Source organism: Nocardia cerradoensis NBRC 101014 (assembly GCF_000308535.1).
GTDB lineage: Bacteria > Actinomycetota > Actinomycetes > Mycobacteriales > Mycobacteriaceae > Nocardia > Nocardia cerradoensis.
Genome location: NZ_BAFW01000012.1, coordinates 1 through 55,952 on the forward strand (window position 1 = coordinate 1; position 55,952 = coordinate 55,952).

The following is a 55,952-nucleotide window of genomic DNA, read 5'->3' on the forward strand; positions in this document are numbered from 1 at the left end:
CGGGGCGCGGTGAGCGAAGGCCACGAGAATGTTCTCCAGGCGGGTGCCGAGGCCGGTGCTGGTGCCCAGCCGGATGGTGCCGGTGCGTTCGACGCGCAGGTCGTCGATGGCGGCACGGGCCTGTGTCACGGCGGCGAGTACCTGTTCGGCGTGCGGAAGCAGTCGCCGCCCGCCTTCGGTGAGGCGCACCGTGCGGGTGGTCCGCTCGAACAGTGCGACGCCCAATTCCCGCTCCAGCCGGGTGATCTGCTGACTGACCGCCGACTGCACGATGTGCAGCCGCTCGGCCGCGCGTCCGAAGTGCAGTTCCTCGGCCACGGTCAGGAAGTACTGCAATTGCCGGAGCTCCACGGCGCGAGATTAATCAGTTTCGGTGAACAGTGCCAGCGCGGATCGCTCATTTTTCGGCGCGGCCGAACGCGATTTCCTGGTCCCAGCACATCGGAAACCGCACCGGGAAGTGATGACCATGCCGTATCTCACCGTCGACGACGTCCAGCTGTACTACGAGGACCAGGGAACGGGGCAGCCGCTGCTGTTCCTGCACGGCTGGGGGACCAGCGGGCGGGTGTGGGGCGCTCAGCAGGCGGCGCTGGTCACCGACTTCCGGGTGGTCACCGTCGACTGGCGCGGCTGCGGGCGTTCGGATCGGCCGGTCGCCGGCAACAACCTCGCCGGTGTGCTCGCGGACCTGGTGGAGCTGATCCGGCAGCTCGGGTTGCCTCGACCCATCGTGATCGGATCCTCGGTGGGCGCGACCTTCGCGACCGAATTGGCGCTGGCCCGTCCGGATCTGCTCGGCGGCGTGGTCGCGGTCGACGGCCCGGCCTACTGGCCCGGACAGGGGATGCCGCTGGCCGAGATCATCGGCGAAATGCGGGATCACCGGGCCGAATTCGTCGCGCGGTGGGTGCCCAACTGGTACGCCCCGGGGACCTCGCCGGTGCTGGTGGACTGGACCGTGCGGCAGATCCTCGATTCGGGTGTGTACATCGACGAACTGTTCCACCTCTTCGCCACCTACGACCCCCGGCCGCGGCTGCCGCAGCTGCGCACGCCGATCCACTACCTGCACGGCGAGCTGGACGCCGAAATCCCGGTGGCGGTGGCGCGGGCCTGCGCGGCGCTCACACCGGGGGCGCGGGTCGGCGTGATCGCCGGCGCGGGCCATATGCCGCAACAGGAGCGCGCCGCCGGGTTCACGGCCGCACTGCGCGCGGCGATCGCGAACTTCACCCTGCAGGCCGCGGCCTGACCACCGAACCGTTTGCGACACAAGGATATTCGATGACATTCGCAACAGCCCGAATCCAGGGGGGCACCGCCGAGGTCGCCTACGAGGCGACCGGAACGGGTCCGGCGGTCGTGCTGGTCCACGGCACGGCGGCCGCCCGCGACCAGTGGGCACCGCTGACCGCGGACATCGCCGACCGCTATACCGTTGTGGCACTGGACTGTTCCGGCTCCGGCGACACCGTCGACCACGGCGGCAGGCTCACCGTCGCCGATCTGGCCGCCGAGGTGCGCGCCGTCGCCGACCACGCCGGACTCGCCCGATTCCACCTGGTCGGGCATTCGCTGGGCGCGGTGGTGGCCGCGCACGTCGCGGCGACCGTGCCCGACCGCGTGCGCTCCCTGCTGATGCACGCGGGCTGGGTCCGCACCGACGCGCGGATGGACGCCGAATTCCGCTACTGGATCGAGGTGCTGCGCGCCGACGCCGCCTACGGCACCAGCCTGTTCGCGCACATGCTGCCGCTGATGGCCTTCGGTCCGCGCTACTGGGAGCGGACGAGCGCGGACGAGAACGCGGCCCTGATCGAACAGCTGGCGAAGGTGATCGCGCGCGGCGCCGCACGGCAGACCGAGGTGGATCGCACCGTGGATCTCACCGATCTGCTCGGCAGCATCGCCGCGCCGACGCTGATCCTCGCCAGCGCGCACGACCGGGTCGTTCCGGCGGCGCAGCAACAGCAGCTCCTCGCCGCGATACCCGACGCCCGCTATGCCGAGATCGACGCCGGCCACGGGGCTCCGGGTGAGGACCCGGCCGGTTTCCACGCCAAGATCATCAGCTTCCTGGACGCGCAGACGGCATGAATGCCCGGGTGAGCGGCCGCCCGGTCGCTCACCCGGCGCGGGTCAGTTGCCGCCGGGATAATCCATCCAGAAGCCCTCCCAGTGGTGACCGTCGGGATCGACGAAGGCGCGGCTGAACATGCCCACCGCTTCCTCCTGGGCGCGTTTGTCCTCGCTGACCTCCTCGGTGGCCCCGGCGCCCACGGCGGCCGCGATCAGCGACTCGACCTCCGCTCGACTGCCCAGCGACAGCGCGTAGATCGAACCGGTGGCCGCCCGGGTGTCGGCGATCGGGCGGTTGGTGAAGGTGTCGAAGTACTGCCGGACCAGCAGCATCAGGCAGATGTTGTCGTCGACCACCACGCAGGCGGCGTTCTCGTCGGTGAAGTCCGGATTCACCTTCCAGCCCAGTGCCTCGTAGAACGATGTGGACCGCTCCAGATTCTCGACGGGGAGATTGATGAAGATCATCTTGCTGGGCATGCTCGGTCCTCTCGCGGCATCAATACGTGTCGTCAGTAGAGACGCCGTGGGCGCGCCGAACTCATCGGGCGAATCCCCGGACCGGTCCTGACCTGCTCCGATGGCGCACCGAGGGCGAAAATCCCTCGCGGTCGACGGCCCTGCGCGATACCGTCCGGCCATGTCGAGTGCCGTCTATCTGATCACCGGTATCCAAGCGGCCGGAAAGTCGACGGTCGCGCAGGCTCTCGCCGAACGACTGCCCCGTTCCGCTCATATCCGGGGTGACGTGTTCCGTCGCTTCGTGGTCGGTGGCCGTGCCGAGATGTCCGGCGAACCGAGCGAAGAAGCCCTGCGGCAGTTGCGGTTACGGCACCGTCTGGCGGCCGCGACGGCCGACGACTACGCCGCCGCGGGATTCACGGCGGTGGTCCAGGACGTCGTCCTGGGCGAATCGCTGCCGTGGATGGTCGAGCAGATCCGCACCGACCCGGTGTACGTGGTCGTGCTGGCCCCGCGTCCGGACGCGGTGGTTCGGCGCGAGGCCGGTCGAGACAAGAAGGCCTACGGGGTCTTCACCGTCGAGCAGCTCGACACCGTTCTGCACGCGGAGACGCCCCGCATCGGATTATGGCTCGACACAACGGATCTCACGGTCGAGGAGACCGTCGGAGAAATACTCGCCCGGGCCGAACCGGTGGAGCGGCGGTCCGGCCCGGGCGAGCGCCTGCGTCAGTGGGCCTCGGCCAGGAGGGTGCCCAGAGCGCGCAGGTGATCGGTGGCGCCGCCGAGCGCGAATTCGTTGTGTTTGGCGGCGGTGAAGTAGCACTGCACGATGTGGTCGCGGTCGATGCCGACGCCACCGTGCACGTGCACGGCGGTGTGGGCGATGCGGTGACCGGCCTCGGCGGCCCAGAATTTGGCGGTGTGGATCTCCGCCTCGGCCGGCAGTCCCTCGTCGACCCGCCAGGCGGCCTGGGTGACCGCCAGCCGCAGGCCCTGCAGGTCGATGTAGCCGTCGGCCAGCCGCTGCGCGACCGCTTGGAAGCTGCCGATCTTGCGATTGAACTGCTCACGCTCGCGGCCGTATTCGGCGACGAGGTCGACCGCGCGCTCCAGGGTCCCGAGTTGCTGCGCGGCCAGGCCGAGCCAGCCGTGGTTCAGCAGCCACCCGAGGATTTCGGCGCCGTCGTCCACGGTGCCGACCAATTCGGCCGGGGTGGAGTCGAATTCGACCTCGGCCTGCGGACTGCGGTCGACCACCTGCTGCGGTGTGACGCGCGCGTCCGACGGGTCGACCAGGAATACCGCGGCCTTGCCGGACACCGTGGCGGGCACCAGGATTCGCGCGGCCTGCGCCGCGAAGGGCACGACCGTCTTCGCGCCGGCCAGCTTCCAGCCGCCGTCCTCGGTCGCGGTCGTGGTCGGCTTCGCCGGCTCCCAGTTGCGTTCCTCCGACAGCGCCACGGTCAGAATCGTCTCGCCCGCACCGGCTTTCGCCGCCAGCTCGCGCTGCGCCTGGTCACCCCAGCGGGCCAGCGCGCCGGCGCCGAGGACGACCGACCACAGATAGGGCACGGGGGCAGCGGATTTGCCGATCTCCCGCAGAACCGCCGTCTGCTCCAGCGCGCCGAGTCCGCTGCCGCCCACCGATTCCGGCAGCGCGGCCGCGAGCACGCCGGTCTCGGCCAGCGATCGCCAGAGTTGGTCGTCGAAGCGGACCTCGGCCTTGTCCAGTTCCCGCAGCCGGTCGGCGGTGACCAGTTTGGCGCAGACCTCGCCGGTCAGCCGCGCGAGATCCTGCTGCCCCTCGGTAAGTGTGAAATCCATCGTTGTCCCTAGTTTTTCGACGTTTCCGACGTTTCCGACGTTTCCGGCCGGTCCCCGGCTCAGCGGGCGGCAGCGGGCTGTTTGAGGGCGGTCATCGCGATGATGTCGCGCTGCACCTCGTTGGTGCCGCCGCCGAAGGTCAGGATCAGGCAGGCGCGATGCATCCGCTCGAGCCGTCCGCGCAGCTGCGCGCCGGGGGAGTCCTGCCGCAGATATGCCTGCGGTCCGAGAATCTCCATCAGCAGCCGGTAGGCCTCGGTGGCCAATTCGGTGCCGAGCACCTTGCAGGTGGAGGCATCCCACGGCCGGGGCGCGGCGTCGCCGCCCGCGTCGGCGCCGGAGGCGATCTCCCAGTTCAGCAGTTTGAGGAATTCCACCTGGGCGTGGACCCGCGCCAGATTCAGCCGCACCCACTCGCTGTCGATCACCCGCGCGCCGGTGGAATCCTTGGTGTCGCGCGCCCAGTCGGTGGTCTGCGCGACCGCCAGTGCCAGCGGCGCCGCCGAGGTCAGCGCCACCCGCTCGTGGTTGAGCTGATTGGTGACCAGCGCCCAGCCGCCGTTCTCGGGGCCGACCATCGCCGAATGCGGCACCCGCACGTCCTGGTAGTAGGTGGCGCTGGTGTCGGGCCCGGCCATCGTGTGCACGGGTGTCCAGGAGAAGCCCTCGGCCGAGGTCGGCACGATGAACATGCTGATGCCCTTGTGCTTCTTGGCGGTCGGGTCGGTGCGGGCGGCCAGCCAGATGTAGTCGGCGTACTGGATGAGGCTGGTCCACATCTTCTGACCGTTGATCACCCAGTCGTCACCGTCGCGGACCGCGGTGGTGCGCAGCGACGCCAGGTCGGTCCCCGCGCCGGGCTCGGAATAACCGATGGAGAAGTGCAATTCGCCCGCCGAGATCTTGGGCAGGAAGAACTTCTTCTGCTCCTCGGTGCCGTAGTGCATGATCGTCGGCGCCACCGAGTTGATGGTCAGAAACGGCACCGGCGCACCCGCGACGGCCGCCTCGTCGGTGAAGATCAGCTGATCCATCGTCGAGCGATCCTGGCCGCCGTACTCCTTGGGCCAGCCGAGAGTGAGCCAGCCGTCGTGGCCCATCTGCTGCACGACCTCGCGGTAGACGTTGCCGTGCCCGTACTCACCGGTCTGCGACGACAAGGCCTCGCGGCGCTCCGGCGTGATCAGCTTGGCGAAATATTCGCGGAGCTCGGCGCGCAGCTGCTCCTGTTGCTCGGTATAAGCAATCCGCATGGCGGTTACCTCGTACTCGGTGATGTGATGGCGGATGTGACGACATCGCCCCTGTGACGATCGACCCGGCGGCGGTCTGCGCTGGGCCGATCTGCCCTGACGTCGATCATTGCATATCTACTGAAACATGTTCCAGTATGGAAACCGAATCCGGCCGCTTCGGCCGCAGCGGCACGGCCGGGCTTGTAGGCTCGGCACTACCTGGTGGTGAAGGAGTTATCAATGAAGGTCAGCGTGGATTTCGACCAGTGCGAGGCCAACGGAATCTGTGTCGGAATCGCCCCCGACGTCTTCGAACTCGACGATGAGGACCAGTTGCACATCCTCACCGCCGACGTGCCCGAGGACCGGCTCTCCGACGTCGAGACCGCCGTCGCGCAATGCCCGAAGGCCGCCCTGCGGTTGCAGTGAAATGGATGCTTGCCGATAACTGGAACACGTTCTAGAGTCACGGCGTGAGTGAATCGTCGAATCAGCCGGGGACGGATCTGTCCGGCAAGGTAGCGATCGTGACCGGAGCCGGCGCGGGCCTCGGACGGGCCGAAGCGCTGGCGCTGGCCGGGGCCGGCGCCTCGGTGGTGGTCAACGATCTGGCCGAAAGCGATGCGGTGGCCGCCACCCTCGCCGATATTCGCGCGCTCGGCGCGAAAGCGGAATTCGTGGGTGGCAGTGTGGCCGAGCGCGCCACGGCCGACGCCCTGATTCGTACCGCGGACGAGACCTTCGGCGGTGTGGACATCGTCGTCAACAATGCGGGAATCGTCCGCGACCGCATGCTTTTCAATCTCTCCGACGAGGACTGGGACGCGGTCCTCGCGGTCCATCTGCGCGGCCATTTCCTGTTGTCGCGCAATGCCGCGGCGTACTGGCGCGGTAAATCGAAGGAATCCGGTGCTCCAATTTACGGGCGCCTCATCAACACATCATCGGAAGCCGGTTTGCTGGGTCCGGAAGGGCAGCCGAATTACGCGGCCGCGAAAGCCGGAATCACCGCGCTGACGCTGTCCGCCTCGCGCGGTTTGTCGCGATACGGCGTGCGGGCCAACGCCATCTGCCCGCGGGCCCGGACCGCCATGACGGAATCGGTCTTCTCCGCCGCCCCCGAAGGGGATGTGGACCCGCTGGCGCCGGAACATGTCGCCCGGCTGGTCGCCTACCTGGCCTCTCCGGGCGCCGACGCGATCAACGGTCAGGTGTTCGTCGTGTACGGCCCGATGGTCGCGCTGATGGCCGCTCCCGAAGTCGAGGCGCGCTTCGACGCCGCCGGCGCGGAATGGAGTGCGGACGCGCTGGCCGACACACTCGGCACCTACTTCGCCGAGCGCCCCGCCGGGCGTACGTTTTCTGCGAGTTCGCTGCACGATCTCGGCTGATTATCAGGTGCAGGTCGTCCGACCAACTCCGGTTGATCGGCGGTCTCGCACTTGGTAGACATGGGGGTCGATGGTTGTGGGGTGCCTCACAAAGGCGTTCTGTACACCGTATGAACCTGTTCTAGCTTCAGAGCTGAAGCTCGGATGAAAAGAGCAGGTCAAAATTGTCAAATTCTCTTCCGATTCGATGTGAACGTGTTCTAATCTTCGGAGCGGAAGAGGTGTGGAGGCTCGCTGGCGCAGCGTTGCGCGCACGGGTCGGCAAGGAGGAATCGCGGAATGAACGAGGTTCTTGCCGTGCCGTTGCGTGCGGTCGGCGGGTTCTTCGAACTCGTGGCCGCTGTGGCGCGGGCCTTGATACGTCCGCCATTTCAGCGACGGGAATTCGTCGACCAGTCGTGGTTCGTCGCACGGGTGTCGATCATCCCGACCATCCTGGTCGCGATCCCGTTCACAGTTCTGGTGAGCTTCACGCTGAATATCCTGTTGCGCGAAATCGGCGCGGCCGATCTCTCCGGCGCGGGCGCCGCATTCGGAACGGTCACCCAGGTCGGTCCGATCGTGACGGTGCTGATCGTCGCCGGCGCCGGCGCCACCGCGATCTGCGCGGACCTGGGCGCGCGCACGATCCGGGAAGAAATCGACGCCATGAAGGTGCTCGGCATCGACCCGATCCATCGCCTGGTGGTGCCTCGCGTGCTCGCCTCGATGTTCGTCGCGGCGCTGCTCAACGGCCTGGTCTCGACGATCGGCATCGCCGGTGGCTTCCTGTTCTCGGTGCTCCTGCAGGGAGTCAACCCCGGCGCCTTCGTCAACGGGCTCACCCTGCTCACCCATACGCCGGAACTGGTGATCTCCGAGGTCAAGGCCGCGCTTTTCGGTCTGATCGCCGGACTGATGGCCTGCTATCTCGGCCTCAACGTCAAGGGCGGTCCCAAGAGTGTGGGTGACGCGGTCAACCAGACGGTGGTTTTCTCCTTCATGGCTCTGTTCGTGGTGAACGTCGTGGTCACCGCCGTCGGCATCAAGTTCACGGTGCGGTGATCCGATGGCGTTCGTAATCCAGTCCCGCTTCCCCCGTACTGTTCGACGCGTGCGGCGGGTTTCGAGTTCGATGGACGGAATCGGGCATCACGCCCAGTTCTACGGCAGGTCGTTGGCCTCGGTACCGAAGGCATTCACGCACTACCGCACCGAAACCATTCGCCTGATCGCCGAAATCAGCATGGGCACAGGCGCTTTGGCGGTGATCGGCGGCACGGTGGTGATCGTCGGCTTCCTCACCCTGTTCACCGGCGGCACCATCGCGGTGCAGGGCTACAGCTCGCTGGGCAATATCGGTGTCGAGGCGCTGACCGGATTCTTCGCCGCATTCCTCAATGTGCGGATCGCGGCACCGGTGATCTCGGGCATCGGGCTGGCGGCGACCATCGGCGCCGGCGCGACGGCCCAGCTGGGCGCCATGCGGGTGGCCGAGGAGATCGACGCCCTGGAATCCATGGCGATCCGGCCGATGCCCTTCCTGGTCGGCACCCGCGTGCTGGCGGGCATGATCGCGATCGTTCCGCTCTACGCGCTGGCGGTCATCGCGTCGTTCGTCGCGAGCCGTTTCGCCACGGTCGTCATCTACGGCCAGTCGGCCGGTGTGTACGACCATTACTTCTCCACATTCCTGATTCCCAGTGACATCCTGTGGTCGTTCGTGCAGGCGATCCTCATGGCCTTGGCGGTCATGATGATTCACACCTACTACGGCTACAACGCGACCGGTGGACCGGTCGGTGTCGGAATCGCGGTCGGAAACGCGGTGCGCGCCTCGCTGGTGGCAGTGGTGTCGGTAACCCTGCTGATGTCGCTGGCGATCTACGGCACCTCCGGCAACTTCCATCTCTCCGGGTAGGCGGTATGGCGGCAAATAAACTCGTCGAAAAGGAAGGCGCCGGTAAGTTTTTCGGCGCCGGATGGGGTGTCAAGCTTTCGGGGGTGGCGCTGATTCTGTTTCTGGCCGCGATCGTCGCCGTCGCTCTGACGATGTTCGTGGGCGGATTCACCACCTCGAAACCGGTCTATCTCGACGCTCCGCGCGCGGGCCTGGTGATGGACAAGGACGCGAAGGTCAAGATCCGCGGTGTGCAGATCGGCCACGTCTCCGATATCGCCTACACCGGTGACCAGGCTCGGCTGACCTTGGCGATGGACCCCGATCAACTGAAGATGGTGCCGGCGAACTCGACCGTCGATATTCGGTCGACCACGGTCTTCGGTGCCAAATACGTGAACTTCGTCGAGCCGGAGGTCCCTTCCGCGCAGCATCTGCAGGCCGGCGCCACGTTGACCGCGCAGTCGGTGACCGTCGAATTCAATACGCTGTTCCAGCATTTGACCGAGGTGCTCGGCAAGATCGCGCCGGAGAAACTGAACGCGACACTGACCGCGCTCGGCACCGCATTGCAGGGCCGCGGCGACAAACTCGGTCAACTGCTGGTCGACAGTGACGAATATCTGCGCGATATCAATCCGAGCCTGCCGGATCTGCAACGCGATCTGCAGACGTCGGTCGGAGTCACCAACCTGTACGCCGACACCGCGCCGAACCTGTTGCGCACGACCGACAATGCGGCCGTGACGAGCAAGACCCTCGTCGACCACAAGGACAGCCTCGACGCCGTGCTGCTGAATCTGATCGGCCTGGCCGACACCACGGGCGCGGTGCTGAAGGAGAACGAGAACGGTCTGTCGACGGCCCTGGATCTGCTGCGGCCCACGGCCGAATTGCTCAACGAATACAACCCGGCGCTGTACTGCCTCGTCGAAGGTGTCGCGGGCGCGATTCCGCGGGCCAACGAGATCTTCGGCGGGACCGGACCGTGGGTGACGTTGAACGCCAGCTTCATGCCGGGCGGCACGCCCTATTCCTATCCGAAGGATCTGCCGAAGGTGAATGCGACCGGTGGCCCGCACTGCGAGGGCGTCCTCGACCGCAAACCCGGTAGCCACGCGAACTACCTGGTCACCGACACCACGGAGGGACGGGTGTACACACCGGAACTGTCCACCCATCTGAACGGCCCCCGGGTCTTCCAGTTGCTGTTCGCGGGCCTGCCGGGGGTGGGTAATCCGTGAGGCTCAAACCACACGCCACCAGCGTCAAACTCGGGATCTTCACGCTCGTGATGGTGCTGGTGCTGGCCCTGCTGGTCGTCATCTTCTCGCAGATGCGCTTCGCGCGGGAGAACGGCTATCACGCGGTGTTCACCAGCTCCTCGGGCATGCTGCCCGGGTCCAAGGTGCGCATCGCGGGTGTGCCGGTCGGCTCGGTGAAGAGTGTCAAGGTCGGCAAGGACCATCTGGCCCACGTCGATTTCGACGTCGACCGGCAGTACAAGCTCTATGTCAGCACCCAGGCCGCCGTGCGCTACGAGAATCTGGTGGGTGACCGGTATCTCGAGCTGATGGACGCCCCGGGCACCGCGCAGGTGCTGCACTCCGGCGCCACCATCGGCCTGGACAAGACCAAGCCGGCGCTGGACCTGGACATGCTGCTGGGTGGTTTCAAACCGCTGCTGCGCGGCCTGGACCCGCAGCAGGTCAACTCGCTGACCGAGGCGCTGCTGCAGGTCTTCCAGGGACAGGGCGGCACCCTGGTCGCACTGCTGAACAGCTCCGGCTCGTTCGCTAAGACCCTCGGCGACCGCGACGCCCTCATCGGCAGCGTGATCGAGAATCTGAAGACGGTGCTGGCCACCATCGACGATCACAACAGGGATTTCGACACCACGCTGACCGAATTGCAGCGCCTGGTGAGTGGCCTGGCCGCGGACCGGGACCCGATCGGCGCGGCACTGCCGCGACTGGCCGGCGCCACCGGCGATCTCACCGATCTGCTGAAGCAGGCGCGCCCGGACCTCAAGGCGACCTTCGACCAGCTGGGCCGCGTCGCCGACAATCTCGACCAGAAGTCCGACGATGTCGAGTGGGTCCTGCAGAACCTGCCCTCGACCTACAAGGAGCTGGTGCGCCTCGGTTCGTACGGCTCGTTCCTGAACATGTACGTGTGCGGAACGAATTTCCTCGTGGACGGCCCGGACGGTAAGCCGATGCATGTGAATCTGCCCGGTCTGCAGACGACCGGAAGGTGCTCGACGAAGTGAACCAGACCTCTCCGCTCATCAAACACGGCGTCGTCGGCGTCGTGCTGGCGGTCGCGATCGCGTTGTCCGCCTTGCAGTTCGACCGGCTTCCGTTCATTCGCAGCGGCGCCGAATTCACCGCGTACTTCGCCGATGCCGGCGGTCTGGTGACCGGCGACCAGGTTCAGGTCGCCGGTGTCCGGTCCGGGCAGGTCGAGGACGTCAGTCTCGACGGTCCCAAAGTGAAGGTCCGGTTCAGCCTCGACGAATCCATCGTCCTGGGAAAGAAGACGACCGCCGCGATTAAGACCAACACCGTGCTCGGGCGCAAATCCCTGGAGGTCGATCCGCAGGGCTCCGGTGCGCTGCGCAGCGATCAGCCGATTCCGTTGGACCGCACCACTTCTCCGTATTCGCTCAACGACGCCCTGGGCGATCTGAGCAATACCGTGAAGGGGCTGGACACCGACCAGGTCAACAAGACGCTCGACGCCCTGTCGGACGCCTTCGCCGACACACCCGCGCCGCTGCGTTCGGCGCTGGACGGCATCACGCAACTGTCACGCAGCCTGAACGCACGGGACAAGGCCCTGACCGAACTGCTCTCGCACGCGCAGAACGTCACCAAGGTGCTCTCGGATCGGTCGAACCAGATCAACGCCCTGCTGCTCGACGGCAACAACCTGCTCGGTGAGCTGGACGCCCGGCGCACGGCGCTGAGCCAGCTGATCGTCTACGTCAACGGACTGGCGCAGCAGCTGACCGGTTTCGTCAACGACAACGAGCAGAGCCTGAAACCGACACTGGACAAGCTGAATTCGGTGCTGCAACTGCTCGAGCGGAACAAGGACAACCTGAGCAAGGCCCTGGACGCGCTCGGCCCGTTCGAGGCGGCGCTCGGCGAACAGGTCGGCAGCGGCCCGTACTTCCAGGCCTACGTCTCCAACGCCACGAGTATGACGTTGCAGCCGCTGGTGGATGCGCTGGTCTGGCCGCAGCACGTACCCGAATCGTTCTGGAAGTACCTGACCACCCCGCCGCCCTCGATCGGGCCCGCGATCCAGGAGCCGCCGCGATGAACGCGATTCGCACGATCACGAAGGTGCCGAAATGGGTCCGCGTCGTGGCCGCCGCCCTGGTGGTGGCGCTGGCGGGCTGGATCGTCTACGGCGCGGTGACCAATATCGGCAAGACCCACATCACCGCCTACTTCCCGTCCACCACCGGGCTGTACGCCGGTGACGACGTGCGGGTGCTGGGCGTCAAGGTCGGCCGGATCGATGCGATCGAGCCGGGCCGGGACAAGACCAAGGTGACGATGACGGTCGACCGCGGCGTCGACATCCCGGCCGATGCCAAGGCCGTCACGGTCTCGCCGAATCTGGTCTCGGCCCGCTTCGTGCAGTTGGCGCCGGTGTACACCGGTGGCCCGAAGATGCACGACGACGGCGTGATTCCGATCGAGCACACCGCCGTGCCGGTGGAATGGGACGACATCAAGGCCGAGCTGACCAAACTGTCGAAAGCCCTGGGGCCGATCGGTGAGGATCAGCAGGGCTCGTTCGGACGGTTCGTCAACACCGCGTCCGACAATCTCGCGAACGGCAATGCCCAGGCGCTGCGCGACACGCTCCACGAGTTGTCGAGCACTCTGAATACGTTGTCCGACGGTCGCACCGATCTGTTCGGCACCGTGCGCAACCTGCAGCAGTTCGTCGATGTGCTGTCCAAGAGCAACGATCAGATCGTGCAGTTCGGTGGCCGGCTGGCCTCGGTGTCCTCGGTGCTGTCGGGCGTCTCCGACGATCTCGGCGCCGGACTGGACAATCTCGATTCGGCGGTGGCCGACGTCAAGCGTTTCCTGGACGAACGCGGCGGTCAGCTCACCGAGAGTGTGCAGAATCTGGCGCAGGTGACCCAGATCCTGGCCGACAAGCGTCCGCAGCTCGAGCAGGTCCTGCATTCGGGCCCGGTCGCGCTGTCGAACTTCTATCAGATCTACAAGCCCGCGCAGGGCACGCTGACCGGCGCCGTGGTGCTGCCGAACTTCCGCAATCCGTTCGCGTTCCTGTGTGGCGCCGTCGAGGCGCTCGAGGACAACGGTTCACAGCGGACCGCGGACCTGTGTAAACAACAGGTGGCACCGGTGATCAGCTCGCTGATGATGAATTACCCACCGCTGCTGGTGAATCCGGCGTCCGGGCAGCAGGCCTTCCCGAGCCAGCTGACCTTCTCGCCCCCGAGTCTGGCCGACCGCGTCGAATATCCGGCTCCCGGTGAGGCTCCGGCCGAGGTGCCGAGCGGTCTGGCCGGCCTCGCGATTCCGGGAGGAGGACGATGATGCGACGCGGACGACTGCGACTCGCCGGCGCCGCCGTCGGTCTGGTGATTCTGTTGGGCGCCACCGGATGTGAGTGGGACGGCCTGAACACCCTGCCGATGCCCGGCGCGGCCGGAACGGGGGAAGGCGCCTGGCAGATCAAGATCCAGATGCCGAATGTCACCACGCTGACTCGCAATTCGCCGGTGCAGGTGGACGATGTCACGGTCGGCACGGTGAAGAACATCCAGGTCGAGGATTGGCACGCGCTGGTCACGGTGAGCCTCGAGAAGGGTGTGCACCTGCCGGCCAACACGGTGGCCGCGATCGGGCAGACCAGCCTGCTCGGCAGTAACCACGTCGAACTGTCGGCACCGAAAGATGTTGCGCCCGAAGGGCAATTGAAGCCGGGCGATGTGATTCCGCTGTCGCGCGCGAGTGTGTATCCCACCACCGAGCAGACGTTGTCGTCGTTGTCGGTGGTGCTCAACGGTGGCGGAATCTCGCAGCTCGAGACCATCACCCACGAGCTGAACAAGACCTTCTCCGGACGGTCCGATGCCATCCGCGACCTGCTGCCGCAGCTGACGCAGCTGACCACCACCCTGGACGCCCAGACCAAGGACATCATCGACGCGATGAGTGGGCTGGACCGCTTCGCCGGGCAGCTGAACAACCAGAAGGACCAGGTGACACGGGCCGTCACGCAGCTGCATCCGGCCCTCACCGTCCTGGCCGACCGCCGCGAGAACATCACCAAAACCATTACCGCCCTGGGTGATCTGAGTGATGTGGTGAGCCGGGTGATCGCCGAGAGCGGTGACAATCTGAAGGCGGATCTGGCCAATCTCCACCCGGCCCTGGAATCGCTGGCCGACACCGGAACGAAATTGGCCGACTCCCTGCAGATTCTGCTCACCTTCCCGTTCCCCATGCGCAACCTGAACAAGGCGCTCAAGGGCGACTACCTCAACCTGCTGATGACCGTCGATCTCACCGGCGCGCGGCTGGATTCGAACTTCCTCACCGGTACGCCGCTGGGCGGACGCTTCGGCGGGGTCGAGGGCGCGCTCGGCACGATCGCGCCCGATACCGCGATGGGCAAGGGCGACCCGGTCACCGGGCCGATGCAGCCGCCGCCGCCCGCGCCGAACACGGCCACGCCGACGCCGAGCATTCCCGGCCTGCCGCCGATTCCGAACCTGCCCGCCATACCCGGGCTGACGGTGCCCGCGCCGCAACAAGGGGGTGCGGGTCGATGAAACTCAGCAAATTCGTCCGGATCCAGCTGGTGATCTTCTCGATCCTGACCGTGATCGGCCTGGTCGTGATGGCGGGCGTCTACGTCCACCTGCCGGCCATGTTCGGCATCGGCCGCTACGGCGTCACCGTGAAACTCGAGGCCACCGGCGGGCTGTACCCGACCGCGAACGTCGCCTACCGCGGCACCAACGTCGGCAAGGTCGAGGATGTGAAGCTCACCCCGGACGGGGTGGACGCCAAACTGTCGATCAGCAGCGACTTCAAGATTCCGAGCGATGTCGACGCCTACGTCAAGAGCGTGTCGGCGATCGGCGAACAGTACGTGGATCTGGTTCCGGCCGAGAATCCGCACGGCGGGAATCTGCACGACGGTTCGGTGATTCCGGTGCAGCGCACCAAACTTCCGCAGGACGTCGGCGATATGCTCGACCAGGCCGACCGGCTGCTCAGCAGTGTCGCCGACACCAAACTGCGCCAGGTCATCGACGATGCCTTCACCGCGTTCAACGGTGCCGGCCCGGATCTGCAGAAGTTCATCGACTCCGCCTCGCTGCTGGTGCAGGAGGCGAAGAAGAATACGAACGAGACGAAGGATCTGCTCGACAAGATCGGTCCGCTGCTCGACACCCAGAACCGGTCCGACGCCGCGATCCGCTCGTGGACGAAGGATCTGGCGACCGTCACCGACCAGTTGCGCCTGCACGACCCCTCGCTGGGACAGTTGCTCGACCGCACGCCCGCGGCCGCGCAGAAGGTGTCGCAGACCTTCCAGGACCTGAAACCGACGCTGCCGCTGCTGCTGTCGAATCTGACCAGCGTCGGTCAGGTCGGCGTCACCTATCACGCCGGTGTCGAACAGATTCTGGTGATCTATCCGCAGCTGGTGGCGGCGCTGCTGACCTCCATCCGCGGGCCCACGCAGTACGGCGCCATGGTCGACTTCATGCTCGGGCTCAACGATCCGCCGGGCTGTACGACCGGCTTCCTGCCGCAGGATCAGCGCCGGTCCCCGGCCCTGAAGGACACTCCGGACACGCCGCCGAACCTCTACTGCAAGGTGGCGCAGAACGCGAAGGAAGCGGTCCGCGGTATCCGCAACACGCCGTGCGCGGATGTGCCGGGTAAGCGGGCCCCGAGTCCGGAGCTCTGCCACGACCCGCAGGGTTATGTGCCCGAGGGCGACAACCCGCCGTTCGGCGAGCCGCATCCGGTCACCCCGTCCGGTGAGCCGGCGGCGAACCCGGGCGACGCTCCCGCCGCGCAGACCCAGCCGGCGGCGGCGCTGCGCACCTACGACCTGAAGAACCACACCTTCACCGGACCCGACGGCCGGACCTACCGACAGGGGGATGTGGGCCCCGACGGATCGGGCACTGTACCGTCCAGTTGGCAGGCGATGCTCGAGGAGCAACAGAAATGAGCGAATCGAATTCCACACCCACCGGTCGCGTCCGGCGGCGCGCCAGCAGGCAGGCCGGGGCGCCGACCGACGCGGTCGCGGTCGAACGGACCGAGAGTTCGCCGGCGCACGACACGGTGAAGCCGGCCACTGCCGACGAGACGGTCGAACTGTCTACCGCATCGCCGGCGAGCGCGGCCGAGTCGTCCTCCGAGACACCATCGGACGCGGTCTCCGACACCGGCGCGGTCTCCGACTCCACCGGCAAGCTCTCGACGGCAGCCGATGACGACAAGACCGTGCGGCTCACCGGTTCGCCGGAGGAGGCGGCAGCGGCGGACGCAGCCGCCGACGCCCCGGAGTCGCGGAAGCGCTCCCTCGGCCCGCTGGGCTGGGCCGCCGCGGTGGTGGCCGTGCTGTCGTTGATCCTGCTGGTCGGCTCGGGCGGCTTCTTCGCCTACCACCAGCATCAGATCAGCACCCAGGCCGATCAGCGCACGGAATACATCCAGACCGCCAAGCAGGCCATCCTCAATCTGACCAATATCAAGGACGACACCGCGAAGCAGGACATCGACCGGGTGCTCTCGGTCGCCTCGGGGCAACTCAAGCAGGAGTACTCCGAGCGCAAGGACGCCTACGCGCAGGTCGTGCAGCAGGCCAAGGTGAAGGCCAGCGGCGAGATCATCGAGACCGCGGTCGAGAGCCAGGACGACCACTCCGCGAAGGTGCTGGTCGCGGCCAAGCAGACCCTGACCAACGCCGGTGCCAAGGATCCGCAGGAGCGCTACTACCGCTTCCGGGTCACGGTCGACCGCGCCGACAACGGTGGTATCACCGCCTCGCAAGTGGAGTTCGTGGCATGAGTGGCAAGTTGCGTCCCGTCCTGTTCATCAGCGCGGCGGTGCTGTTCGTGGCCGCGGTCGCGATGGCCTCGGTCACCGGCTACAAGTCCTGGTCCGACAAGCAGATCGAGCAGGCCCGCACCGACTCCGTCCCGGCGGCGCGGCACGCGGTGGAGTCGGTGTTCACCTACGACTTCAAGACCGTCGACGCCGAACTGCCGAAGTCGGCGGACAACCTCACTCCCTCCTTCCGCAAGGACTATCTGAAGCTGATTCAGCAGGCGATCGCGCCCGGCGCCAAGGAGAAGCAGCTCACCGTGCAGGCGAACGCCACGGCGGCCGGTGTGGTGTCGGCGGAGCGCTCGCACGCGGTCGTGCTGCTGTACCTGAATCAGGTGACCACCAGCAAGGATTCCCCGCAGGGGACGGTGACGCCGAGCCGGGTCCGCGTCGCGCTGGACAAGGACGACGGCCACTGGCTGGTCGACGCCATCACCCCGATCTGATCCGGCTTTAAGCGAAACCCGTTATCTCCGTTAAGAGTTCGTCCCTACCGTCGACGGCACAGCGATTCCGAGGCGGGATCGGTGGTCGATACCGGCTCCGGTCGCGGCGCAGATCTCCCGCCGGTGAAGCGCGCCTGTGCCGCACGGTCACGGCCGTGTGGCGATCCGGCGGGTGCGGCGGAATCCGGGGTGGCGGTGTGCGGCGACCGCCGGCTCCGGCGGAGGCCAGGACCGAGATTCGGTGTGGGCGGCGCTCTCCGGCTGCCGGACGGTCGGTTCGAAGGGTGTAACCCGCCTCGGATCGCTGGGTAGTCGCCGATAACGCCGGCCCCGCCCCGCCAGGTAGCGTTCGCCGCAGGTCTAGCGCTCCGCGCCTCCGGGATCCACATCCGCGTCGGTGAGCAGGGCACTGCCGGCCACCCGATCCTGGGCCAGCGCGTCGAGGAAGGAGCGGGCCCAGCGGTCCACGTCGTGGGCGAGCACCTGGCGGCGCAGCGAACGCATCCGGCGGCGCTTGGTCTCGGGATCGTCCTCGATCGCGGACATGATCGCGTTCTCGACGCTGTCCAGATCGTGCGGGTTGCACAGGTAGGCCTGCCGCAATTCCGCTGCGGCGCCGGTGAATTCGCTGAGGACGAGGGCGCCGTTGAGGCCGCTGTGCGAGGCCACGTACTCCTTGGCGACCAGGTTCATGCCGTCGCGCAGCGGGGTCACCAGCATCACGTCGGCGGCGACGAAGAAGGCGACCAGCTCGTCGCGGGGGATCGGGCGGTGCAGATAGTGCACGAAAGGGTAACCGACGCGGGAGAATTCGCCGTTGATCCGGCCGACCTGTCGTTCGATGTCGCCGCGCATCTGGATGTAGCTCTCGACGCGTTCGCGACTCGGCGTGGCCAGCTGCACCATCACCGTCTCGGCCGGGTCGAGCCGGCCCTCATGCAGGAGTTCCTGCAGCGCGGCCAAGCGGATATCGATGCCCTTCGTGTAGTCCAGGCGGTCCACACCGAGCAGGATGTGCTTGGGATTGCCGAGTTCTCTGCGGATCTGGGCGGCGCGCTCACGCACCGAACGTCTTCGCGACAGCTCGTCGAGTTCGGCGGAGGCGATCGAGATGGGGAAGGCGCCGACCCGCACGGTGCGGAAACCGACCTGCACCACACCGAGTTTCGACCGCACGCCGACCGTGCCGCGCGAGGTGGGTTGTCCGGCAAGCCTTCTCGCCAGGTACAGGAAGTTCTGGGCGCCGCCGGGCAGGTGGAAGCCGATCAGGTCGGCGCCGAGCAGACCCTCCACGATCTCGGTTCGCCAGGGCAGCTGCATGAACAGCTCCACCGGCGGGAACGGGATGTGCAGGAAGAAACCGATGGTCAGATCGGGCCGCAGCATGCGCAACATCTTCGGCACCAGCTGCAGCTGGTAGTCCTGCACCCACACCGTCGCGCCCTCGGCGGCCACCTTCGCGGTGTATTCGGCGAAGCGCCGGTTCACATCCACATAGGCCGTCCACCAGTCGCGGTGGTACTCCGGCCGCACGATCACGTCGTGATAGAGCGGCCACAGCGTGCCGTTGGAGAACCCCTCGTAGTAGGCGGCGACCTCCTCGGCGGTGAGCGGCACCGGATACAGCTCCAGGCCGTCCTCGATGATCGGGTCGACATCCACGTCGGGGACGCCGGCCCAGCCCACCCACGCGCCGTTGTTGTTGCGCAGCACCGGCTCCAGGGCCGTGACGAGGCCGCCCGGACTGCGCTTCCACCGCTTGGTCCCGTCGGGGAGACGTTCCAGGTCCACCGGGAGCCGGTTGGCGACCACGACGAAACCGGAGCCGGCGCCCCCGGGACGGTCCGCTGGTGCGGATTCGGTTTCCGGCGAAGCGTCTCGAGATCGATCGCTGCGTATGTCGCGCATCTGGTCCACTGCTGGATCCTCCGGTCGCCGAAATGGCGGAGCTAGGCGTGGGTTTTAGTTGTCATGAGCGCTGCGGCGCGCTCGTTCTACTCGCTGCGCGCGCTGGGACCGATTCCGAGCATCGACAGCAGCATCCGGCATTCGTCGGCATCGGTGGCGTAGGCGGCCACGACGCGCTGTGCCTGCCGGGCGGTCTCGTCGGCGAGCGGTTCCAGGTCGTCGTCCGCGATGTCGTTGGCGCTCTTCGCGGCCATCATCGTGTCCTCTCGGCTCGGGGTCGTGGCACGGCGGTGGGGTTCGACCGTCGTGGTGTCGGCGCCGTGCGGTGTCAATGGTATCGGTCGCCGCACAGGGGCCCGTCGGCTTGGTGCCCACCGCTGCCGAACCGCAACAGCGGTGGGCGACACCCGTCACACCGGCGAAACGCCGGAGCCCCGCGAACCTATAACGTTGGTAAGGAGGCGAATTTCGCCCGCCTCGGTTACCGAGCACCGCACGAACGAGTGGAAAGGGTCGCAGCACATGCCGTTGGCCACGGTGAATGGAATCTCGCTGAACTACCAGGTGAAGGGAGACAAGGCCAAAGGCACCGACACCAAGGGGGCCGCCCCGCTGGTCGTGCTGATCATGGGCACCGGCAGTCCCGGCCGGGTGTGGGAGTTGCACCAGGTTCCGGCGCTGGTGGCGGCCGGTTACCGGGTGTGCACGTTCGACAATCGCGGTATCGCTCCGTCGTACGAGGCGCCCGACGGGATGACCATCGACGAATTGGCCGCCGACACCGCCGCGCTGATCGAATACCTCGACGAGGGCCCGGCCCTGGTCGCCGGCACCTCGATGGGGGCGCGGGTGGCCCAGGAATTGGCCCTGGCGCGCCCCGACCTCGTGCGTAAAGCCGTTTTCATGGCCGGACACGCGCGGCTCGACCAATTCCAGAAGACCCTCTCGCTGGGCGAGCACGAACTCGACGCCTCCGGCGTGCGACTGCCCGCCAAATACGACGCCGCCGTCACCGCGGTGATGAATCTTTCGCCCGCCACGATGGCCGATCCGAATTCCGCGCGCGATTGGCTGGATCTGTTCGAATTCACCGGCGGACCGGCATCGCCGGGAATCCGGGCCCAGCGCCGGATGGACCACGATTTCGATCGGTTGCAGGCCTATCGGGCGATCAAGGTCCCGTGCCTGTCCATCGGATTCGCCGACGATCGGATGATCCCCGCATATCTGACCCGTGAGCTGGCCGAAGTCATTCCCGACGCCCGCTACCAGGAGATCCCCGACGCCGGTCATTACGGGTATCTGGAACGCCCGGAGGCGGTCAATAAGATCCTGCTCGATTTCTTCGCGGGCTCGAGGTAACCACCAACGCGTAACGTCGGTCTTGCTAGTGTCGACACATCGCTCGGGGGCTACGGCTCTGGTCGGTCGGTTTCGGCTCGTGCCCGCGCCCCGCGAGTTTCCGTACACAGCGCGTTCCCGTACACAGCGCCAGCATCCAGTGAGGTGAAATGAGCACCAACCCCTTCGACGACGAGGACGGCCGCTTCTTCGTTCTGGTCAACGACGAGGAGCAGCATTCCCTGTGGCCTGCTTTCGCCGAGGTCCCGGCCGGGTGGCGAGTGGTGTTCGGCGAGGACAGCCGGGCTGCCTGCGTCGAATACGTGGAGAAGAACTGGACGGATATGCGGCCCAAGAGCCTGCGTGACGCGATGGCCGCCGACGACGCGGCTCGCCAGGGCGCCCAGTCCTGATTCCGCGCCGGAACGCACGGCGCGGCGCGCGACGGTGATCGGCGGCTGTGTGATGCCCTGAGCGGGCACACGCAGCCGCCGCGACCGCGTCGTTCCCTCCTGCGGTAATGCGCGATTTTTCCGGACGGCCCGCGCCCCGGTTATGATTGCACCGCTTCACCCGCCTCCTTAGCTCAGTGGTAGAGCACCGCTCTTGTAAAGCGAAGGTCGTCAGTTCAATCCTGACAGGGGGCTCTCTCGGCTCCGGCCTGCGACAGCAGGCCGGAGCCTTTTCTGTCGTCAGGGCAGATGCATCAGCTGACGGGCCAGGCCGAACAGGCGGCTGCCGAGCTTGAAGACGGGGATTCCCAGCGGAATCAACAAGATCGTCACGCACAACACGGCGCCGAGGATCCACACCACGACCGCGAGCAATGCGACCACCGTGCCCAGCACGGCCGTCAGGATGCCCAACACCACGTCGAGCAGGCCCCGTATCGCTCCCATGACGACCTTTCCGGTGTCCATTCTGCTCTTTTCTCGCGCCGTGTGCTCTGCTCCGGGCCGCCGTGATGAAAGTTAAGCGCCTGCCACTCTGCGATGAACGGCCGAAAAGTCGTCAGCAAAACCGTCGCTAAACCTTGGGTGCCGACCTGGCGGTTTCCTTTTCGGGTCATTGCGCCGCTCCGAACCGTCCCCCTAGCGTCGGGCCCCGTTGCCGCGGCTGGTGTTCGGACCGGAATTCCGACCCGAGCAGATTCGTGGCAACGCACCTGATGAATCAATCGAAATGAGGAGATGACCGTCGATATGACACCAGCCACCCGCCGGATCCTGGCAACGACCGCCTTCGCCGCCCTCTCGGTCTCGATCGCCGGCGCTACCGCCTCCGTCGCCTCGGCTGACACCCCCTCCGCCGCGCCGACGACCAGCAGCGCGCCGTCGGCTCCGAAGCTGTCCACGGGCTCGGCGTTCGGCGCCGACAAGCGCGCCGACGGCGACGGTGACGACCAGCCGGCCGCGCCCTCCGTGGACGCGATCCAGAAGGTCCTCACCAAGATTCAGAACACCGACAAGCCGGAGGACCTCGAGAAGTCCCTCGACAAGGACGTCGACACCCTCACCCACAACGAGGCCGCCGTGCCCGCCGAGGTGAAGAAGGAGTTCGCCAAGTTCCGCCAGGAACTGCAGCAGGCCAAGGTGAAGAACAGCCTCGACGGCAGCTCCGCCGCCGACACCCTGAAGACGATCAAGGGTGACGCGAAGACGCTCGGCGCCGATCTGAAGGCCGCCGCATAAGAAGCACACGCCTGTCGACCCGCCGATCCGGGAGGCGCCGCCCGGATCGGCGGGTCGTTCGCTGTCCGGGTCGCGCAGGCGGCTCGCAGGAAACTCCCAGACTACGTTCAGCGCATTCCGGGCTGCAGGAGAGACGATATCCAGCATGAGTGGAGTGGCTGGCGATCGAACCCCGGAGGCTCGGGTGCTGGTGGTCGACGACGAGCCGATGATCGTCGAACTGCTGTCGGTGAGTCTGCGCTATCAGGGTTTCGAGGTGGCCACGGCCGCCAACGGCGCCGAAGGGCTGGACCGGGCCAAGCAGTTCCGGCCCGACGCCCTCATCGTCGACGTCATGATGCCCGGTATGGACGGCTTCGGCCTGCTGCGCCGGCTGCGCGCCGACGGCATCGACGCTCCGGTCCTGTTCCTCACCGCGCGAGACGAGGTCGAGGACAAGATCACCGGTCTCACCCTCGGCGCCGACGACTATGTCACCAAACCCTTCTCGCTCGAGGAGGTGGTGGCGCGGCTGCGGGTGATTCTGCGCCGCTCCGGTCACGTGGTGGAGGAGACGAAGTCCTCGCGCATCCGCTTCGAGGACATCGAACTGGACGACGACACCCACGAGGTGTGGAAGGCCGGGGAACCGGTGGCGCTGTCGCCGACGGAATTCACGCTGCTGCGGTACTTCATGGTCAATGCCGGAACCGTGCTGAGCAAGCCGCGCATCCTCGACCACGTCTGGCGCTACGACTTCGGGGGCGAGGTGGGCGTGGTGGAGACCTACGTGTCCTACCTGCGCAAGAAGGTCGACACCGGCCCCGACCGGCTGATTCACACCCTGCGCGGTGTCGGCTACGTGATGCGCGCACCCAGCCGCAGCCGGTCGTCGGCGAAATGAGCGATCCGCGCTCGGTGCGGGAGCGCGCCGTCCACGACGCGTCCGACATCGAACCGGTGCGCCCCACCGGTGAATCCGAACCGGGGACCGATCCCGGATCCGGCGGCGTCGCCGGGCCCGCCGCGGATGCCGCGGGCGTCGCACCGCCTCGGCGTGGAATTCGGCGCCGGATCTCGCGTCGCCTGGCCGCGGTGCCGCTGCGGGTCACCCTGGTGCTCGCGCTGGTCTGCCTGGCGGGCCTCGGACTGCTGGTGTCGGGTGTCGCGGTGACCTCCGCGATGCGAAACGTCCTGATCGACAAGGTCGATCGGCAACTGTTCGACGCCTCCCACAGCTGGGCCAGCCCCGATGCGACACCGCCCCAGCATCTTCCGCAACCTCCGGGGCGGGAGCGCCCGCCCGCGCTGTTCTACGTGCAGGTGACCGGGTCCACCGGAAATCAGCGTCTGCTGCTGAGTTCGGGGCCCACCGTTCCGGACACGCCGTCGGATCTGTCGAAACATCCCGAGACCGTGGGATCGGTCGGTGACCCGAGCGAACATTGGCGCGCGATCAAGGTGGTGACACCCCAGGGATCCAGCGTTGTCGCGTTGCGGCTCACCGAAACCGAGAACATCATCGACCGCCTGATCGGATTGCAGGTCGCGGTGGGCCTGATCGTACTGGCGGTGCTCGCGGTGGTGGCGCAGTTCGTCATTCGCCGGAGCCTGCGCCCGCTCGGCGAGGTGGAGAAGACCGCCGCGGCCATCGCGAGCGGCGATCTGCATCGCCGAGTTCCGGTGCAGGGCACCAACACCGAGGTCGATCGGTTGTCACAGTCGCTCAACGGCATGCTCTCCCAGATTCAGAGCGCCTTCGCCGCCACCGAGGCATCCGAGGAATCCGCGCGGCGTTCGGAGGCCCGGATGCGGCGATTCGTCGCCGATGCCAGCCACGAACTGCGCACCCCGCTGACCACGATCAAAGGTTTCGCGGAGTTGTATCGGCAAGGGGCGCTGGCGGATCCGGCCCTGTTCATGGATCGGATCGAACGCGAATCCAAGCGGATGAGCCTGCTGGTGGAGGATCTGCTGATGCTGGCGCGCCTCGACGCGCAGCGGCCGGTGGAACGGCGGCCGGTGGATCTGCTGGCACTGGCCAGCGATGCGGTGCACAACGCCCGGGCCGTCGACGCGGCGCAGCGGCCCGAGGAGCCACGTCGGCCCGTAGACCTCGAAATACGCCCGGGGACAGGAACTTTGGAGGTGCGCGGTGACGAAGCGCGCCTGCGTCAGGTGCTGAACAATCTGGTCAACAACGCGCTGATCCACACTCCTCCGGAGGCGGCGGTCACCGTCGCGCTGACACCCGCGCCGGACGAGGTCGTCATCGAGGTCAGCGATACCGGGCCGGGTCTGCCTGCCGAGGACGCCGAGCGCATCTTCGAACGCTTCTACCGCACCGACACCTCACGCAGCCGCGACAGCGGTGGCACCGGACTGGGCCTGTCGATCGTGCAGGCGCTGGTCGCCGCGCACGGCGGCACGGTCTCGGTGCGCAGCGCGGTGGGACAGGGCACCACGTTCGCGGTGCGCCTGCCCCGTTCGCAGGAGTGATTCAGGCGGGCACGTTCGCGCCGTAACCGAGATCGCGCAGCGCCTGCTTGATCTTGTCCTGCGCCTCGTCCAGCGACTCCGGGCTGGGATCGGTGTCCGCGCCGGAGATGTTGAAATCGCCCAGTTCGAACGCCGGGAAGACGTGCACGTGCAGATGCGGCACCTCCAGCCCGGCGATCAGCAGGCCGGCCCGCGGCGCGTCCCACGCCTTGCGCACCGCCTGGCCGATCTTCTGGGCGACCTCGTTGATCCGCGCGAACGTGGCGGGATCCAGATCCTGCCACTGGTCGATCTCCTTGCGAGGAACCACGAGCGTATGACCCTGGGTGACCGGGGCGATGGTCAGGAAGGCGACGAATTCCTCGTCCTCCCACACGAACCGCCCCGGCAGCTGTCCGGCAATGATCGCGCTGAATACAGATGGCATGGGTTTCATATTGCCCCGCCCGGGCGGGAGGCGGTGGCCGGGGCGGCCTGCTGTCCTCCCGGTACCCGCATCCGGTGTTCACCTGCGTCCCCTAAGCTGTCACGCGTGCGCGTACTCGTCATCGGATCCGGAGCCCGTGAACACGCCCTGGTGGAGGCCCTGCGTCGGGATCCCGGGGTCACCGCGATCGCGGCCGCGCCCGGCAATCCGGGGATCGGCCAGGTCGCCGAGGTGCGGGCGGTCGATCCGGCCAGTGCGGAGGCCGTCGTCGGCCTGGCCCGCGATTTCGCCGCCGATCTGGTGGTGATCGGTCCCGAGGTGCCGCTGGTGCTCGGTATCGCCGATGCGGTCCGGGCGGCGGGCATCGCCTGCTTCGGCCCGTCGGCCGCCGCCGCGCGGATCGAGGGATCGAAGGCCTTCGCCAAGGATGTGATGGCCGCGGCCGGGGTGCGCACCGCGCACAGTGAGGTCGTCGATCATCCGGGCGAACTCGACGCCGCGCTGGATCGCTTCGGACCGACCTGGGTCGTCAAGGACGACGGGCTGGCCGCGGGGAAGGGCGTGGTGGTCACCGCCGATCGGTCCGCGGCCCGCGACCACGGCGCCGAACTGCTCGAACAGGGCCATCCGGTGCTGCTGGAATCGTTCCTCGACGGCCCCGAGGTCTCCCTGTTCTGCCTGGTCGACGGCGAGACCGTGGTGCCGCTGCTGCCCGCGCAGGATCACAAGCGCGTCGGCGACGGCGACACCGGTCCCAACACCGGCGGCATGGGCGCCTACACCCCGCTGCCGTGGCTGCCGCCGGAGACCGTCACCGAGATCGTCGACGACGTGGTGAAACCTGTTGCCGCCGAAATGGTTCGGCGCGGCGTCCCGTTCTCCGGCCTGCTGTACGCGGGCCTCGCGATCGGCCAGGCCGGTCCCGCCGTCGTCGAATTCAACTGCCGCTTCGGCGATCCCGAGACCCAGGCCGTGCTCGCTCTGCTCGACAGTCCGCTCGGCGCCCTGCTGCACGCCACCGCGACCGGAACCCTGGCGCAGGCGCAGGCGCCGGTCTGGAAGGACGGCGCGGCGATCACGGTGGTGCTGGCGGCGGAGAACTATCCGGGCCGTCCCCGCACCGGCGACGTCATCTCCGGCACCGAGAGCACGCCGGCCGCCTCGGGCGCGAATGCCGAAGTGCTGCATGCCGGTACGTCGCTGCGCGCGGACGGCGCGCTGTTGTCGGCCGGCGGCCGGGTGCTGAATGTCGTTGCGACGGGCGGTGATCTGACCGAGGCCCGGGCGAACGCCTACGAGCGCATCGCGGGAATCAAGTTGCCCGGTAGCCACTTCCGCACCGATATCGGCCTCGCCGCCGTGGAGGACAGGATCTCGCTGCCCACGCGGGTGTAGTCGTCACAGCGGTCCGGGTCAGCCGACCTGGATGCCGTGCACGGCCAGCCACGGCTGCGGATCCACGTGTTGTCCGCCGATGAGGATTTCGAAGTGCAGATGCGGGCCGGTGGAGTCGCCGCGGTTGCCGATGCGGGCGATCTGCTGACCGGCGCGCACCCGCTCGCCGACCGAGACCGAGAAGTCGTACATGTGGCCGTACACCGAGATGGTGCCGTCGTCGTGGCGGATGCGTACCCACAGTCCGAAGCCCTGCGCCGGCCCGGCGTCGATGACGGTGCCGTCGGCGACCGCGTAGATCGGTGAGCCGATGGGCGCGGCGATATCGATCCCGTAGTGGAAGGTGCCCCACCGGCCGCCGTACCCGGAGGTGAACACCCCGCGCGCGGGTAGCGCGAAACCACCGATGCCCGGGGCGATTCCGTCCGGAGCGATGCCGCCGGGAATGGTGGTGGCCGGTCCGGACAGCCACGGTTGCGGCGTCCCGGCGACCGCGGCGGCGGCCTCGGCCTTGGCGCGGTCGAGGGTGGCTCGCGAGGCCGCGGCCACGACCTGCGCCTCGCGCATGCGCTCCCCGTTGTCGATGGCGGCCAGATAGCGTTTGCTGGTTTCGGGTTCGGCCTGCACCTGCAGCGGATAGGCGACGGCGATCCGTTGTGCCGCGCCGGGTTTCGGCGTCGATTCGATCGGCTGCGGCGCCACGGTGTCGGCGGCGGCGAACAGTCCGACCACGACCATCCCGATCACCAGCACCCGATGGTCGCCGACCCAGCCGCGCAGCCGGGGCCACAGGGTCTCGAATTCCTCGCGCCAGTCCCGATTCCGCAGCGCACGACGCCACCGCCGCGACCGCGCACGCCATTCGACCGCCGCGGCCTGCCCCAGGTCGCGTGAGCGCCGGGCCGAGGACCGCATCCGGCCGGTGAACGAGGGGCGGTCGCGGCGCAGCGTCGTTCGCCAGTCGGGGCGGATCACGGTCCAGCCCCCCTGGTACGACTTCGCGCGGCGTGCCTGGTCAGGCATTCTGCCGACGATAACAGGGGGCCGCCCGCACGCGCAGGCAGGCGCGGCGGCGCACAGCAACGTCTCAGACATCCGGCGCCGAGGACTACGCCGCGCGCCGGCCGGCGGACGCGGTGTTCTACCGTCGTCCGGTGCGCAGTGAATCCCGGCGGTCCACCGTTCCGACCTTCTATGTCATGGATGTCTGGAAGGCCGCGGCCGAACGCGCCCGCACCCACGGCGATGTGCTGGTCCTGGCGGCCGGTCAGCCCTCCACGCCCGCCCCGGTGCCGGTGCGGCGGGCCACGCGGGTGGCCCTCGACGCCGAATTACTCGGCTACACCGAGACTTTCGGCATCCCGGAACTGCGCACCACCATCGCGGCCCATCACCGCGACACCTACGGCGTCGAGGTCGAGGCCGACGACGTGGTGATCACGACCGGCTCCTCGGGCGCGTTCACGCTGATCTTCCTGGCCGCATTCGACGTCGGTGACACCGTCGTGGTCGCTCGGCCCGGTTATCCGGCCTACCGCAACACCCTCACCGCACTGGGCTGCCGGGTGATCGAACTCGACTGCGGCCCCCGGACCCGGTTCCAGCCGACGGTGGCGATGCTGGAGGAGCTGCCCGAACCGCCCGCCGGTGTGATCGTGGCCAGCCCGGCGAATCCGACCGGCACCATGATCGCCCCCGACGAGCTGGCCGCGCTCGCCCGCTGGTGCGACGACCACGGCACGCTGCTGATCTCCGACGAGATCTATCACGGCATCGCCTATTCCGGAGACGACGGCGATGCCGAACCGGTGAGCTCGGCCTGGGAGACCTCGCGGGAATCGGTGGTGATCGGATCGGTGTCGAAGTATTTCTCGATGACGGGCTGGCGGCTGGGCTGGATGCTGGCGCCCGCGCGGCTGCGCCCGGCGCTGCAGCGGCTGGCCTCCAATATGACCGTGTGCCCGCCGGCGATCTCGCAATTCGCGGCGGCGCACGCGTTCGGCGCCGAGGCGAAATCCGAACTCGACGGACACGTCCGCCGCTATGCCCGCAACCGGGCGTTACTGCTCGAGGGGCTGCCCGCCCTCGGGATCACCGATCTGGCGCCCGCCGACGGCGCCTTCTACGCGTACGCCGATATCGGTCACCTGAGCGAGGATTCGACGCGCTGGTGCGCGGATCTGTTGGCGCACACGGGCGTCGCCCTCGCACCGGGAATCGATTTCGACACCCGTCACGGACACCGCACGGTCCGCTTCTCCTTCGCCGGCGCCACCGCGGATATCGAGGAGGCACTCGTGCGACTGGGCCGATATCTGAGCTGACGCACAGACTTTCCGTACCGGCCCACCGGAGCGCGTGGATGCGGTACAAATGATTCGGGTTGTGATTTCAACCCTTGCTATTTCGAACCGGTCCCGGCTGTCCGCTCGGACCGGATCCCGGAAATTTGCGCGGTCCCATGGTCGATTGCACAGCAACGATTCGGCCGGGATTGCACAGACGCACAGATTTGCACAGATCGCACCGATTTGGCACGGATGAACCGATGATGACTGGCACGATGACACGGTGATCACCGCGACGACCCCGAAAGGCGAAAGGCGTCGCCAAGCGTTGGTTGCGGCTGCCGCGGAGTTGCTACTCGAAGGCGGCTTCGATGCCGTGCGCCACCGTTCGGTGGCGACGCGCGCGGATCTGCCCCTGGCATCCACGACCTACTATTTCGAATCGCTCGAAGATCTGATCGCGCGCGCGGTCGAGTTCAGCGGCAATGCCGAACTGGAGTCGATGCGCCGCCGGATCGGCGAGGTCACCCACCGCAAGCGCGGCGCCGAGGCGACCGTCGATCTGGTCGTGGATCTGATGGTCGGCACCGACGGACCCGACGAATTCGCGCGTGGGCGGCTGATCGCCCGGTACGAGCGCTCGGTGGCCTCGGCCCGGCATCCGGAACTGCGCGAGGTGCAGCTGCGGTTACGCGCCCAGCTCGAGGACCTGCTGGCCGATGTGCTGCGCCGATCCGACCGCATGGTGCGCACCGACCAGTTGCGCCGGCTGGTGGCGGTGGTCGACGGTGCGGTGGTCGCCGCGCTGGCCGAATCCGATCCGCAACCGCGCCGCACCGCCCGCGGCGCGCTGCTGGAACTGATCGATGTGATCGCGCCGCCGGTGCCGCAACCGCTGATGGCGCCGCAGACCGTGCCGTCGGCCGCGGCACAGCATCTGCCCGCGGCCATGCCCCAGCAACCGAGCAGGCATCGAACACTAGACTGACTGTTCGTGAGTCTGGTCCCGAACGTCCTCGCCACCCGGTACGCGAGTCCGCAGCTGGTGCAGTTGTGGTCGCCCGAGAACAAGATCGTGCTGGAGCGCCGGCTGTGGCTCGAGGTGCTACGGGCCCAGACCGAACTCGGCGCCGCCGGTACCGAGGCGGTCACCGCCGAAGTCCTCGAGGATTACGAGCGGGTGCTGGGCGAGGTCGATCTGGCCTCGATCGCCGAACGCGAGCGGATCACCCGCCACGATGTGAAGGCGCGCATCGAGGAGTTCAACGCCCTCGCCGGTCACGAGCAGATCCACAAGGGCATGACCAGCCGGGATCTGACCGAGAACGTGGAACAGTTGCAGATCCGGCTCTCGCTGGAACACGTCTACGAACACGGTGTGGCGGTCGCCGCCCGGCTGGCCGAGCGGGCCGCCGAGTATCAGGCGCTGGTGATGGCCGGTCGCTCGCACAACGTCGCGGCGCAGGCGACCACCCTGGGCAAGCGGTTCGCGAGTGCGGCCGACGAGGTGCTGATCGCGCTGCGCCGGGTGCGCGAGCTGATCGACCGGTATCCGCTGCGCGGGATCAAGGGGCCGATGGGCACCGCCCAGGACATGCTCGATCTGTTCGACGGCGACGCCGCCAAACTCGCCGAGCTGGAGCAGAAGGTCGCCCGGCATCTGGGTTTCGCGACCGTGCTGACCAGCGTCGGCCAGGTCTACCCCCGCTCACTGGACCACGACGTGATCTCCGCGCTGGTCCACTTGGGCGCGGGCCCTTCGTCGTTCGCGCACACCGTGCGCCTGATGGCCGGGCACGAACTGGTCACCGAGGGTTTCCAGCCCGGGCAGGTCGGCAGTTCGGCGATGCCGCACAAGATGAACACCCGCTCGTGCGAGCGCGTCAACGGTCTGCAGGTGGTGCTGCGCGGCTACGGCTCGATGGCGGCCGAACTGGCGGGCGCGCAGTGGAACGAGGGCGATGTGTTCTGTTCCGTGGTGCGCCGGGTCGCGCTGCCGGATGCCTTCTTCGCCATCGACGGCATGATGGAGACCTTCCTGACCGTCCTCGCCGAATTCGGCGCCTATCCGGCCGTGATCGAGCGCGAGCTCAACCGCTACCTGCCCTTCCTGGCCACCACCCGCATCCTGATGGCGGCCGTCCGGGCCGGGGTCGGACGCGAGAGTGCGCACGAGGTCATCAAGGAGCATGCGGTCGCGGTCGCGCTGGCCATGCGGGAGCAGGGCCGCGAACCGGATCTGCTGGACCGCCTCGCGGCCGACGACCGGATGCCGCTGGACCGCGCCGGACTGGAGGCCGCCCTGGCGGACCGGACGGCGTTCATCGGCGCCGCCGAGGCACAGGTGAGCGATGTGGTGGCGCAGGTGCAGAAGCTGATCGACGCGCATCCGGAGGCCGCCCGCTACACCCCCTCGCCGATTCTGTAACCGCCACCGGCCCGATGGTCGCGGCATCGAATCCGCCCGGCGCCGCCGTGCGCGCGGTGGTGTCGCGCGTGCTCGGCGCCGTGCGAATGGTGCGGCGGCGCAGGCGAAATCGCCGACTAGGGTTGCCGGATATGGACCCCTATACGATTTTCGCCGATATCGTCGCCGGGCGGGCGCCCTCGTCCAAGGTCTACGAGGACGACGATGTTCTCGCCTTCATGGACATCCGTCCGATGACGCCCGGTCATCTGCTGGTGATTCCGAAGGTGCCGGCGCGCAGCCTGGCCGAACTCGATCCGGTCATCGGCGGCAAGCTCTTTCAGGTCGCGCAGCGTCTGGCGGCCGCGCTGCGGGAATCCGAGGTGCGCTGCGACGGGGTGAATCTCTTTCTCGCCGACGGTGTTACGGCCGGGCAGGAGGTCTTTCACGTTCATCTGCATGTCATTCCGCGCACGCCCGGCGACGGCTTCGGGCTGCGCAATCGCGCGACGACCCCGCCGCGTGCGGACCTCGACTATCTGGCCGCATCGATCCGGGGTGCGGCCGGGCGGGCGCAACCGAATGCCGCGAGCGGACAGGACGGAAAGTGGTGGCTCACCTGAGTCGTGCTGCGGACCGGACGGTTTGCTGAGGAAACGCCAGGAGGTCGAAAGCTCCGCACGGCACCACGGTGTGCGTTACTTTAAGTAGCAGTTGTGGTGGGTCGACGGAGGTGGGGACATGCGACGTTCATTCGTTGCTGCAGTTGTGCTGACAGTCGGGCTGGGCGTCTTCGGTCCCTGGATGGGCCCACAACCACGCGCATCGGCGGCGCGGGTGGTCGGGGAAAACGATATGAGCCCGACCCGGACGGCGCTGTTCATCGACTCTCCAGCCATGGGACGCACCGTTCAGGTCCAGGTCCTGCATCCGGCCGGTGGGGGTGCGCGGCCCTCGTATTATCTGCTCGACGGGCTCGATCCCGGTGTCCAGCAGAGCACCTGGACCAACGCCACCGATGCCGAACCCTTCTTCCTCGGTAAGAACGTCAATGTCGTTCTGCCGATCGGCGGGCAGGCGAGCTACTACACCGACTGGCAGCGCGACGATCCGCATTTCGGCCGCTACCGGTGGGAGACGTTCCTGACGCGCGAACTTCCGCCGATCATCGACGCCACCTTCTCCGGCAACGGCGTGAACGCGATCGGCGGCCTGTCGATGGGCGGAATCGCGGCGTTCGTTCTGGCCGTTCGCCATCCGGAGCTCTACGAGGCGGTGGCGGGCTACAGCGCGTGCCCGGATCTGGGAATCGCGCAGGGGGCGATCATGTTCTCGATCGCCAACCGCGGCGGCAACCCGTTCGATATGTGGGGTGCGCCGGGAAGTCCGGAGTGGGGTGCCCACGATCCGGCGCTGCTGGCGGATCGGCTGCGCGGCAAGACGCTCTACCTGTCCACCGGCACCGGTATCCCCGGTCCGCACGAGGCCGAGATCAAACCGCAGCTGCCGGAGAACATCGTGCTGGGCGGGCCGATCGAGGCCGGCGTGGACGTCTGCGTCACCGCCTTCGAACAGCGGCTGCGCGGTATGCGCATTCCGGCCCGGGTCGATCACAGCCCGGTGGGAACGCATTCCTGGTCGTACTGGCAGGACTATCTGCACGCGTCCTGGCCGACCGTCGGCGCGGCGATCGGAGCCTGATCGCCGGGCGTCCGATCGGCGCGGGCCCGCGACGGCCCGCGCGACCGGATTTTCCAGGGCTGCGTTCAGTGCGGCTGGGCGCCCGGGCGGTTGAATTCGCCGTCCTTGGCGCCGGCGACGAACGCCCGCCACTCGCCGGGAGTGAAGATCAGCGCCGGCCCGTCCGGATTCTTGGCATCGCGCAGCCCGATATTGCCGCTGGCCAGGAAGGCCACCTCGACACCGCCCTCCCCGTCGCCGCTGCGCTGCCAGACCGCCCCGGGTTCGATCTCGCGATTCTTCGCTTCCAACCTGTGCTCCTGCATCGATGTGATCGCCCGCCGGAATCCGCACGGGCGCTGCCGTCCCCGAGCGTAAGCGGTCGGAAGCCGCCGCACCGGCGTCGTTTCCGAATCCGCGTGAACCGGCATGGCCGGAATCACACCGATATGCCGACCTGCGGAATGTGGCATTCGTCCACCCCTCCCGGCAACACCGCTGGTTTACGCCGCAACCTGATCGGAAACCCCATCCACTGTGGCAGTTGGAGGGCGTCGACTGGTCAAGAGACCGAGAAGGCGTGCCCTGCCGCACTGAAGGGACGACAAGGATGGAGCACCGCATGGCACCCGTCTTCGACAGTTGCGCGGTGGTGCCCCGGCACCTCACCGTCGAGCAGGCACACAACATCCTGCACAGTCACAGCAGCTGTCCCACCGACCAATGCCCGCGTCGTAAAGCCGCACTGTTCTTCCTGATGGAATCTCGTCGTTCGGCCCGCGGCAACGGGCGTGACCTGCGTCGGCCCGCACCGCGGACCACCGGCCTGGGGTAGCGCGGACCGAGTTCGCGCCCCCGCACTCGCCGATCCGCTCGTGTCGGCGGGCGTGGGGGTGCGCGCCCGGACTCGGCCACCGCGATTACGGTGGTCACCATGGCTCTCGACAGTGGTACCGGAACCATCCAGAACACCGGCGACGACGCGGCGGCGGTGACCCCGCCGGTGGCCAAGAAGGTCCCGGCCGAACGCACCCATCACGGTGACACCTTCGTCGACTTCTACGAGTGGCTGCGGGACAAGGACGATCCCGAGGTCATCGCCCATCTCGAGGCCGAGAACGCCTACACCGACGCCCAGACCGCCCACCTGGCCCCGCTGCGCGCGCGGATCTTCGACGAGATCAAATCGCGCACCCAGGAAACCGATATGTCGGTTCCGGCGCGGCTGGGTGACTACTGGTACTACTCGCGCAGTTTCGAGGGCAAGCAGTACGGCGTGCACTGCCGCTGCCCGATCGCCGACCGCGACGACTGGACCCCGCCGCAACTCGAGGTCGACATCGAGATCCCCGGCGAGGAGATTCTGCTCGACAGCAACGTGCTGGCCGAGGGGCACGACTTCTTCGCCCTCGGCGCCTATTCGATCAGCCATGACGGCACCCTGCTGGCCTACTCCACCGACACCGTCGGTGACGAGCGATATGTGCTGCGGTTCAAGGATCTCCGCAGCGGCGAACTGCTCGGCGACGAGATCCCCGGCACCGCGCCGGGAGCGACCTGGTCGCTGGACGGAACTCACGTCTTCTATCAGACCGTCGACGAATCCTGGCGGCCCGACACCGTGTGGCGCCACCGCCTCGGCACCGCGAAGACCGACGACGTCACGGTGTTCCACGAGCCCGACGAGCGCTATTGGGTCAGCATCGGCGCCACCCGGTCAGAGAAGTACCTGATGATCTGGGTCGGATCGAAGATCACCACCGAGGGCTGGATTCTCGAATCCGACGATCCGGAGGGCGAGTTCCGGGTGCTGCTGCCGCGCCGCGAGGGTGTGGAGTATTCGGCCGAGCACGCGGTGATCGGCGGGCAGGACCGGTTGCTCATCCTGCACAACGATGTGGTCGACGGTGTGAAGGCCGAGAATTTCGTCCTCACCGAGGCGCCGGTGGACGATCCGGCGGCGATGACCATGCTCATCGGCCATCGCGACGATGTGCGGCTCGAGGACGTCGACTGCTTCCGCGATCATCTCGTGCTCTCGTATCGGCGCGAGGCGCTGCCGCGAGTCGCGGTGTGGCCGTTGACTTCCGAGGGCTACGGCGAACTGCGCGAACTGGAATTCGGCCTGGAGCTGTTCTCCGCCGGTGTGGGCTCCAACCCGGAATGGGCGCAGCCGACGCTGCGGCTGGGCGTGACCTCGTTCATCACCCCGATGCAGGTCTTCGACTACGTGCCGGCCACCGGTGAGCTGATGCTGCGCAAACAGCAGCAGGTGCTCGGCGGCTACGACCCGGACGACTATGTGCAGCACCGGGATTGGGCGACCGCGGCGGACGGCACCCGGATTCCGATCTCGGTGGTGCGCCGCCGCGACAGCGAGGATTCCGGTCCGAAACCGTTGCTGCTCTACGGATACGGCTCCTACGAGGCCAGTATCGACCCCGGTTTCTCGGTGTCGCGGCTGTCGCTGCTCGACCGCGGCATGGTGTTCGCGGTCGCCCATGTGCGCGGCGGTGGTGAGATGGGCCGGCTGTGGTACGAGAACGGCAAGACGCTCACCAAGAAGAACACCTTCACCGATTTCGTCTCCTGCGCACGGCATCTCGTCGACACCGCCGTCACCACGCCGCAGGTGCTGGTGGCCGACGGCGGCAGTGCGGGCGGGCTGCTGATGGGTGCGGTGGCCAATCTGGCCCCGGAACTGTTCGCGGGCATCCTCGCCAATGTGCCGTTCGTGGATCCGCTCACCTCGATCCTGGACCCGTCGCTGCCGCTGACGGTCATCGAATGGGACGAGTGGGGCAATCCGCTGGAGGATCCGCAGGTCTACGCCTATATGAAGTCCTATTCGCCGTACGAGAACGTGGCGGCCGTGGACTATCCGGCGATCCTGGCGATCACCAGCATCAACGACACCCGCGTGCTCTATGTCGAGCCCGCGAAATGGGTCGCCGCCCTGCGGGCCACGAAAACCGGCGATGCCCAGCTCCTGCTGAAGACCGAGATGAGCGCCGGGCATGGTGGCGTCAGCGGGCGCTACGAGAAGTGGAAGGAAGTCGCCTTCGAATACGCCTGGGTGCTCGACCGGGTCGGTCTCGGCGAGGTCGGCTGAGGGCGGTTTCGGGCGGACCGTGCGGTCGGGTGCCCGCGCCGGGAATTCGTCGGGGCGTCACTTCGGCTGCACGGTGGCGACACCTGCCGCGCGCACAGTGGAGTCATGAGCGGCAACGACCGGGGGTTCGGGCAGCTGATCGTCTCGGTGTCGGGTATTCGCGACACCACACTGGACCAGGCGCGCGCCTTCGCGGCCGAGATGGACGGCCGCGGGGTACGGCTGTCGCTGCTGGTGGCGCCGCGGTTGAAGGGGAAATACCGGCTCACCGAGGATTCGCGCACCCAGCAGTGGCTGCGGGAGCGGCGTGCCGCGGGTGACGCGATCGTGTTGCACGGCTACGACCAGGCCGCGACCAAACGTCGCCGCGCCGAATTCGCCGCGCTGCCCGCGCACGAAGCGCGCCTGCGCCTCACCGCCGCTGACCGGGTGATGGAACAGATCGGCCTGCGTACCCGACTGTTCGCGGCACCGCGCTGGACGGCCTCCGAGGGCGCCGTCGCCGCCCTGCCCGAGGTCGGCTTCCGGCTGGCGCTGGGATTGACCGCCATCCACGATCTGGAACGGGATACGGCCCAACGCTGCTGGGTGCACGGCGTCGGTGAGGGTTTCCGGGCCGAACCGTGGTGGTGCCACGCACTGATCATGAGCGCGGCCCGCATCGCGCGCCGCGGCGGAACGCTGCGGCTGGCGGTCTCGGCCGCGCAGCTCTCTCGGCCCGGACCGCACCAGGCCATGCTGGACGCCGTCGATCTGGCCCTGTTCCACGAGGCGGTTCCGGACGTCTACCGATGGGAGCCGTACGCCATGCCGCACGCGGCCTGAGCCTGCCCGACATCAGCGAATGTTCGCCGGATCGTCCCCGGCCGCACGCCGCAGGTCCTGCACCTCGGTGACGATCGCCTCGTCCGATACGACGGCGGTGGCGTCGTGGGTGAAGCCGCCGGCCTCCTTACGGGTGAGTGAGGTGGACAGCGGATGCTTCTTCAACTGGTCGATGCAACGGTCGATATCGGCCAGCAGCAGATCGGCCATATCGTGGGTGAAGCCGTGCCGGACGACCGCGCGCATGATCGTCTCGTCCTGCCGGTCGGCGGGCAGCGGATAGGCGGCGATCAGCCAGCCGCGTGAGCGCAGCCGTTCCGACAGGTCGTACAGATTGAAGCCGGGATCCTCGCGCAGCCGCCACGACACCGCGCTGATGCCCCGGGTGGGGGTGCCGTCGTGGATCATCTCGAACAGCCCGGTCTCGGTGAGTCCGTGGGCCAGATGTTCGGCGACGCGGTAGATCGCCGACTGCAGCCGGGTGTAACCCGTCCGGCCGAGCCGGATGAAGTCGTAGTACTGGGTGATGGCCTGGCCGCCGGGACGGGAGAAGTTCAGATTGAAGGTGGCCATACGGCCGCCGAGGTAGTCGACGTCGAACACGAGTTCGTCCGGGAGGTCGGCGGCCGTGCGCCAGAGTGCCCAACCGGCGCCCAGCGGGGCCAGGCCGGTCTTGTGCCCGGAGGCGTTGATCGATTTCACCCGCGCCAGCCGGAAGTCCCAGACCAGATCCGGCGCCGTGAACGGGGCGAGGAATCCGCCACTGGCGGCATCGACGTGCAGCGGGATGTCCAGGCCGGTGCGGGCCTCCAGATCGTCGAGGGCCGCGCTCATCGCGGCGACGTCCTCGAACAGTCCGGTGAAGGTCTGACCCATGGTCGCGACGACCATGATCGTATTCGAATCACAGTGTGCGGCAATGTCGTCGGGCTCCAGCATGTACTTGTTCCCGTGCAGCGGCACCTGCCGGATCTCGACGTCGAAATAGCGCGCGAACTTCTCCCAGCACACCTGCACCGGCCCGCAGACGAAATTGGGGATGCCCTGGCCGCCGTTCTTGCGCCAGCGCGTCTTCGCGGCCAGCCCGCCGAGCATCGCCGCCTCGCTGGACCCGATGGTGGAGGTGCCGCGCGTCGAACCGGGATCGGGGCAGTGCCACAGGTCGGCCACCATGCGCACACACCGCCGCTCGAGTTCGGCGGTCTGCGGATATTCGTCCTTGTCGACGATGTTCTTCGCCACGCTCTGCGCCATCAGCCGTCGGGCGTTGTCGTCGATCCAGGTGGTGCAGAAGGTGGCCAGATTCATCCGCGACACGCCGTCGAGCATCAGCTCGTCGTGCACGATCTGGTAGGCCTCCGGGCCCGGCATCTCGCGGTGCGGAAAGTGGTGTTTGGGTGCGCCGCGATCCAGATCGGGCATCGCGAACAGGTCGTCGGATTCCGATGATGCAGACATCTCGTCCTCTCCGGTGGTCGGATCGCGGTCGAGCTCTCCCTCATCATGCCCCGCCGCGATTGCGGGACGGTCGCGAACGCGAGGGACAAATCGGGCGAATTCCGGCCCGCGCCGCGCCCGGCGCCGATGCGTCCGGACCGGGAAGGGAGTTAGGTTGGGTACATGACCGACGAATCTCGGACGGCGGCCCTGCGCGCACAGGTGCGCGCCTTGATGCCGCAGGCGAAAGCCGATCTGGCCCAGTTGGTTTCGTATCGATCCGTGGCCGATGCCCGGCAGTTTCCGCCGGAGGAATGTCATCGGGCGGCGCGATGGGTCGCCGATGCCTTCGCCGGCCTCGGTCCGGCCGACGTCGGCCTGCACGAGACGCCCGACGGTAGCGAGGCGGTCGTGGCCCGGTACCCGGCTCCGCCCGGTGCCCCCACGGTGCTGCTGTACAGCCACTACGACGTGCAGCCGCCGGTGGACGAGGCGGCCTGGGAGACTCCGGTGTGGGAGCTCACCGAGCGCGACGGCCGCTGGTACGGGCGCGGCGCGGCCGACTGCAAGGGCAATATCGTCGTCCATCTGACCGCCCTGCGGGCCCTGCGGAACACGCTGGGAGACAAGGGTTATCCGGTCGGCATCACGGTGGTCTGCGAGGGCTCCGAGGAGCAGGGCACCGGCGGTCTGGAGGAATTCGTTCCGGGGCATGCGGACCTGCTGCGCGCCGACGCACTCCTGATCGGTGACTGCGGTAATTTCGCGGCGGGCGTACCGACCTTCACTCAGACCCTGCGCGGCAACGTGAACGTGCTCGTCACCGTCGAAACCCTCTCGGGCCCTTTGCATTCCGGCATGTACGGCGGGGCGGCCCCGGACGCCGTCGCCGCGCTGATCCGGGTACTCGCCACGCTGCGGGACGAACACGGGAACACCACGGTGGACGGGTTGGCGGCCGATCAGGTCTGGGACGGCGCGCAGTATCCAGTCGAGCAGTTCCGGGTCGACGCCGGCATCCTCGACGGTGTGCAGGTGCTGGGCAGCGGCAGTATCTCGGACATGCTCTGGGCGCGCCCGGCCCTGACCGTGCTGGGCATCGATGTGCCGCCGGTGGTGGGATCGGCGGCCGCCGTCCAGCCGAGCGCGCGGGCCCGATTGAATCTGCGGATCCCGCCCGGCGTCGATCCGGCTCCGGCCTTGAAAGCCCTTACCGCACATCTGGAATCGCATACGCCGTGGGGTGCGCGGGTGCGGATCGAGACCGAGGGGACGGGTGCGCCCTTCCGGTCCGGTACCGGCGGCCCGGCGCGGCTGGCGATGGAGGACGCCTTCGCCGCCGCCTACGGCCGCACCGCCACCACGCAGGGGCAGGGCGGTTCGATTCCGCTGTGCAACGTCTTCGCCGAGACCTATCCCGACGCCGAGATCATGCTGCTCGGCGTCGAGGAGCCGAAATGCCTCATCCACGCCCCGAACGAGAGCGTCGATCCCAGCGAGATCGAGCATGTGGCACTGGCGGAGGCATTGTTCCTGTCCTCCTACACGCGGTGACAGGTCTACGAGGACCGGAGACGCCCGCTAGAAGGTCTTGTTGTCCTCCGGCTCGATGAGCGCGAATTCGGTGTCGGCCGGGCGCATTTCGGACAGGCGGCCGAAGTAGATGCCCTGTGCCTCCGGCGCGATGATGCCGTAGTGGATGGGGACGGCGGTGCGCGGCGCCACGGCGCGCAGATAGTCCACCGCCTCGCTGATCTTCATCCACGGCGCGACCGCCGGCACCGCCAGCACCCCGACCGATACCGGCGGCACCCACAGCGAATCGCCCGGGTGCACGAACTGTGCCGGATCGTCGGCGCTGCCGAGCTGGAAGACGGTGTTGTCGACGACCGGCAGCTCCGGATGGATCACCGCGTGCTTGCCGCCGCCGCCGGTGATCTGCAGATCGCCGATGGTGACGACATTGCCCGCGTGCACGGCCTGCCACGGCTCACCGCGCTGCTGTGCGGTCTGCGGATCGCTGAGCAGGCGGGCGCTCGGATTCGCATCGACCAGGGCCTCGATCCGGTTGGGATCGATGTGGTCGGGATGCTGATGGGTGATCGCGATCGCGTCGAGTCCCGTGATGCCTTCGAAGCCGTGCGAGAAAGTGCCCGGATCGAACAGGATCTTCGCGCCGTTCAATTCGACGAGGACGCAGGAATGACCGAAGTGGGCGATGCGCATGGATTCACGCTATCTCCCCCCGCCGCGGCGTGGGCCCGGACGCGGCAGCCCGTGTAACCACGCAGGGGCCGCGCGGAGGCCGGCCGGCAGGCGCTGTGACGTCCCTCGCAGGGGCCGCGGCCCGGCGCGGCGCCCGGGAGTAGCCCCGATTAAGCTGTTGTGGTAATCCCCCCACCAGCTTGAGGAGCAACGCGTGGCACGAGTTGTGGTCGAGGTGATGCCGAAGGCCGAGATCCTGGATCCCCAGGGTCAGGCCATCGCCGGCGCGCTCGGACGCCTGGGTTTCCCGGGTGTGTCGGATGTGCGGCAGGGCAAGCGGTTCGAACTCGACATCGACGACAGCGTCAGCGATGCCGAACTCGAGAAGATCGCCGAGGCCCTGCTCGCCAATACGGTGATCGAGGACTGGAAAGTGGTGCGGCTGCCGTGACCAGCTCTGCGCGAATCGGTGTCATCACCTTCCCCGGCACGCTCGACGACGTCGACGCGGCGCGCGCGGTCCGGCTGGCCGGCGCCGAAGCGGTGAGCCTGTGGCATGCCGACGCCGACCTCAAGGGTGTCGACGCCGTGGTGGTGCCGGGCGGATTCTCCTACGGCGACTATCTGCGCGCCGGCGCCATCGCGCGGTTCGCGCCCGTGATGGGCAAGGTCGTCGAGGCCGCCGGTAAGGGTATGCCGGTATTGGGAATCTGCAACGGTTTCCAGGTGCTGTGCGAGGCCGGACTGCTGCCGGGCGCGCTGACCCGCAACGAGGGTCTGCACTTCGTCTGCCGGGATCAGTGGCTGCGGGTGGAGTCCACCGCGACCGCGTGGTCCTCGCGCTACGACGCGGGTGCCCAGATTCTGGTCCCGGTGAAGAACGCCGAGGGCCGCTACCAGGCCTCGCAGGCCGTGCTCGACGAACTCGAGGGCGAGGGCCGGGTGGTCTTCCGCTACGTGGGCGGCAACCCCAACGGTTCGCAGCGCGATATCGCCGGCATCGCCTCGCCGAACGGTCGCGTCGTCGGTCTCATGCCGCATCCGGAACACGCCACCGAGCCGCTGACCGGGCCGAGTGACGACGGACTGGGAATCTTCCTCTCGGTCCTCGACAGCCTCGTCACCACGGCCTGATCGGCCTGTCGTTCAGGGGATCACGACCGCGCCGGTGGTCGGTGCCGGGTCTTCCGCCCAGCGTCGGCCGGTCTCGCGCGGCGTGATGCCGTCGTCGGTCCAGGCGGACAGCAACCGCGCGACCTTGGTGTGCATGGTGGTGCGCAGGCGATCGAAGGATGTGTCCGGCACGTCGTCGACCTGACCGAGCAGCAGCCACCACGCCCAGGCCACCGCACCGGCATTGGCGACGAAGTCCGGCAGCACCGGCACGCCGCGGGCGGCGAGCATGGCCTCCGCCTCCGGCGTGGTGGCGGCGTTGGCCGCCTCGACGACGACGCGGGCGCGCACGTCGAACGAGTTGTCCGGCGTGATCGCGTACGAGATGGCCGCGGGCACCAGAATGTCGACCTCGGCGGACAGCACCGCGGTGCGCGGCAGTTGCTCGACGTCGGCCGGCAGCCGGGAGCGATCGATCTCGCCGTAGTCGTCGCGCAGTTCCAGCAGTGCCGGAATGTCCAGTCCGCCGGCCCGGTGCAGGGCCCCGGCGGCATCGGCCACCGTGGTGACGCGCATTCCCGCCTCGTGCAGGTAGTAGGCCGCGGCGCCGCCCATCGTGCCGACGCCCTGAATCGCGACCGTCGTCTCGGCCGGCATCCGGCCCCAGGAGACGGCCGTGGCGAGGCAGGCGTGCGCGACACCGTAACCGCCGATCACGTCGCCCAGCAGGAAACCGCCCTCGACCGCCGCGTTCAGGCCGTCGCGGACCCGTTCCAGGGTGGCGACCGGATCGGCGGCGCGGCGGATCGCGGCGTGATAGCTCTGGCCCAGGCCCAGCTTCTCGAAGACCTCGTCGATCAGATGTTGCGGGACACCCAGGTCCTCCGCGGTCACCCAGTGCGCGTCGATCCACGGGCGCATGGCCTCGCAGAATCGCTCCAGCACTCCGACGGCGCGCGGATCTTTCGGGTCGAAGTCGATACCGCCCTTCGCACCGCCGATCGGCAGGTCGAAGGTCGCAGTCTTGGCGGCCATCCCGCGCGCCAGATCCTCCACCTCGCTCAGCGTGCAGCCGGCCCGCATGCGGGTGCCGCCCGTGGCCAGGCCACCGCGCAGGGTGTGGACGACGAGGTAGCCGACGGCGCCGGTGGCCGCATCGGTCCACTGCAGTCGCAGGTACGGCTCGGGGCGGCGGATCGCGGGGGTGACCGGGGTGTCAGTGGGCACCGCCGGGACGGTGGCGGGCACCGCCGGGAGGGCCGGTGCGGTGTCCTCGGCCGGGTTGTGGATCGTCGTCACGGCGAACTACCTCCTTCGCGTTCGGATGTCCGACCACCACCCGCTCCGGACACGTCGAGTCGCGCGCTGTCGGCGTCCGGACCTCGTCGTCCCGGCTGGTGATTCGCTGTCCCCAGACTGCGTCCTGCCCGGTCACACGTCTATTTACGGTTCGTTCACGGCATCGTTCAGTGCTCCTACACAGCGGTGGCCGAGCCCGGGCACCGCTTACGCTCGATGCCATGGATCTGTCGCTGCCCCGACTGCGCATGCTGCGCGAGCTCCATCGGCGCGGCACCATCACCGCGGCCGCGAGTGCGCTGCACTACACGGCGTCGGCGGTGTCGCAGCAACTCGCGCAGCTGGAACGGGACGTGGGGCTGCGGCTGTTCGAGCGGCGTGGGCGCCGGCTGCAGCTCACCGATCGCGGGGTGCTGCTCGCCGAGCACGCCGAGGAGATCCTCGCCTCGGTGGAGCGGGCGACACAGGCGCTCGAGGAGTCGGGGGAGTCGGTGTCGGCGACACTCACCGCCGGAGTGTGGGCCTCGGTCGCGTCGGGACTGCTGCCCGACGCGCTCACCGCGCTCGCCCGCGCCCATCCGGGCATTCTGGTGCGGACCAGGGAACTCGCGCCGGAGGCGACGGCCGCCGCGGTCCGCGACGGCACTCTGGATCTGTCGTTCGTACTCGACTATTCGAATTATCCGATGACCTGGGATCGCGGCTTGGAACGCGCCGTCGTCGCGGTCGAGCGGCTCTACGCGGCGGTGCCGGCCGGCGCGGTGCCGGCGCGGACGGCGACCTTGGCGGATCTGGCCGAACATCCGTGGATCCTCGCGCCCGCGCGCTCCCATTTCGGCCACGCGGTGCGGCTGGCCTTCCAATCCGGCGGGGTCGAACCGCGCATCGACCACGAGGTGGAGGAGCAGTCCACCGCGATGGCGCTGGTCGCGGCCGGACTGGGCGTCACGCTGGTCTCGGATCTGGGGCTGGCGCTGCGACCGGCGGGTGTGGATATCGTCGGACTCGGCGAGGGGCTCACCAGGACCGTCTCGCTGGCCTACCGCACCAATACGGCACGCCGGGCGGCGCTGCTGTTCGTCGTCAACGCGGTCCGGGCCGCCGCCGTCGACAAGGGACTCGGTCCGGAGCGGCCGCTGCTCGCCGCGCCGGGCCCGGAAACCGTTGCGCCACCGAACGATTCGGTGGAGGTCACCCACAAGGCGCTCGGGCTCGAGTGAGCCGGGCACGCGGCGTCAGTACAAAGTGTCCAGAATTCGCAGGTCCACGCCCTCTGCGCGGGCGATCAGACTGGGCGGGCGGACCACGTGGTTGTCGCGGTACATCCGCGCGCCCGACGGCGTCTCCAGCACCACGCCGTCCTCGAGCGCGGCCCGCATCCGCGGCACCTCGAGCGAGCCGACCGCATGGGCCATCGCCCGCAGCGTGTGCAGCGCCTCGTAGGCGGTGTTGCCGAAGTAGGTGAGTTTCGGCGCGAAGCGGCCGTGCATGTGGTGGTAGCGCGCGAGCCGGTCGGGATCGGAGCTCACGTCCGGGAACAGACTGGACGCGACATAGAGATCGGAATTGGCGCCAGGGCCCGCTGCGAGCAGGAGTTGTTCGTCGACGACCGGACTGACCCGCAGTTGCGTCGCGGCCCGGCCCATCGCGGTGAACTGCTGATTGAACCGGACCGCGTCCATCCCGACCAGCAGCATCACGATGCCGTCGACCCGGTCCAGCAGCGGATCGGTGAGGATCGACCCGAAGTCCCGGGTGCCCAGCGGCACGTAGCGCTCGAAGTGGACGGCGTCGCGGTACGCGGCACGGACGTCGCGCCCGGTGGCCACCGGCCAGATGTAGTCGTTGCCGATGATCGCCCAGCGCCGGGTGCCGAATTCCCGCGACAGCCACCGCATGGCCGGCAGGATGTGGCCGCTGGGCGCCTCGCCGATCATCACCACCTCGGCCGGTTCGTTCGGCAACTCCTCGTAGACGTTGGCGAACAGATAGGGGACCCGCCCGCCGGTGACCCGGGCAACCGCCTGGCGTACCGCGGAGATGTGCCAGCCGGTGATGGCATCGACCATTCCGGTGGCCAGCAGCGCCGAAACCTCGTCGGCCACCTCGGCCGGACTGCGGCCGCCGTCGATGGTCGTCACCCGCACCTGCCGGCCCAGAATTCCTGTGCCACTGTTGATTTCTTTCGCGGCCAAGGAAATCGCGGCTTCACAGGACGGCGCGACAATTCCGACGGGGCCCTGCAGCGGGACGATATTCAGTACCTCGACCACTTCGTCCGGGCTCTCGCCGAAGGAGAACATTCGGTACCCTTCTTCGTATCCGAGCGAAATGATGGGGCGGAGAATATGTCGACCATTGTAAGTGGCGCCGCCACGCTGCACGGGGCGCTGCGCGCTGCGGAACGCGGTTGGCTCCGGCACCTCGACGCGGCACTGTGTGCCAGGCAGCTGACCGCCGATCAGTGGGCCATGCTGTCGAATCTGTCCGACCGCTCCGGCATCACCATGAGCGAACTGGCGGTTCGCGCCCAGCTACCGCCGTCGTCGGCCACCCGCCACGCCGACGCCCTGGCCGAACGCGGCCTGATCTTTCGCATTGCGGCCGAGGACGATCGCCGCCGCATTCTCATCGGTTTGACCCACCGCGGCAAGGATCTGGTGGATTCGGTTCGCGAGCAGGAGTCACTGGCCGAAGAGGAATTGCGGAAACGAATCGGCGCGCGAAATCACGCGGAATTGCTCCGGCTACTCGAGTTGATGGTCGAGACGCAGTCGGAGTGATCCCGTTCGGGGTGCGACGGCCGACTCGGCAAAAATACGGCAATTCCGACAGCCGTTAGGATCGCCGGTATGCCGGTCTCCTCCACCGCGACGGCCTCCGGGCTGTGCGCCTTCATCGATGCCTCGCCGTCCCCGTTCCACGTATGCCGCACCGTGGCAGCCGAATTGGCGGCCCACGGATTCACCGAACTGCCCGAGGCCCGGCCGTGGGCCGAGGCGGCGGAGACGAACGGGGGAGTGGGCCGCTACTTCGTGATCCGCGGCGGGTCGCTGGTGGCATGGGCCGCGGCGAACACCGATCCGGCCGGGGCGTTCCGAGTGGTCGGCGCGCACACCGACAGCCCGAATCTGCGCGTCAAACAGCATCCCGATCTGGCCGTCGCGGGCTGGCAGATGATCGGCCTGGAACCCTACGGCGGTGCCTGGCTCAATTCCTGGCTGGACCGCGATCTCGGCATCTCGGGCCGGCTCACCGTCCGCGAGGGCGACGGGCTGGGACAGCGGCTGGTGCGCATCGACGATCCGCTGGTGCGGGTGCCGCAACTGGCCATCCACCTGTCCGAGGACCGCCGCGGGGTGACGCTGGATCCGCAACGCCATGTCAACGGCATCTGGGGGCTGGGGGAGCGGCCGCGTTCGTTCATCGCCTACGTCGCCGAGCGGGCCGGCGTCGCCGCCGGCGACGTGCTCGGATGGGAACTGATGACCCACGATCTGGAACCGAGCCGGGTGGTCGGCCGCGATCAGGATCTGGTGAGCGCACCGCGGCTGGACAATCAGGCCACCTGCTATGCCGGACTGCGGGCGTTCCTGGCCGCCGCCGACCGGGCCGGTGACCTCACCCCGGTGCTGGCGATGTTCGATCACGAGGAGGTCGGCAGCCAATCCGACCGCGGCGCGCAATCGGATCTGCTGCCCGCGATCCTGGAGCGGATCGTGCTCGCCCGCGGCGGTGGCCGCGCGGACTACCTTGCGGCACTGGCGGGTTCGATCTGCGCCTCCGGTGATATGGCGCACGCCACCCACCCCAACTATCCGGACCGGCACGAGCCCTCGCATCGCATCGAGGTCGGCGGTGGCCCGGTGCTGAAGGTGAACCAGAATCTGCGCTACGCCACCGACGCGGTCGGTGCCGGAGCCTTCGCCCTGGCCTGCGCGCAGGCCGGGGTGCCGCTGCAGCGGTACGTCCATCGCGCGGATCTGCCGTGCGGTTCGACCATCGGCCCGATGACCGCGGCGCGCACCGGCATGCCGACCGTCGACGTGGGTGCACCGCAGCTGGCGATGCATTCGGCCCGCGAACTGATGGGCGCCGCGGACGTGGCCTCCTATTCGGCGGCGCTGGCGGCGTTCCTCACGCCACTCGGGCGATAGGCGATCGCCGCGATCACCAGGGCGGCGAAGGTCACCAGCACATAGCTGCTGCCGATGATCTGCTGCCACCACGCCCAGCGGAGTTCGCGGTCGGCGTTGTGCGGCAGCACCCATTGCGGGCCGACCATGAACAGCACGGTGATCGCGGCGGTGATCGCGATCCACATCCGCCGCCGCGCCGCACGTCCCGGTGTGCCCGTGGCGTCCGCGGCCGGCATCCGGGCGATCAGGTCGCCCGCGACCAGGAGCGCGGGGGCGACCCACACCCAGTGATGCGACCACGAGACCGGCGAGACCAGCAGGACCGCCGCCGAATTGACCAGCAGCGCGGACACCTGGTGGCCGGCGTCGAGCAGCCGCTTCATCCACAGGGCGGCCAGTCCGATCGCGATGAGCGACAACCCGATCCAGATCCCGGTCGCGGCCGCGTCGGAGACGCCCAGGCGGAATGCGAAACCCTTGAGCGACTGATTGCCCGCGTACTGCGGCGGCCCGATGCGACCGGTATCGATCAGCGTGTGGAACCAGTATTCGGTGGAATCGTGCGGGAACAGCAGGAATGCCAGCGCGATCGCGCCGATCGCCGAGGCGATGAGGGTCAGGCACGCCCGCCAGTCCCGGCGCAACAGGAAGTACAGCAGATAGCCGGCCGGAATCAGCTTCACCGACACCGTGATTCCGATCAGCATGCCGCGCGGCCAGAACGGTTTGCGCACCAGCGCGTCGAGCGCGACGGCCGCCATCAGGATCAGATTGATCTGGCCGAAGTTGTAGGTCTGGCGCACCGGTTCGGACAGGCCGAGCACGGCGAGCGCCCCGATCAGCAGGATCACCCGGGTGGACCGGTCCATCCGCGGACGCACCCGGACCAGCACCAGCCACAGCGTGACCGCCAGGCTCGCCATCGAGGTGAGCAGCACCAGCCATTCGGCGACGGCGAGCGGCATCAGCGCGAGCGGCGCGAAGAACAACGCGGCCAGCGGCGGATAGGTGAACGGCAGCCCGATGCCGTGGACCTTGGGCATCGGCCCGTACAGGTCGCCGCCGTCGAGCCACGTGTGCGCGCCGTTGCGGTAGACCTGAAGATCGATGTAGCCGGTCCAGATGTGGGCGGCCCAGGAGACGATCGCCGAGACGACGAACAGGGCGATCGCGATCATGAGCAGCCGTCGCTGCCGAGTCGTCAGCCCCCCGGTGGACCGCGCGGACGACGTGGTCGCGGGCAGTTCGTCCGGATCCGCGACCCTGGATCGATCGTTCACCGGCTCAGCGTACCGGTGAACAGGTGCTGCCTGGTCGGGGTGGGTTTGGCACCCATTAGACTGGCAAGGACTCCCCATCCGCGTGCATTCCGTCTCTCACTCCAGCGTCGGAGCTCGTAGCTGCACGTTTGCCCGGCCGAAAGGACCTAGGTAGCCCACCGTGACTGTCCACGTCGACACCGTCAGCGCCGCCGCAGCCACCCCGGATACCCCGCAGCCGTACAAGGAGCTGGGTCTCAAGGACGACGAATACGCGCGCATCCGCGACATTCTGGGCCGCCGCCCCACCGATGCCGAGCTGGCGATGTACTCGGTGATGTGGAGCGAACACTGCTCCTACAAGTCCTCGAAGGTGCATCTGCGCTACTTCGGCCAGACCACCACCGACGAGATGCGCGCCTCCATGCTGGCCGGTATCGGCGAGAACGCCGGCGTGGTGGACATCGGTGACGGCTGGGCGGTCACCTTCAAGGTGGAAAGCCACAACCACCCCTCCTACGTCGAGCCGTATCAGGGTGCGGCCACCGGCGTCGGCGGCATCGTGCGTGACATCATGGCGATGGGCGCGCGCCCGATCGCGGTGATGGACCAGCTGCGCTTCGGCGCTGCCGACCACCCCGACACCCGGCGCGTGGTCGACGGCGTGGTGCGCGGCGTCGGCGGCTACGGCAACTCCCTCGGCCTGCCCAACGTCGGTGGTGAAACGGTCTTCGACGCCTCCTATCAGGGCAATCCACTGGTGAACGCGCTGTGCGCGGGCGTGATGCGGGTGGAGGATCTGCATCTGGCCTTCGCCTCCGGCACCGGCAACAAGATCGTGCTGTTCGGCGCGCGGACCGGTCTGGACGGTATCGGCGGTGTGTCGGTGCTGGCCTCGGACACCTTCTCCGGTGACGAATCCGCTTCGGGCCGTAAGAAACTGCCGAGCGTGCAGGTGGGCGACCCGTTCGCCGAGAAGGTGCTCATCGAGTGCTGTCTCGAGCTGTACCACGCCGGACTGGTGGTCGGCATCCAGGACCTCGGCGGTGCCGGATTGTCCTGCGCGACGTCGGAATTGGCGGCGGCCGGCGACGGCGGTATGCGCATCGACCTGGACAAGGTGCCGCTGCGCGCGGCGAATATGACCCCTGCGGAAGTGCTTTCGAGCGAATCGCAGGAGCGCATGTGCGCGGTGGTGACGCCGGACAACGTCGAGGCGTTCATGGCCGTCTGCCACAAGTGGGATGTGCTGGCCACCGTGATCGGCGAGGTCACCGACGGCGACCGCCTGGTGGTGAAGTGGCACGGCGAAACCGTGGTGGACGTGCCGCCGCGCACCGTCGCGCACGAAGGCCCCGTCTACGAGCGGCCCGTGCAGCGCCCCGAGGAGCAGGACGCCCTGGTCGCCGACACCACCGCCGGGCTGGCCCGGCCGAAGTCCGGCGACGAGCTGCGGGCCACGCTGCTGAAGCTGATCTCCAGCCCGCAGCTGTGCAGCCGCAAGTGGATCGTCGAGCAGTACGACCGGTACGTGCGCGGCAACACGGTGCTGGCCGAACATGCCGACGCGGGTGTGATCCGCATCGACGAGGAGTCCGGCCGCGGCATCGCCCTGGCCACCGACGCCTCGGGTCGCTACACCAAACTCGACCCGTACACCGGCGCGCAGCTGGCGCTGGCCGAGGCCTACCGCAACGTCGCCAGCACCGGCGCCACCCCGAAGGCCGTCACCAACTGCCTCAACTTCGGTTCCCCCGAGGATCCGGGCGTGATGTGGCAGTTCCAGCAGGCCGTGCGCGGCCTCGCGGACGGCTGTGTGGCCCTGGGCATTCCGGTCACCGGCGGCAACGTCAGCTTCTACAACCAGACCGGTCAGACCGCGATCCTGCCGACCCCGGTGGTCGGCGTGCTCGGTGTCATCGACGATGTGCACCGGCGCATCCCGACCGGATTCGGCACCGAACCGGGTGAGACGCTGATCCTGCTCGGCGAGACCCGCGACGAATTCGACGGATCGATCTGGTCGCAGGTCGAACACGATCACCTGGGCGGTGTGCCGCCGCGGGTGGACTTCGCCCGCGAACAGTTGCTCGCCGAGGTGCTGACCGCCGGTTCTCGCGACGGAATGATCAGCGCCGCACACGATCTCAGCGAGGGCGGACTGGCCCAGGCGGTGGTCGAAGGGGCGCTGGCCGGCGAAACCGGTGTGCGCATCCTGCTTCCCGAGGGCGACGACCCGTTCGTCACGCTGTTCTCGGAATCGGCCGGACGCGTCCTGGTCGCCGTACCGCGGTCGGAGGAAACGCGTTTCACCAAGATGTGCACCGCGCGCGAACTGCCGTGGGTGCGCATCGGCGTCGTGGATCAGGGCTCGGATTCGGTCGAGGTGCAAGGCCAGTTCTCGATCACGATGGACGAACTGCGCACCGCCCACGAGGGCACGCTGCCCGCGCTTTTCGGCGCCACCGCGGAGTGACCCGATGCGGACCGCGGCGCCGCGGTCCGCTCACATCCGGAACGGATCGTGCTCGGCCATCAGCTTTTCCACGCGGGCCTCGTCGATGCGCTGATGCACGCGCGCGGATTCGAACTGGTCGCGGATCACCTTGGCGAGGGTGAACGCGCTCGAGACCATGAACAGCGTGGTCATCAGCAGGAAACCGCGCTGCCAGATGTCCAGCGGCAGATAGACGATGCCGGCGGTGGCGGCGACGAAGCTGACACCGAAGGCGATCGCGGCCTGGGCCAGGAATGCGGGGCTGCTCTTCTGCTGGGTGGGAGTGCTCATACCCTCGAGTGTGCGGTCCCGGGCCGCGGGGATCGTGCGTAGAACTACTCGAGTACCCCGGGTAATTCCCGTTGTAGCAGTTGTTTGCCTCACGTGGCGAGGTCCCCGATTTCCACACGCCGACCGCCATACTTGACGGGTGCTCGATACCGCCGAGACTCTCACGACGCTGCGTACGCGCGGCGTCGTGGTCTATCGGCGAGGCCTGCGGCTGCTGCGGCGGCTCGAGGACGACATCATCGCGCTCAATTACGTCGGACTGGTCACCGCGACAGTATTTTTCGCCTGGTCGGTGACGCCGTCGCTGCTGCCGCGCGACTGGTTGTTCCAAGGCCTGATCAGCGGTCTCAACGCCGCCATCGGCTACGGCGTGGGCTGTCTGCTGGAGTGGGGCTTCCGCAGACTGATCCGGCCGCGCCTGCGGTTCCGTACGCCGTCGCTGCGGATTCGCTACGCGGTGAAGGTGACGATTTTGACGATCTGCGTCCTCACCGCGATCTACATGCTCGTTCTCTCGGCGGACTGGCAACGTCAGATCTACGACCTGATGGATATGGAAGGCACCACGCGCGCCGCCTATCTGCGCACCGGCGGGCTCAGTGCCGCGGTGGCCGCGCTGGTGGTGGCGATCTATCGCACGGCGCGGTGGATCGTGCGGTTCTTCGCACGGCTGCTCAGCCGCTGGGTGCGGGTGCCGCCGCAGCTGGCCCCGAGCATCGGCGCGATCGTGCTGGCCGTGGTGGCGGTGCTGCTGTTCAACGGTGTGCTGTCGGAGGCGTTCTTCACCGTCGCCAACTCGGCGTTCAGCGTGCGCAACGACAAGATGACGCCGTACGCGGTGCAGCCGACCGCGCCCGAACGCTCCGGCAGCCCCGCATCGCTGGCCAAATGGGACACGCTCGGTTCGGAGGGGCGATGGTTCGTCTCGCACGGACCCGATGCCTTCCGGATCGCCGCGGTGACGGGTAAGCCCGCGCGGGAACCGGTCCGGGCCTACGTCGGCCTCGGCTCGGCGGACGAGGGCCGGACGCAGGAGCAGCTGGCGGTCGCCGAACTCGAACGCACCCACGCCTTCGACCGCAAGGTCCTGGTCATCGTCACCACCACCGGAACGGGATGGGTGAACTCGACATCCGCGGGTGCGCTCGAGTACATGTACGGCGGCGACACCGCGATCCTGGCCTCGCAGTACTCCTATCTGCCCAGCGTGCTGTCCTTCCTCGCGGACCGGGAGAAGGTCGCGGTGGCCGGGAAGAAGATGTTCGACGCGGTCTATGCCGCTTGGTCGGCGCGGCCGCCGCAGTCGCGACCGAAACTACTGGTCTACGGGGAGAGCCTGGGTTCGCAGGGATCGGAGGCGGCCTTCGACGGGCTGGCCGATCTGCGCGCCAAGGTGGACGGCGCGCTGTGGGTGGGGCCGCCGAATACGAATCGGCTGTGGAAGCAGTTCGTCGAGCGCCGCGATCCCGGCACCCGCGAGGTGGAGCCGATCTACGCCGACGGGCTCGTGGTCCGATTCGCCTCCGGCGCACCGGATCTGGCGAAACCGTCACCGGAATGGCGGCATCCGCGCATCGCCTATCTGCAACACCCCTCCGACCCGATCGTCTGGTGGTCGCCGGATCTGATCTTCTCCCAACCTGATTGGCTCTCCGAATCGCGCGGCTCCGACGTGTCCACGCAGATGCGCTGGTGGCCGCTGGTCACCTTCTGGCAGGTCGCCGCCGACCTGACCAACGCCCAGGGCGTCAGCGACGGGCACGGCCACAACTACGGCACCCTGGTCCTCGACGGCTGGGCGGCCGTGCTGCCACCACCGGATTGGAATCCCCGGCTGCAGGAGAACATCCGAACCCAGCTGGAACTGTCGGAAGCGTTCGAACGCGTGGTGAAATGAGGGGCGGAGTCGTCGCCACCGCGGCGGAGAACGCGCATTCGCAGGGCGCGGAGCGATGAGTCGCCGACGCCCGGTACGCACTCTTCCGGCAGCCTGCGTCGCCCTGGTGTGGAGCAATCTCGTGCTGCCGCGGCTGGGGTCGGGCATACGCGGCCGCACGTTCGCCAACGCCGCGTTCGCGACCGGATACGCCGCTGTCTTCGACGGCCGGCCGGAGTGGCTGTCCCGGCGCGGTTTCGCCTGGGGCGCAGCCGCGTTCGGTGCGGTCGGCGCGGCGTACGGCGTGGGCCTGGCCGTGCCGGGAATTCGCGATCGGATAGCGGCGGTCGCCGAGCGTACGCCGGAGGTGAGCACGGCCGAATGGGTCGGCCTGCACATTCCGGTGGGCACCGTCTACAGCGAGGAGCTGATCTTCCGGGGGACGCTGGATCGGCTGTTCGAGGATGCGGGGCCCGTGCGAAGGCATTGCGGCGCACTGGTATTCGGTCTGTGGCATATTCACCCGGCACGGTCCGCAGGCGACAGCGTCCCGGTGACTGTCGCCGTCACCGCCGCGGGCGGCCTGCTCTTCTCGTGGCTTCGCCGCCGCACCGGCAGTGCGACGGCGCCCGCCCTCGCCCACCTCGCCCTCAATGCCGGGGGCGCGCTCGCACCGCGGGCGGCCCGCGCACTACGGGACCGGCGCGCCACGACGCCTCCTCGTGCCGAAGGTGGCGCTCCGCGTGTCCATGAGCCGCCCTGTTGACAGTTGTGGACGGATCGCGTCGGGCATACGGCCGACGCCCCGGCCCACCGGCGCGATATGTCCGGCCCGCTCGCTACGCTCGGTGGAATGGCGCGACATTCGGCTGTGGACCCTGCTCAGGTGCGTGATTCGGTGGCCGCGGTCGGTGCGTGGCTGCGCGACGAGTCGGCGGCACAGCCGGGGCGGTCCGAGCTGGCGGCGGCCGTGCGCGCAACCGCGCGAAGTCTGGCCGCGGCGGCGCCGGGCGCCTCGGTGGAGGTGCGGGTACCGCCCTTCGTGGCGGTGCAGTGCATCGAGGGTCCGCGGCACACCCGCGGGACGCCGCCGAATGTGGTGGAGACCGACCCGCGGACGTGGCTGTTGCTCGCGGCGGGACTGCTCGATTTCGAGACCGCGGTGGAGACGGGCGCGCTGAGCGCGTCGGGAATCCGGGCGGGGGAGTTGGCCCGCTGGCTGCCGCTGGTGGCGCTGTGAACTAGGCCGGTGCGGGCTCGGTGCGGTTGATCGGCTTGCGCTCCAACCCTTTTCGGTCGTAGAAGCGCGTCACGATCAACCCGAGCGCCACCCCGATTCCGAGGCCGAGCACGGTCATCCAGAATCCGCGGGTGAAACCGGCCGCGCCGTTGCCGTCGAAATACAGCAGCGAACGCACCGCCAGGAACACCTGATGCATGGGTTCGAAGGTGGCCAGCCAGCCCAGGTACTTCGGCGTCGCCTCGATCGGCACCGTGCCACCCGACGACGGCAGCCCCAGCACGATGAACAGGATCATGTTCACCAGCAGACCGGCCGAGCCGATCGCGGCCAGGATGGAGATACCGGTGAATCCGACTGCGATGATCGCGAGCACCCCGTAGAGATACAGGCCCAGCGGATTGTCCAGCGGCATCCCCAGCGCCGCGCCGATGCCGAGCAGAATCGCGGAGACCACCACCGCGGCGACCGCCATGACCGCCCATTTGATCAACAGCGTGCGGAGTCGGGAGACCGGTGTGGCGGGATAATGCACGTACCACGGCCCGTATTCGGTCGGCACGAAGCCGAGGGCGGAGTCGATCATGGTGTGCACGATCATCGCGCCGAGCATGCCGGCCATCAGCAACAGCAGTGCGTAGAAGAAGGCCGTCAGCCCCTGACCGGATCCGCCCGGCAGGGGATGGAACTCCTGCACCAGGATCTCCAGCGGCTGCGCCAGCGTGAGGCGGGTCGCGCCGGACAGTTCGGGGGCGGGCGGGCCGCCGGGCGCCGGGGCGAGCTGAGCCCGCACCTGCTCGACGAGCTGCTGACCTACCTTGTCGTTGATCTGCGGCAGCGCCTGATTACCGAACCGCACCACGATCTGGGTGGCGTAGGTGCCCGAACGCGGATTGGTCATCAGGGTGATGATCGGACGCTCGATATCGCCCGGTATGACACTGCCCACACCCAGGATCCCCAGCCGCTTGCTGAAATCGCTGGGAATGACGACCGTGCCGTAGACCTGGCCGTTCTGCATCTGCTGCTGGGCCTCCGGCAGCCCGAGTACGCGCAGATCGATCTGATCGGCGGGCACGGCGGCCCGCAGCCCGTCGGCGACCTGGTCGCCGAAGTTCACGTGTTTTTCCTGGCCGGGTGCGCCGAGCGTCTCGCCCACGTCCTGGTTGACCAGGGCGATCGGGAAGTCGTGCAGATTCCGCTGCGGATCGACGACGTAGTCGAGATACAGCAGCCCCAGCAACGCCGCCACCACTGAGAGGACCGCCACAGGGAACATCCATCGAAACGGAATCAGCCGCCGCAGATTTCGACTTTGTAGTGCGGTGTCGGTGCTCGCCACGGTCGAACCGTAGCAGCAAACAGCTCGCCACCCGGCGGATCCGGACGTGGGTTTCGCGCGGATGACCCGTAGAATGATTGGTGCCCCCCGCCCGACTAACAGGGAGCAAACGGTGACCCACGCCGATCTGTCGATCCCGAAGACCGCCGCAGGCCGAAACACCTCCGCAGTCGACGAGCCTGAGAACGAGCCCCGCGAGGAGTGTGGCGTCTTCGGCGTCTGGGCTCCGGGCGAGGATGTGG

General features: G+C 68.0%; 57 protein-coding genes and 1 tRNA gene (1 of these 58 running past the window's edge). 41 read left to right on the forward strand and 17 right to left on the reverse strand.

Annotated elements, in window-relative coordinates; all coding sequences use genetic code 11:
* A partial coding sequence (locus ON23_RS02525) for a LysR family transcriptional regulator (RefSeq protein ID WP_039775961.1) occupies window positions 1-351 on the reverse strand: 351 nt, incomplete at its 3' end.
* A 22-nt stretch (window positions 352-373) separates the two neighbouring features.
* On the opposite strand from ON23_RS02525, the gene ON23_RS02530 reads away from it, so the two are divergent.
* Together ON23_RS02530 and ON23_RS02535 are read left to right on the forward strand one after the other, a co-directional pair.
* A complete protein-coding gene (locus tag ON23_RS02530; protein WP_210744052.1) occupies window positions 374-1,255 on the forward strand; it encodes an alpha/beta fold hydrolase in 882 nt (293 codons plus the stop codon).
* 32 nt (window positions 1,256-1,287) lie between these two features.
* Entirely contained in the window at window positions 1,288-2,100 is an 813-nt protein-coding gene (locus tag ON23_RS02535) for an alpha/beta fold hydrolase (RefSeq protein WP_051041868.1), read from the forward strand.
* 42 nt (window positions 2,101-2,142) lie between these two features.
* Here the strand turns inward: ON23_RS02535 and ON23_RS02540 are convergent, their stop codons facing one another.
* Window positions 2,143-2,562, reverse strand: coding sequence for a VOC family protein (locus tag ON23_RS02540; RefSeq protein WP_039775964.1), 420 nt, complete (start codon window positions 2,560-2,562; stop codon window positions 2,143-2,145).
* A gap of 160 nt (window positions 2,563-2,722) precedes the next feature.
* On the opposite strand from ON23_RS02540, the gene ON23_RS02545 reads away from it, so the two are divergent.
* The gene (locus ON23_RS02545; protein WP_143860015.1) at window positions 2,723-3,316 is read left to right on the forward strand and encodes an AAA family ATPase; all 594 of its coding nucleotides are present in this window, start codon (window positions 2,723-2,725) and stop codon (window positions 3,314-3,316) included.
* Here ON23_RS02545 and ON23_RS02550 read toward each other — a convergent pair.
* Window positions 3,274-4,371: an acyl-CoA dehydrogenase family protein gene (locus tag ON23_RS02550; protein ID WP_039775967.1), complete on the reverse strand. Its 1,098-nt coding sequence runs from the start codon at window positions 4,369-4,371 to the stop codon at window positions 3,274-3,276. The genes ON23_RS02545 and ON23_RS02550 overlap by 43 nt on opposite strands.
* A gap of 59 nt (window positions 4,372-4,430) precedes the next feature.
* Window positions 4,431-5,624, reverse strand: a complete 1,194-nt coding sequence (locus ON23_RS02555; RefSeq protein ID WP_039775968.1) for an acyl-CoA dehydrogenase family protein — start codon at window positions 5,622-5,624, stop codon at window positions 4,431-4,433.
* Between the two features lie 222 nt (window positions 5,625-5,846).
* On the opposite strand from ON23_RS02555, the gene ON23_RS02560 reads away from it, so the two are divergent.
* The 12 genes from ON23_RS02560 to ON23_RS02615 all read left to right on the forward strand — a co-directional run bounded on the left by ON23_RS02560 (window position 5,847) and on the right by ON23_RS02615 (window position 17,460).
* On the forward strand, window positions 5,847-6,035 hold the full coding sequence (locus ON23_RS02560) for a ferredoxin (protein ID WP_030518642.1): 189 nt from the start codon (window positions 5,847-5,849) through the stop codon (window positions 6,033-6,035).
* A 44-nt stretch (window positions 6,036-6,079) separates the two neighbouring features.
* Complete coding sequence (locus ON23_RS02565; RefSeq protein WP_036497707.1) at window positions 6,080-6,997, forward strand: 3-oxoacyl-ACP reductase; 918 nt, start codon at window positions 6,080-6,082, stop codon at window positions 6,995-6,997.
* Between the two features lie 279 nt (window positions 6,998-7,276).
* Window positions 7,277-8,041 (forward strand): MlaE family ABC transporter permease, encoded by a 765-nt coding sequence (locus ON23_RS02570; protein ID WP_030518640.1) that lies wholly within the window; start codon window positions 7,277-7,279, stop codon window positions 8,039-8,041.
* Window positions 8,042-8,045: 4 nt separating this feature from the next.
* Entirely contained in the window at window positions 8,046-8,897 is an 852-nt protein-coding gene (locus tag ON23_RS02575) for an ABC transporter permease (protein ID WP_036497709.1), read from the forward strand.
* 5 nt (window positions 8,898-8,902) lie between these two features.
* Window positions 8,903-10,120: an MCE family protein gene (locus tag ON23_RS02580; RefSeq protein ID WP_051041870.1), complete on the forward strand. Its 1,218-nt coding sequence runs from the start codon at window positions 8,903-8,905 to the stop codon at window positions 10,118-10,120.
* On the forward strand, window positions 10,117-11,148 hold the full coding sequence (locus tag ON23_RS02585) for an MCE family protein (RefSeq protein ID WP_039775971.1): 1,032 nt from the start codon (window positions 10,117-10,119) through the stop codon (window positions 11,146-11,148). The genes ON23_RS02580 and ON23_RS02585 overlap by 4 nt, the downstream gene beginning before the upstream one ends.
* A complete protein-coding gene (locus tag ON23_RS02590; protein ID WP_039776061.1) occupies window positions 11,145-12,206 on the forward strand; it encodes an MCE family protein in 1,062 nt (353 codons plus the stop codon). The genes ON23_RS02585 and ON23_RS02590 overlap by 4 nt, the downstream gene beginning before the upstream one ends.
* Window positions 12,203-13,468 (forward strand): MCE family protein, encoded by a 1,266-nt coding sequence (locus tag ON23_RS02595; RefSeq protein ID WP_039775973.1) that lies wholly within the window; start codon window positions 12,203-12,205, stop codon window positions 13,466-13,468. The genes ON23_RS02590 and ON23_RS02595 overlap by 4 nt, the downstream gene beginning before the upstream one ends.
* The gene (locus ON23_RS02600) at window positions 13,465-14,709 is read left to right on the forward strand and encodes an MCE family protein (RefSeq protein WP_039775974.1); all 1,245 of its coding nucleotides are present in this window, start codon (window positions 13,465-13,467) and stop codon (window positions 14,707-14,709) included. Before ON23_RS02595 ends, ON23_RS02600 begins: the two co-directional genes overlap by 4 nt.
* Window positions 14,706-16,130 (forward strand): MCE family protein, encoded by a 1,425-nt coding sequence (locus tag ON23_RS02605; protein WP_039775976.1) that lies wholly within the window; start codon window positions 14,706-14,708, stop codon window positions 16,128-16,130. Before ON23_RS02600 ends, ON23_RS02605 begins: the two co-directional genes overlap by 4 nt.
* On the forward strand, window positions 16,127-16,975 hold the full coding sequence (locus ON23_RS02610) for an Rv1363c family protein (protein ID WP_039775978.1): 849 nt from the start codon (window positions 16,127-16,129) through the stop codon (window positions 16,973-16,975). Before ON23_RS02605 ends, ON23_RS02610 begins: the two co-directional genes overlap by 4 nt.
* Complete coding sequence (locus tag ON23_RS02615) at window positions 16,972-17,460, forward strand: Rv1363c family protein (RefSeq protein WP_039775981.1); 489 nt, start codon at window positions 16,972-16,974, stop codon at window positions 17,458-17,460. Before ON23_RS02610 ends, ON23_RS02615 begins: the two co-directional genes overlap by 4 nt.
* A gap of 360 nt (window positions 17,461-17,820) precedes the next feature.
* Here ON23_RS02615 and ON23_RS02620 read toward each other — a convergent pair whose 3' ends face one another.
* Together ON23_RS02620 and ON23_RS38400 are read right to left on the reverse strand one after the other, a co-directional pair.
* Entirely contained in the window at window positions 17,821-19,368 is a 1,548-nt protein-coding gene (locus ON23_RS02620; protein ID WP_036497736.1) for an alpha,alpha-trehalose-phosphate synthase (UDP-forming), read from the reverse strand.
* An 86-nt stretch (window positions 19,369-19,454) separates the two neighbouring features.
* On the reverse strand, window positions 19,455-19,622 hold the full coding sequence (locus ON23_RS38400; protein WP_167331836.1) for a hypothetical protein: 168 nt from the start codon (window positions 19,620-19,622) through the stop codon (window positions 19,455-19,457).
* A 268-nt stretch (window positions 19,623-19,890) separates the two neighbouring features.
* Here ON23_RS38400 and ON23_RS02630 point away from each other — a divergent pair, with 268 nt between their 5' ends.
* The 3 genes from ON23_RS02630 to ON23_RS02640 all read left to right on the forward strand — a co-directional run bounded on the left by ON23_RS02630 (window position 19,891) and on the right by ON23_RS02640 (window position 21,356).
* The gene (locus ON23_RS02630; protein WP_039775983.1) at window positions 19,891-20,730 is read left to right on the forward strand and encodes an alpha/beta fold hydrolase; all 840 of its coding nucleotides are present in this window, start codon (window positions 19,891-19,893) and stop codon (window positions 20,728-20,730) included.
* Between the two features lie 149 nt (window positions 20,731-20,879).
* Window positions 20,880-21,122 carry an MbtH family protein gene (locus tag ON23_RS02635; protein WP_011207082.1) on the forward strand — a complete coding sequence of 81 codons (243 nt, stop codon included), beginning with the start codon at window positions 20,880-20,882 and terminating at the stop codon, window positions 21,120-21,122.
* 162 nt (window positions 21,123-21,284) lie between these two features.
* A tRNA-Thr gene (locus ON23_RS02640) sits at window positions 21,285-21,356 on the forward strand.
* A gap of 45 nt (window positions 21,357-21,401) precedes the next feature.
* On the opposite strand, the gene ON23_RS02645 is transcribed toward ON23_RS02640, so the two are convergent.
* Entirely contained in the window at window positions 21,402-21,608 is a 207-nt protein-coding gene (locus ON23_RS02645) for a hypothetical protein (RefSeq protein WP_039776063.1), read from the reverse strand.
* Between the two features lie 303 nt (window positions 21,609-21,911).
* On the opposite strand from ON23_RS02645, the gene ON23_RS02650 reads away from it, so the two are divergent.
* The 3 genes from ON23_RS02650 to ON23_RS02660 all read left to right on the forward strand — a co-directional run bounded on the left by ON23_RS02650 (window position 21,912) and on the right by ON23_RS02660 (window position 24,878).
* Window positions 21,912-22,400, forward strand: a complete 489-nt coding sequence (locus ON23_RS02650; protein ID WP_157170143.1) for a hypothetical protein — start codon at window positions 21,912-21,914, stop codon at window positions 22,398-22,400.
* Window positions 22,401-22,545: 145 nt separating this feature from the next.
* Window positions 22,546-23,283 carry a response regulator transcription factor gene (locus ON23_RS02655; protein WP_030517397.1) on the forward strand — a complete coding sequence of 246 codons (738 nt, stop codon included), beginning with the start codon at window positions 22,546-22,548 and terminating at the stop codon, window positions 23,281-23,283.
* Window positions 23,280-24,878, forward strand: a complete 1,599-nt coding sequence (locus ON23_RS02660; RefSeq protein WP_083903655.1) for a sensor histidine kinase — start codon at window positions 23,280-23,282, stop codon at window positions 24,876-24,878. The genes ON23_RS02655 and ON23_RS02660 overlap by 4 nt, the downstream gene beginning before the upstream one ends.
* A 1-nt stretch (window position 24,879) precedes the next feature.
* Here the strand turns inward: ON23_RS02660 and ON23_RS02665 are convergent, their stop codons facing one another.
* Window positions 24,880-25,305, reverse strand: coding sequence for an HIT family protein (locus ON23_RS02665; protein ID WP_039776066.1), 426 nt, complete (start codon window positions 25,303-25,305; stop codon window positions 24,880-24,882).
* Between the two features lie 105 nt (window positions 25,306-25,410).
* Here ON23_RS02665 and purD point away from each other — a divergent pair, with 105 nt between their 5' ends.
* Window positions 25,411-26,700: a phosphoribosylamine--glycine ligase gene (gene purD, locus ON23_RS02670; RefSeq protein WP_039775991.1), complete on the forward strand. Its 1,290-nt coding sequence runs from the start codon at window positions 25,411-25,413 to the stop codon at window positions 26,698-26,700.
* 18 nt (window positions 26,701-26,718) lie between these two features.
* Here purD and ON23_RS02675 read toward each other — a convergent pair whose 3' ends face one another.
* Window positions 26,719-27,723, reverse strand: coding sequence for a M23 family metallopeptidase (locus tag ON23_RS02675; protein WP_039775993.1), 1,005 nt, complete (start codon window positions 27,721-27,723; stop codon window positions 26,719-26,721).
* A gap of 131 nt (window positions 27,724-27,854) precedes the next feature.
* Between ON23_RS02675 and ON23_RS02680 the strand changes: the two genes are divergently transcribed.
* The 5 genes from ON23_RS02680 (at window position 27,855) to ON23_RS02700 (ending at window position 33,096) form a co-directional block, all read left to right on the forward strand.
* A complete protein-coding gene (locus tag ON23_RS02680) occupies window positions 27,855-29,024 on the forward strand; it encodes a pyridoxal phosphate-dependent aminotransferase (protein WP_039776069.1) in 1,170 nt (389 codons plus the stop codon).
* A 247-nt stretch (window positions 29,025-29,271) separates the two neighbouring features.
* Window positions 29,272-29,976: a TetR/AcrR family transcriptional regulator gene (locus tag ON23_RS02685; RefSeq protein ID WP_083870566.1), complete on the forward strand. Its 705-nt coding sequence runs from the start codon at window positions 29,272-29,274 to the stop codon at window positions 29,974-29,976.
* A 6-nt stretch (window positions 29,977-29,982) separates the two neighbouring features.
* On the forward strand, window positions 29,983-31,416 hold the full coding sequence (purB, locus tag ON23_RS02690) for an adenylosuccinate lyase (protein WP_039775995.1): 1,434 nt from the start codon (window positions 29,983-29,985) through the stop codon (window positions 31,414-31,416).
* Between the two features lie 131 nt (window positions 31,417-31,547).
* Window positions 31,548-32,018 carry an HIT family protein gene (locus ON23_RS02695; protein WP_051041884.1) on the forward strand — a complete coding sequence of 157 codons (471 nt, stop codon included), beginning with the start codon at window positions 31,548-31,550 and terminating at the stop codon, window positions 32,016-32,018.
* A 118-nt stretch (window positions 32,019-32,136) separates the two neighbouring features.
* Window positions 32,137-33,096 (forward strand): alpha/beta hydrolase, encoded by a 960-nt coding sequence (locus ON23_RS02700; protein WP_039775998.1) that lies wholly within the window; start codon window positions 32,137-32,139, stop codon window positions 33,094-33,096.
* 65 nt (window positions 33,097-33,161) lie between these two features.
* On the opposite strand, the gene ON23_RS02705 is transcribed toward ON23_RS02700, so the two are convergent.
* On the reverse strand, window positions 33,162-33,386 hold the full coding sequence (locus tag ON23_RS02705) for a DUF397 domain-containing protein (RefSeq protein WP_223273481.1): 225 nt from the start codon (window positions 33,384-33,386) through the stop codon (window positions 33,162-33,164).
* Between the two features lie 311 nt (window positions 33,387-33,697).
* On the opposite strand from ON23_RS02705, the gene ON23_RS37690 reads away from it, so the two are divergent.
* The 3 genes from ON23_RS37690 (at window position 33,698) to ON23_RS02715 (ending at window position 37,012) form a co-directional block, all read left to right on the forward strand.
* Window positions 33,698-33,910, forward strand: a complete 213-nt coding sequence (locus ON23_RS37690; RefSeq protein WP_063065915.1) for a hypothetical protein — start codon at window positions 33,698-33,700, stop codon at window positions 33,908-33,910.
* 99 nt (window positions 33,911-34,009) lie between these two features.
* Entirely contained in the window at window positions 34,010-36,187 is a 2,178-nt protein-coding gene (locus ON23_RS02710; protein WP_051041885.1) for a S9 family peptidase, read from the forward strand.
* A gap of 105 nt (window positions 36,188-36,292) precedes the next feature.
* Window positions 36,293-37,012, forward strand: coding sequence for a DUF2334 domain-containing protein (locus ON23_RS02715; RefSeq protein WP_039776000.1), 720 nt, complete (start codon window positions 36,293-36,295; stop codon window positions 37,010-37,012).
* 12 nt (window positions 37,013-37,024) lie between these two features.
* Here ON23_RS02715 and gad read toward each other — a convergent pair whose 3' ends face one another.
* A complete protein-coding gene (gad, locus tag ON23_RS02720; protein ID WP_051041872.1) occupies window positions 37,025-38,470 on the reverse strand; it encodes a glutamate decarboxylase in 1,446 nt (481 codons plus the stop codon).
* 162 nt (window positions 38,471-38,632) lie between these two features.
* Between gad and ON23_RS02725 the strand changes: the two genes are divergently transcribed.
* The gene (locus tag ON23_RS02725; protein ID WP_039776001.1) at window positions 38,633-40,003 is read left to right on the forward strand and encodes a dipeptidase; all 1,371 of its coding nucleotides are present in this window, start codon (window positions 38,633-38,635) and stop codon (window positions 40,001-40,003) included.
* A 27-nt stretch (window positions 40,004-40,030) separates the two neighbouring features.
* Here the strand turns inward: ON23_RS02725 and ON23_RS02730 are convergent, their stop codons facing one another.
* Window positions 40,031-40,675 carry an MBL fold metallo-hydrolase gene (locus ON23_RS02730; protein ID WP_039776003.1) on the reverse strand — a complete coding sequence of 215 codons (645 nt, stop codon included), beginning with the start codon at window positions 40,673-40,675 and terminating at the stop codon, window positions 40,031-40,033.
* Window positions 40,676-40,868: 193 nt separating this feature from the next.
* On the opposite strand from ON23_RS02730, the gene purS reads away from it, so the two are divergent.
* Window positions 40,869-41,105 carry a phosphoribosylformylglycinamidine synthase subunit PurS gene (gene purS / locus ON23_RS02735; protein ID WP_030517414.1) on the forward strand — a complete coding sequence of 79 codons (237 nt, stop codon included), beginning with the start codon at window positions 40,869-40,871 and terminating at the stop codon, window positions 41,103-41,105.
* Window positions 41,102-41,788, forward strand: coding sequence for a phosphoribosylformylglycinamidine synthase subunit PurQ (gene purQ, locus ON23_RS02740; RefSeq protein ID WP_036497761.1), 687 nt, complete (start codon window positions 41,102-41,104; stop codon window positions 41,786-41,788). Before purS ends, purQ begins: the two co-directional genes overlap by 4 nt.
* A 12-nt stretch (window positions 41,789-41,800) precedes the next feature.
* Here purQ and ON23_RS02745 read toward each other — a convergent pair whose 3' ends face one another.
* Window positions 41,801-43,066, reverse strand: a complete 1,266-nt coding sequence (locus ON23_RS02745) for a Glu/Leu/Phe/Val dehydrogenase dimerization domain-containing protein (RefSeq protein WP_174376454.1) — start codon at window positions 43,064-43,066, stop codon at window positions 41,801-41,803.
* Between the two features lie 221 nt (window positions 43,067-43,287).
* Here ON23_RS02745 and ON23_RS02750 point away from each other — a divergent pair, with 221 nt between their 5' ends.
* Complete coding sequence (locus ON23_RS02750) at window positions 43,288-44,286, forward strand: LysR family transcriptional regulator (RefSeq protein WP_051041873.1); 999 nt, start codon at window positions 43,288-43,290, stop codon at window positions 44,284-44,286.
* 15 nt (window positions 44,287-44,301) lie between these two features.
* On the opposite strand, the gene ON23_RS02755 is transcribed toward ON23_RS02750, so the two are convergent.
* Entirely contained in the window at window positions 44,302-45,369 is a 1,068-nt protein-coding gene (locus ON23_RS02755; RefSeq protein WP_039776006.1) for a substrate-binding domain-containing protein, read from the reverse strand.
* Window positions 45,370-45,414: 45 nt separating this feature from the next.
* Between ON23_RS02755 and ON23_RS02760 the strand changes: the two genes are divergently transcribed.
* Together ON23_RS02760 and ON23_RS02765 are read left to right on the forward strand one after the other, a co-directional pair.
* Window positions 45,415-45,849 (forward strand): MarR family winged helix-turn-helix transcriptional regulator, encoded by a 435-nt coding sequence (locus tag ON23_RS02760; RefSeq protein WP_039776008.1) that lies wholly within the window; start codon window positions 45,415-45,417, stop codon window positions 45,847-45,849.
* A 69-nt stretch (window positions 45,850-45,918) separates the two neighbouring features.
* Window positions 45,919-47,223, forward strand: coding sequence for a M18 family aminopeptidase (locus tag ON23_RS02765; protein WP_039776011.1), 1,305 nt, complete (start codon window positions 45,919-45,921; stop codon window positions 47,221-47,223).
* Here the strand turns inward: ON23_RS02765 and ON23_RS02770 are convergent.
* A complete protein-coding gene (locus tag ON23_RS02770; RefSeq protein ID WP_245555898.1) occupies window positions 47,178-48,485 on the reverse strand; it encodes a glycosyltransferase 87 family protein in 1,308 nt (435 codons plus the stop codon). The two genes, ON23_RS02765 and ON23_RS02770, sit on opposite strands and share 46 nt — an antisense overlap.
* Before the next feature lie 160 nt (window positions 48,486-48,645).
* Between ON23_RS02770 and purL the strand changes: the two genes are divergently transcribed.
* Entirely contained in the window at window positions 48,646-50,940 is a 2,295-nt protein-coding gene (gene purL / locus ON23_RS02775; RefSeq protein ID WP_039776013.1) for a phosphoribosylformylglycinamidine synthase subunit PurL, read from the forward strand.
* A 30-nt stretch (window positions 50,941-50,970) separates the two neighbouring features.
* Here purL and ON23_RS02780 read toward each other — a convergent pair whose 3' ends face one another.
* A complete protein-coding gene (locus ON23_RS02780) occupies window positions 50,971-51,252 on the reverse strand; it encodes a YiaA/YiaB family inner membrane protein (protein WP_039776015.1) in 282 nt (93 codons plus the stop codon).
* Between the two features lie 139 nt (window positions 51,253-51,391).
* Here ON23_RS02780 and ON23_RS02785 point away from each other — a divergent pair, with 139 nt between their 5' ends.
* The 3 genes from ON23_RS02785 to ON23_RS02795 all read left to right on the forward strand — a co-directional run bounded on the left by ON23_RS02785 (window position 51,392) and on the right by ON23_RS02795 (window position 54,368).
* Entirely contained in the window at window positions 51,392-53,149 is a 1,758-nt protein-coding gene (locus ON23_RS02785) for an alpha/beta hydrolase (RefSeq protein WP_039776016.1), read from the forward strand.
* Between the two features lie 55 nt (window positions 53,150-53,204).
* Entirely contained in the window at window positions 53,205-53,894 is a 690-nt protein-coding gene (locus tag ON23_RS02790) for a CPBP family intramembrane glutamic endopeptidase (protein ID WP_051041875.1), read from the forward strand.
* An 87-nt stretch (window positions 53,895-53,981) separates the two neighbouring features.
* Window positions 53,982-54,368 carry a sterol carrier family protein gene (locus tag ON23_RS02795; protein WP_039776017.1) on the forward strand — a complete coding sequence of 129 codons (387 nt, stop codon included), beginning with the start codon at window positions 53,982-53,984 and terminating at the stop codon, window positions 54,366-54,368.
* A 1-nt stretch (window position 54,369) separates the two neighbouring features.
* Here the strand turns inward: ON23_RS02795 and ON23_RS02800 are convergent, their stop codons facing one another.
* Window positions 54,370-55,647: a YhgE/Pip domain-containing protein gene (locus ON23_RS02800; protein WP_039776018.1), complete on the reverse strand. Its 1,278-nt coding sequence runs from the start codon at window positions 55,645-55,647 to the stop codon at window positions 54,370-54,372.
* Between the two features lie 175 nt (window positions 55,648-55,822).
* Here ON23_RS02800 and purF point away from each other — a divergent pair, with 175 nt between their 5' ends.
* Window positions 55,823-55,952: the 5' portion of an amidophosphoribosyltransferase gene (gene purF, locus ON23_RS02805; protein ID WP_039776021.1), read on the forward strand. 1,475 nt of this gene lie beyond the right edge of the window; 130 of the gene's 1,605 nt are visible here — the first part of the coding sequence; the start codon lies at window positions 55,823-55,825; its stop codon lies beyond the right edge, outside the window.

Bases quoted from the DNA above. Each gene is read 5' to 3' on its own strand.
- ON23_RS02765 (WP_039776011.1), top strand. From the start codon at position 45,919: ATGCCGGTCTCCTCCACCGCGACGGCCTCCGGGCTGTGCGCCTTCATC.
- ON23_RS02635 (WP_011207082.1), top strand. From the start codon at position 20,880: ATGAGCACCAACCCCTTCGACGACGAGGACGGCCGCTTCTTCGTTCTG.
- ON23_RS02540 (WP_039775964.1), bottom strand. From the start codon at position 2,562: ATGCCCAGCAAGATGATCTTCATCAATCTCCCCGTCGAGAATCTGGAG.
- ON23_RS02580 (WP_051041870.1), top strand. From the start codon at position 8,903: ATGGCGGCAAATAAACTCGTCGAAAAGGAAGGCGCCGGTAAGTTTTTC.
- ON23_RS02570 (WP_030518640.1), top strand. From the start codon at position 7,277: ATGAACGAGGTTCTTGCCGTGCCGTTGCGTGCGGTCGGCGGGTTCTTC.
- ON23_RS02750 (WP_051041873.1), top strand. From the start codon at position 43,288: ATGGATCTGTCGCTGCCCCGACTGCGCATGCTGCGCGAGCTCCATCGG.
- ON23_RS02560 (WP_030518642.1), top strand. From the start codon at position 5,847: ATGAAGGTCAGCGTGGATTTCGACCAGTGCGAGGCCAACGGAATCTGT.
- ON23_RS02755 (WP_039776006.1), bottom strand. From the start codon at position 45,369: ATGTTCTCCTTCGGCGAGAGCCCGGACGAAGTGGTCGAGGTACTGAAT.
- ON23_RS02695 (WP_051041884.1), top strand. From the start codon at position 31,548: ATGGACCCCTATACGATTTTCGCCGATATCGTCGCCGGGCGGGCGCCC.
- ON23_RS02655 (WP_030517397.1), top strand. From the start codon at position 22,546: ATGAGTGGAGTGGCTGGCGATCGAACCCCGGAGGCTCGGGTGCTGGTG.
- ON23_RS02575 (WP_036497709.1), top strand. From the start codon at position 8,046: ATGGCGTTCGTAATCCAGTCCCGCTTCCCCCGTACTGTTCGACGCGTG.
- ON23_RS02615 (WP_039775981.1), top strand. From the start codon at position 16,972: ATGAGTGGCAAGTTGCGTCCCGTCCTGTTCATCAGCGCGGCGGTGCTG.
- ON23_RS02610 (WP_039775978.1), top strand. From the start codon at position 16,127: ATGAGCGAATCGAATTCCACACCCACCGGTCGCGTCCGGCGGCGCGCC.
- ON23_RS02795 (WP_039776017.1), top strand. From the start codon at position 53,982: ATGGCGCGACATTCGGCTGTGGACCCTGCTCAGGTGCGTGATTCGGTG.
- ON23_RS02630 (WP_039775983.1), top strand. From the start codon at position 19,891: ATGCCGTTGGCCACGGTGAATGGAATCTCGCTGAACTACCAGGTGAAG.
- ON23_RS02790 (WP_051041875.1), top strand. From the start codon at position 53,205: ATGAGTCGCCGACGCCCGGTACGCACTCTTCCGGCAGCCTGCGTCGCC.
- ON23_RS02730 (WP_039776003.1), bottom strand. From the start codon at position 40,675: ATGCGCATCGCCCACTTCGGTCATTCCTGCGTCCTCGTCGAATTGAAC.
- ON23_RS02800 (WP_039776018.1), bottom strand. From the start codon at position 55,647: ATGTTCCCTGTGGCGGTCCTCTCAGTGGTGGCGGCGTTGCTGGGGCTG.
- gad (WP_051041872.1), bottom strand. From the start codon at position 38,470: ATGTCTGCATCATCGGAATCCGACGACCTGTTCGCGATGCCCGATCTG.
- ON23_RS38400 (WP_167331836.1), bottom strand. From the start codon at position 19,622: ATGGCCGCGAAGAGCGCCAACGACATCGCGGACGACGACCTGGAACCG.
- ON23_RS02555 (WP_039775968.1), bottom strand. From the start codon at position 5,624: ATGCGGATTGCTTATACCGAGCAACAGGAGCAGCTGCGCGCCGAGCTC.
- ON23_RS02660 (WP_083903655.1), top strand. From the start codon at position 23,280: ATGAGCGATCCGCGCTCGGTGCGGGAGCGCGCCGTCCACGACGCGTCC.
- ON23_RS02665 (WP_039776066.1), bottom strand. From the start codon at position 25,305: ATGCCATCTGTATTCAGCGCGATCATTGCCGGACAGCTGCCGGGGCGG.
- ON23_RS02675 (WP_039775993.1), bottom strand. From the start codon at position 27,723: ATGCCTGACCAGGCACGCCGCGCGAAGTCGTACCAGGGGGGCTGGACC.
- ON23_RS02715 (WP_039776000.1), top strand. From the start codon at position 36,293: ATGAGCGGCAACGACCGGGGGTTCGGGCAGCTGATCGTCTCGGTGTCG.
- ON23_RS02700 (WP_039775998.1), top strand. From the start codon at position 32,137: ATGCGACGTTCATTCGTTGCTGCAGTTGTGCTGACAGTCGGGCTGGGC.
- ON23_RS02760 (WP_039776008.1), top strand. From the start codon at position 45,415: ATGTCGACCATTGTAAGTGGCGCCGCCACGCTGCACGGGGCGCTGCGC.
- ON23_RS02545 (WP_143860015.1), top strand. From the start codon at position 2,723: ATGTCGAGTGCCGTCTATCTGATCACCGGTATCCAAGCGGCCGGAAAG.
- ON23_RS02550 (WP_039775967.1), bottom strand. From the start codon at position 4,371: ATGGATTTCACACTTACCGAGGGGCAGCAGGATCTCGCGCGGCTGACC.
- ON23_RS02725 (WP_039776001.1), top strand. From the start codon at position 38,633: ATGACCGACGAATCTCGGACGGCGGCCCTGCGCGCACAGGTGCGCGCC.
- ON23_RS02645 (WP_039776063.1), bottom strand. From the start codon at position 21,608: ATGGGAGCGATACGGGGCCTGCTCGACGTGGTGTTGGGCATCCTGACG.
- ON23_RS02780 (WP_039776015.1), bottom strand. From the start codon at position 51,252: ATGAGCACTCCCACCCAGCAGAAGAGCAGCCCCGCATTCCTGGCCCAG.
- ON23_RS02595 (WP_039775973.1), top strand. From the start codon at position 12,203: ATGAACGCGATTCGCACGATCACGAAGGTGCCGAAATGGGTCCGCGTC.
- ON23_RS02620 (WP_036497736.1), bottom strand. From the start codon at position 19,368: ATGCGCGACATACGCAGCGATCGATCTCGAGACGCTTCGCCGGAAACC.
- ON23_RS37690 (WP_063065915.1), top strand. From the start codon at position 33,698: ATGGCACCCGTCTTCGACAGTTGCGCGGTGGTGCCCCGGCACCTCACC.
- ON23_RS02710 (WP_051041885.1), top strand. From the start codon at position 34,010: ATGGCTCTCGACAGTGGTACCGGAACCATCCAGAACACCGGCGACGAC.
- ON23_RS02605 (WP_039775976.1), top strand. From the start codon at position 14,706: ATGAAACTCAGCAAATTCGTCCGGATCCAGCTGGTGATCTTCTCGATC.
- ON23_RS02535 (WP_051041868.1), top strand. From the start codon at position 1,288: ATGACATTCGCAACAGCCCGAATCCAGGGGGGCACCGCCGAGGTCGCC.
- ON23_RS02650 (WP_157170143.1), top strand. From the start codon at position 21,912: ATGACACCAGCCACCCGCCGGATCCTGGCAACGACCGCCTTCGCCGCC.
- ON23_RS02600 (WP_039775974.1), top strand. From the start codon at position 13,465: ATGATGCGACGCGGACGACTGCGACTCGCCGGCGCCGCCGTCGGTCTG.